We start from the raw sequence: 54,219 nt of genomic DNA on the forward strand, positions 1-54,219 counted from the left end.
CTCGACGTCTCCCGCACCACGATCGCCGACGGCCAGCGCGAGCTCGGCCTGCGCGAGGGCTTCGACGTCGGCCTGGAGATGTCCGGCAACCCCGTCGCGATGCGCGACATGATCGCCAACATGACCCACGGCGGCAAGATCGCCATGCTCGGCCTGCCCGCGCAGGAGTTCCCCGTCGACTGGGCCCGGATCGTCACCTCCATGATCACCATCAAGGGCATCTACGGCCGCGAGATGTTCGAGACCTGGTACGCCATGTCCGTCCTGCTGGAGGGCGGCCTCGACCTCGCGCCCGTGATCACCGGCCGCTACGACTACCGCGACTTCGAAGCCGCCTTCGCCGACGCCGCGAGCGGCAGGGGCGGCAAGGTCATCCTCGACTGGACCCTCTGACCTCATTAGGGATTGATGATGTTCGACTCCGTGCGCGACGATCTGCGCGCCACTCTCGACGAGATCCGCGCCGCCGGTCTGTACAAGCCCGAGCGGGTGATCGGCACCCCGCAGTCCGCGACCGTCAGCGTCACCGCGGGCGGCCGCCCCGCAGGGTCCCCCGGCCCGGAGGCGGGGGGCGAGGTCCTCAACTTCTGCGCCAACAACTACCTCGGCCTCGCCGACCACCCCGAGGTGATCGCCGCCGCCCACGAGGCCCTGGACCGCTGGGGTTACGGCATGGCCTCCGTGCGCTTCATCTGCGGCACCCAGGAGGTGCACAAGGAGCTGGAGGCGCGGCTGTCGGCGTTCCTCGGCCAGGAGGACACGATCCTCTACTCCTCCTGCTTCGACGCCAACGGCGGTGTCTTCGAGACGCTGCTCGGCCCCGAGGACGCGGTGATCTCCGACGCCCTCAACCACGCCTCGATCATCGACGGCATCCGCCTGTCCAAGGCCCGCCGCTTCCGCTACGCCAACCGGGACATGGCGGACCTGGAGGCCCAGCTGAAGGAGGCCGTGGCCGGCGGCGCCCGGCGCAGGCTGATCGTCACCGACGGCGTCTTCTCCATGGACGGCTATGTGGCGCCCCTGCGCGAGATCTGCGACCTCGCCGACCGCTACGACGCCATGGTCATGGTCGACGACTCGCACGCGGTCGGCTTCGTCGGCCCCGGCGGGCGAGGCACCCCCGAGCTGCACGGTGTCATGGACCGTGTCGACATCATCACCGGCACCCTCGGCAAGGCCCTCGGCGGCGCCTCCGGCGGCTATGTCGCCGCCCGCGCCGAGATCGTCGCCCTGCTGCGCCAGCGCTCGCGCCCGTATCTGTTCTCCAACACGCTCGCCCCGGTGATCGCGGCCGCGTCGCTGAAGGTCCTGGACCTGCTGGAGTCGGCGGGGGACCTGCGGGAGAGGCTCGCCGCGAACACCGCCCTGTTCCGCCGCCGCATGACCGAGGAGGGCTTCGACATCCTCCCCGGCGACCACGCCATCGCGCCCGTGATGATCGGCGACGCGGCGGAGGCGGGCCGGATGGCCGAGCTGCTCCTGGAGCGCGGGGTGTACGTGATCGGCTTCTCGTACCCGGTCGTCCCGCAGGGCCAGGCCCGTATCCGCGTGCAGCTGTCGGCCGCACACTCGACCGAGGACGTCGACCGCGCGGTGGACGCCTTCGTCGCCGCGCGTGCGGAGCTGGCCGCCTGAGCTGAGAGAATCGGTTCGTGATCGAAGCGCGGCGGCTGCACATCCTCCGTGCGGTGGCCGACCACCGCACGGTGACCGCGGCTGCCGCCGCGCTGTACCTCACGCCCTCGGCGGTGTCGCAGCAGCTCACCGCCCTGGAGCAGGAGACCGGGCACCGGTTGGTCGAGCGCGGCGCCAAGGGCGTACGGCTCACCCCGGCCGGTGAGATCCTGCTCAGCCACACCAACGCGGTCCTCGCCCAGCTGGAGCGGGCCGAGGCCGAGCTCGCCGCGTACAGCTCCGGCGCGGCCGGCACGGTCACCGTCGCCGCGTTCGCCACCGGCATCGCGCAGGCCGTCGCGCCCGCGGTGGCCTCCCTCGCCGTCTCGGCGCCCGGCATCCGCATCCGCGTCCTGGACGCGGAGGGCGACGCCAGCCTGCCGATGGTGCTGGACCGGCAGGTCGACGTGGCGGTCGCCGTGGAGTACCGCGGGGCGCCCTCCGCCGACGACCCGCGGCTCACCCACGTCCCGCTGTACGCCGAGCCCTTCGACGCCGTCGTCCCGGTCAGCCACCGGCTCGCCGACGCGGGGCAGGTGCCGCTGGCGGAGCTGGCGAAGGACCCGTGGATCGGGCCGTACCCGGGCAACCCCTGCCACGACGTGGTGGTGCTGGCCTGCGAGAGCGCGGGCTTCCAGCCCCGTCTGGAGCACTCCTCCGACGACTTCCGCGCGGTCGTCGCCCTCGCCGCGGCCGATGTGGGCGTGGCACTCGTCCCGCGCTCGGCGCTGCGCGGCATGGACCTGACGGGCGTGGTCGTGCGCCCCGTCGACGGTGTGGCGCCCACCCGCCGGGTCTTCGCGGCCGTACGCCGGGGCGCGGAGGAGCATCCGCTGATCCGCCCGGTGCTGGAGGCGCTGCGGGAGGCGGCGGAGGCGTAGGGAACCGGCCAGGGGCTTGTTGCGGTCTGGGCTGTCATGCGTGTGACGATGATCCTCCCGGCCCTCACCGAGGCGACCAGCCCGCTGTTCCGGCCCATCAAGTACTCGCTGTTCCCGCCGCTGGGCCTGGCCACCCTGGCGGGCTACCTGGACGCCGCCGACGAGGTCGAGCTGTACGACGAGCACGTCGAGCGTCTCGACCTGGAGGCGATGGACACGCCGGACCTGCTGGTGATCCAGCCGTACATCACCTCCGCCCGGCGCTCCTACGAGATAGCCGACCACTTCCGCGCCCGCGGCGCGCACGTGGCCATGGGCGGTCTGCACGTCACCTCGCTCCCCGAGGAGGCCGCGGCCCATGCCGACACGATCTTCACCGGCCCCGGCGAGGACACCTGGCCGCGGTTCCTGAAGGACTTCCGCGACGGCGTCCCGGCCCGCCGCTACGACTCCACGCTGCGCACCCTGGCCGGGCTGCCGCCCGTACGGCGGGATCTGATCAAACGGCATCTGTACCTGGTCCCCAACTCGATCGTGGTCACCCGCGGCTGCCCCCACCACTGCGACTTCTGCTACAAGGACGCCTTCTTCGAGGGCGGCAGGTCCTTCTACACCCAGGCCGTCGACGACGCACTCGCCGAGATCGACCGGCTGCCCGGCCGCCATCTGTACTTCCTCGACGACCACCTCTTCGGCAACCGGCGCTTCGCCGAGGACCTGTTCGACGGCATGACCGGCGGCGGACGGCTGTGGCAGGCGGCGGCCACCGTCAACTCCGTGATGAAGCCGGGCCTGCTGGAGAAGGCGGTGGAGGCGGGCCTGCGCAGCCTGTTCATCGGCTTCGAGAGCGTCAACGACGCCAACCTCGCCGAACGCCGCAAGAACCAGAACGTCGGCACGGACTACGCGGCGGTGGTGCGCCGGGTGCACGACGCCGGGGTCATGGTCAACGCCAGCTTCGTCTTCGGCCTCGACCAGGACGGTCCCGACGTCTTCGACCGGACCGTGGAGTGGGCCGTGGCGCAGGGCATCGAGACGGCCACCTTCCACATCATGACGCCGTATCCGTCGACCGGGCTGTGGAAGCAGCTGGAGTCCGAGCAGCGGATCCTGCACCGCGACTGGGACCTGTACGACACCCGCCATGTCGTCTACCGGCCACGCGGTATGACGGCGCGTCAGCTGGAGGACGGCTACTGGCGCGCCTACCGCGACTTCTACCGCTGGTCGAACATCTGGCGCGGGTCCGCGGCCCAGCCGGGGCGGCACGAACGGCTGCGGCACCTCGCCTACGCGGGTGGCTGGAAGAAGTTCGAGCCCGCGTGGGACCTGCTGATCCGCTCCCGGCGGGTGGTGCGGGCGCTGCCCGCGCTGGAGCGGACGCTGGCGGCGTTCGGGGGACGGGAGTGAGCACGGGGGCGGAGTGAGCACGGGGCGGGAGTGAGGAATGCGTAACACGGTCGTCTCATATACGGGATAGCGTCCCGGATATGAGAGACATAGATCTTCGCCTGGGCAGCCGGCTGGCCGAGCTCCGGGCCGGACGCGGCTGGTCGCTGGGGGAGTTGGCCGAGCGCAGCGGGGTCAGCCGCTCCACCCTCTCGCGGGCCGAACGGGCCGAGATCAGCCCCACCGCCGCCGTACTGAACCGCCTGTGCGCGGTCTACGGGCGGACCATGTCCCAGCTGCTCAGCGAGGTCGAGGCCGAGCCCGCGCCCGTGGTGCGCGCGGCGGACCAGACGGTCTGGGAGGACCGGGCCGCCGGCTTCGTACGGCGTTCGGTGTCCCCGCCGCACGCCGGGCTGCGCGGCGAACTCGTCGAGGGCCGGCTCGCCCACGGTGCGGACCTGGCCTACGACCGTCCGCCCGTGCCCGGTCTGGAGCAGCACCTCTGGGTGCTGGAGGGGGAGGTGGAGGTGACCGCGGCCGATGTCACCCACGCTCTGGGCACCGGTGACTGTCTGCGCCTGCGGGTCTGGGGGCCGACCCGGTTCCGGTGCGTGGGCGGGGACCCCGCGCGCTATGTGCTGGCGGTGGTGCTGCCGTGATCGTCACCCGTCTGGACCGCGGTCAAGTGCTGGCGTCCGCCGAGGAGTTGGCGTCCCTGCTGACCGACACCGTGGAGAGCGGCGCGTCGGTCGGCTTCCTCGCGCCGATGGACGGCGCGCCGGCCCTCGCCTGGTGGCGGGAGCGGGCCGCCGCCGTGGCCGTCGGCGAGCTCGCGGTGTGGGTCGCGCGGGACGGCGACCGGATCGTGGGCACCGTGAGTCTCGCCTTCCCCGGCAAGCCCAACAGCCGCCATCGGGCCGAGGTCGTGAAGCTGATGGTGCACCCCGCGGCCCGTGGCCGGGGCCTCGGCCGCACCCTCCTCACCGCCGCCGAGGAGGCCGCCGCCGCGGCGGGCATCACGCTGCTGCACCTCGACACGGAGACCGGCAGCCCCGCCGAGCGCCTGTACCGGTCCGCGGGCTGGATCCGGGCGGGCGTGATTCCCGACTACGCGGCGAGCCCGGCGGGCGTGCTGTGCGCGACGACGATCTACTACAAGCGTCTCGCCGTCGGTTGATTGTCAGTGGTGGGCGCTACGGTGCGGGGCATGCAGGAAGCTGAAGACGTACGCCGGGTCGCCCTGTCCCTGCCGGACACCACGGAGAAGGTGGCCTGGAACATGCCCACGTTCCGGGTGGCGGGGAAGATGTTCGCGACCCTGCCGGAGGACGAGACGTCCATGGCCGTGCGCTGCCCCAAGGAGGAGCGCGACGAACTGGTCCTCGCCGAGCCCGACAAGTTCTGGATCGCCGACCACGAGGCGCAGTTCGCCTGGGTCCGGGTGCGGCTGGCGGCCCTGGAGGACGAGCGGGAACTGCGCGACATCCTCGCCGACTCCTGGCGCCAGGCGGCCCCGCCGAGACTCCTGGAGGCCCATCCGGGACTGGGGCTGCCCGCAGGCGGCTGAGGGGCGCTGTCCGGCCCCGGAAAAATCCTTCGGCGCCGGCGCCGCCGCGTGGCATGATCCCGGGCACAGGTCTGGACCAGTGGCTCGGTCGTTCCGTGACCCGGCCCTGGTGCGGCCACGTCGCTCGGGGAGGGGTTGCGCAGGATGTCGGGGCGGGCGTCGCAGCGGTCGGAGCGGGGAGGAACAGGGCACCGGGACGCCGGGCGTGGGGAGGCGCGGCCGTGGGAGGCGGGGCCTGGAGAAGCGGGGCCCGGAGACGCGGGGCCCGAGTGCGCGGGGTCAGGGGTCGCAGGGCCCAGGGGCACGGGGCTCGGGGACGCGGGACCTTGGGGTGCGGGGCCCAGCGGTGCGGGGCGCGGAGACGCGGGACGCAGGGGTGCCGGGTCAGGGGACGCAGGGTCCAGGGGTGCGGGGCCTGGAGGCGCGGGGTCAGGGGACGCAGGGCCCAGGAGTGCGGGGCGCGGAGACGCGGGACCTAGGGGTGCCGGGATGAGGGACGCAGGGCCCAAGGGCGCGGGGCCCAAGGGCTCGGGGGCTGGGGACGCCGAGCCGGGGGCGCCTGTGCGGCCTCCGCACCGGGCCCGTGCCGTCGAGACCCGGCGGCCCCTGTGGTCGCGGGACTTCGGACTGTTCTTCGTCGCTCGGGCCGTCGCGCGGCTCGGCGACACCATGCTGCCCGTGGCGCTCGCCGCGGGGCTGCTGCAGCACGGGTACGGGGCGGGCGCGGTGGGCCTGGCGATGGCCGCGACCGCCGCCGCGTTCGCCGGACTGGTGGTCTTCGGCGGTGTGATCGCCGACCGCTTCAGCACCCGCAAGCTCATGATCGGCGCCGACCTGGTCCGGCTCGGCACCCAGGCCCTGACGGCGGTGCTCTTCTACGCCGGTCATGTCGTCCTGTGGCAGATCTGCGTCATCGGCGTGCTCAACGGTGTCGCCGGGGCCGTCTTCCAGCCCGGCGTCGCCAGCACGGTGCCCCGGCTCGCCTCCGACGTCCAGGGCGCCAACGGCGCGATACGCGTTGCCGAGTCCGCCGCGCAGCTCGCCGGGCCCGCACTCGCCGGGGTGCTGGTCGGCCTGGCCTCGCCGGGCGGCGTCTTCGTGGCGCACGCCGCCACCTACGCGATCAGCGCCGGATGCCTGCTGGCGCTCCGCCTCCCGCCGCTCGCCCACGCCGAGCGCGCGCCGGGGCGCGGGATGCGGGCCTTCGGGGCGGACCTGGCGGAAGGGTGGCGCGAGTTCCGCTCGCGCACCTGGATGTGGGCGGTGATCGCCGTCTGGTGCCTGTACATGATCGCTGTATGGGGTCCGACCGTGCCGCTCGTCGCGACGGAGGTCGTCGGCAGCCACGGCGCGGGAGCGTACGGCCTGATCAGCTCCGCCCTGGGCGCCGGCACGGTCGTGGGCGGGCTGATCGCCCTGCGGCTGCGCCCCAGACGGATGCTGCGGGCCGGTGCGGTCGCCCTGATCGGCTTCACCGCCTTCCCAACCTCCGTCGGGCTCGGCCTGGACGTGCCCGCCATGGCGGCCGGGGCCGCCGTCGCCGGGGCCGGCCTGTCCTTCTGGGGGGTGATGTGGGCGACCAGCGTCCAGACCCAGGTCCAGCCGGACGTCCTCAACCGCATCCACGCCTACGACGTCGCGGGCTCCCTCGCCATGATGCCCGTCGGGCAGGCCCTCGCCGGCCCCGCCGCGTCCGCCCTCGGCGCCCACCAGGTCCTCCTCGTCAGCGGCGTGATCAGCGTCGTGGTCGCGGTCGCCCTGCTCGCCGTACGCCCCGTCCGCGACCTCGTCCGGGTCGACCCCGCCTGACGGCTCCCCGGCAAAAGGGGTGCGCGACCACCGACCGGAGTGCGGTATGGTTTCTCTGCACGTTCGGCCAGGGGAAACCCCAGGTCAGACGGCACCGGGACGTGGCGCAGCTTGGTAGCGCACTTGACTGGGGGTCAAGGGGTCGCAGGTTCAAATCCTGTCGTCCCGACCAGCTTCTACGCAGGTCGGAGGCCGTTTCTCAGCAATGGGAGACGGCCTTTCGGTTTTCCGGGGGCGCGGGCCCGCCGCACGAGGGGTCAGTCGGTCCCGAGGGAGAGCTCGGTCGCCTTGATCAGGGCGGTCACGGGGACGCCCGGGGACAGGGCCAGATCGGTGGCGGCCTCGCGGGTGATGGCGGCGGTGAGGTCGGCGCCGGTGTCGAGGGTGATCCTCACGGCGGCCATGACGGCGCCCGTGGTGACGTCGCGGACGACGCCGGGCAGCCGGTTGCGGACGGAGAGGCCCTCGACCGGGCCGGTGGCCAGGGCGACCTCGGTGGACTTGACCAGGGCGCGCACGACGGAGCCGGGGGCGAGCTCCAGGTCGTCGACCGCCTGCCGGGTGATGGCGGCGGTGAGCTCCGGGCCTCCGTCGAGGCGGATCCCGACCGTCGCCATGACCTCGCCGGGGGTGACGGTGACGACCGTGCCGGTCAGCTGGTTGCGGATGCTCAGGCTCATCGGGGGGCGCCTCACAGCCTCTGGACCTCACAGGGGAGGTATGTCCGGGTTGGTGTCTCCCACCGTACGGTCCGGGCGCCCGGTGCCGCGGTCACGACGCCGGGTGCCCCGGCGCGAGGAAGACGATCACGTCGGTCTCCCGGCCCGGCAGCGGGGCGGGCTCGTGCCAGCCGAGGCGGCGGTAGAAGGCGACGGCGTCGTCGGCCCGGTTCCAGGTGAGCAGCCATGCCCTGCCGTCGGCGGCCGTGCCGGTGAGCGCCGCCAGCAGCCGGCGTCCCAGGCCGGTGCCGCGGGCGTGGGAGCGTACGCCCAGTTCGTCCACCTCCAGGGCGCCCTCCAGCAGGCGGGACACCCGGTCGGCGCCCAGGCGCTCGGTGACCTTGCCGTAGCCGCGGTCCGTGCGGAACGGGGACTCGGTGATCCAGCCCGTCGCGAACCCCGCTATGCCGCCGTCGTCCGACACCTCCAGCACCGCCCGGAAGCCCGGCCGCCGCACGTCCCTCTCCAGCCGCTCCCGGAACGCGGCCCGCGTCTCCAGCGGGTCGCGCGCCTCCCAGGGCGGGGCGGTGAACACCTCCGCGTAGGCGTCGGCGAGCGGATCGGCGAGGTCCAGGACGTCCTGGGTGAAGTGGCGCATGACGGGACCCTAGCGGGGGCCGCCGAAGGGATGCCGGTCCGGGCGGTGCCGTGGCTGCGACCACCGCCCGGACCGGAGTCTCAGATGCCCGCGACCGCGGCCGGGTGCTCGTGGTCGCAGGTCTCCTCGAAGCCGTAGGTGTCCCAGGCCGGGAACGGGTCCTCGGACGGGGGCCGTTCACCGGGGAGCAGCAGGCACGCGGTGAGCGCCGCGCGCAGGGCGTCCGCCTCCAACTCCGTGCCGATGAACACCAGTTCCTGGGCGTGGGGCGCCTCCGGGTCGCGGGCCGCCGACGGTTCGAAGCGGGCCACGGAGCCGGCCTGGGACCACAGGCCCGTCACATGGGTGCGGCCGGCGAGGGTGAAGAACCCCTTGGAGCGCAGGATCCGGCCGTAGGCACCGCTGTCCATGCCCTCCGTGACGAACGTCCACAGGCGGCCCGGATGGAAGGGGAGTTCGGCGCGGAAGACCAGGGAGGAGATGCCGTACTCCTCGGTCTCGGGCACATGGTCGCCGTTGAGCTCGCGCACCCAGCCGGGGGCCTGCTGCGCCCGGTCGAGGTCGAACAGGCCGGTGCCGAGCACCTCGGTGAGCGGGACGCGGCCATGGGTCGCCGGGACGACGCGGGCCACGGGGTTCAGACGGGCGAGGGTGGCCCGCAGCCGGTCGGCGGCGCCCGCGTCGACCAGGTCGAGCTTGTTGAGCACGAGGACGTCGGCGAACTCGATCTGGTCCACCAGCAGGTCGCTGACGGTGCGTTCGTCGTCCTCGTACGGGGCGAGGCCCCGCTCGGCCAGTTCGTCGCCGCTCTCCAGTTCCGCCAGCACATTGGCCGCGTCGACGACCGTGACCATGGTGTCCAGGCGGGCCACCTCGCCGAGCGTGGCGCCGTCGTCGCGGGCGAAGGCGAAGGTGGCGGCGACGGGCATGGGTTCGGAGATGCCGCTGGATTCGATGAGGAGATGGTCGAAGCGCCCCTCGCGGGCGAGCCGGTCGACCTCCTCGAGCAGGTCGTCGCGGAGCGTGCAGCAGATGCAGCCGTTGGTCATCTCGACCAGCCGCTCCTCGGTGCGCGACAGCGCGGCCTCGCCGCCGCGCACCAGCGCCGCGTCGATGTTGACCTCGCTCATGTCGTTGACGATCACCGCCACGCGCAGGCCCTCGCGGTTGGTCAGCACATGGTTGAGCAGGGTGGTCTTGCCCGCCCCGAGGAAGCCGGACAGGACGGTGACGGGCAGTCGGCCGTGCGGCATCGGCTCAGCCCTCGGGGCGCAGCAGCCCGCGCTCGTAGGCCCGGACCAGGTGCTGCGGGACCAGGTGGCGCACGCCGTCGACGGTGACCGGGACGAGCTGGAGGGGGGCCGCCTTCCACTGGGCGCGGCGGTGGCGGGTGTTGCTGCGGGACATCTTCCGCTTGGGGACGGCCATGGGAGTCCTTCCTGACTGCATGCGTGCGCGCAGCGCGGCGCGCGGGGAGCGCCCCACACGCTACATGAAAATGAATCCCATTACGAAGCCGGGGTCAGCGGCGGCGGGTACGCGCCTGTCTCGGCGCCGGGATGAACTGCAACTCCAGCGTCACCGGCGGCTCGGCGATCCCCGGCCCGCCCTCCGTGGCCCAGCGCACCAGCTCGTCCGTGCTGTCGTAGTCCGTCGCGAAGCCGACCCAGGCCGCACGGCCGCCCGCCCGCCGGCCCGCGGCGGACGGTTGCACCACCACGACGTTGGCCTGGCCGCAGGGGCCGAGACAGTCGGTGGTCCGGACGGCGAACCGGCCGCCGGAGTCCGCGGCCGCGGCCCGCAGCACCTCCAGCTGGCCGTCGTGGTCGAACCCCGGATGCTTGCGCCGGTCGCCGCAGCAGCAGCCACGGCAGACCACGAGCGTGCAGGGACGGTCGGCACCGCCGATCCGGAAGCGACCGCTCAAAACGCCAGTCCCACATGCGCCAGCGCCTGCTTCAGCAGCACCCCGTGCCCGCCCGGCATCTCGCTCTGCACGGCCTCGGACGCCGCCTCCTGCGGGCTGAACCACACCAGGTCCAGCGCGTCCTGCCGGGGCCGGCAGTCACCGGTGACCGGCACGACGTAGGCCAGGGACACCGCGTGCTGACGCGGGTCGTGGTACGGCGTGACGCCCGCCGTGGGGAAGTACTCCGCGACCGTGAAGGGCTGCGGTGACGCCGGGACACGCGGCAGCGCCACCGGGCCGAGGTCCTTCTCCAGATGGCGCAGCAGGGCGTCGCGGACCCGCTCGTGGTGCATCACCCGGCCCGACACCAGGGTGCGGCTCACCGTGCCGTCCGGGCCGATGCGCAGCAGCAGCCCGATGCTGGTGACCTCACCGCTGTCGTCCACCCGCACCGGCACCGCCTCGACGTACAGGATCGGCATGCGGGCGCGCGCCAGTTCCAGTTCGTCGGTCGTCAGCCAGCCGGGCGTCGTCTCGGTCATGTCAGACATTGCTTGATCATACTTTCAGGAGTCGTCGGAAAGGCGGTAGACCCGGCGGGCGTTGTGCGCTCCCGCCCACCGCGCGACACGCACGGCGTCCGCCGGGCTCATCCCGTCGGCGTCCACCCGGTCCTGGAGCAGCTCGCCCAGCCCGCGGCGGAAGGCGTACGCCCCGCAGGTCGTTGTCGCCGAACCCGGTGCGGTAGGCGGCCACGGACTTCACGCCCACCACGCCGGGCCGCCCCACCGCGTCCGGCGCCGCCGCGCGGAAGGCGTCCGCGTACCCGCCCGCCTCCACGCCGGCCGCGGCCACGGGCTCGGCGACGCCCTCCGGCCGGACCACCTCGTGGGCCCGCGCCCCGGCGGTCGCGGCCAGGTGCGCGGGGCCCGTGAACCGTTCGGGCGCGTAACCGGTGTCCACGCAGAACACGGCCGTGCCGCTGGCCGTCGGGAACCTGCGGTCGACCTCGTGCCGCCCCAGCTCGCCGCTCAGCGCGGTGGCCCGCTCGACATCACCGGGGCGTCCGCCGGGGACCGGGTCGGCACGGGTGGTCATGGACGTCCTCCTCGGCGGCCGGGGGCGGCGGGCGGTGGGGGCGGGGCGCGGCTGGGCGGGGCGCGGGCGGGTCAGGGCTTCACGGCCACCGCTCCGTACTGCGGCACCACGACGGGGGTGGGCAGCCGCGGGCGCCAGGCGGAGCACGGCACCAGGCCCGGCCCCAGCAGGTCCAGGCCGTCGAGGAACGAGGCGATCTCGGCGCCGCCGCGGGCGGTGTCCGGCCAGGCCGTCCCGTGCGGGCTGTCGCTCACGTCGCTCGCCTCTCTCTCGCGGGCTCCTCGGGGCCATTGTGCCGTGCTCATGATCAGCTGTCCGGGGATTCGGCCGCCCCGGTAGGGTGGACGGTCGTTCACGGAACGACGAGGTGCCGTGGAGGTCCGTACCCGCCGAACCAGGAAGCAGACATGCCCTACTCCCCGTCGCCCGCGCCCCTGCACGCCGCCGCCGGGCCCGCCGCGGCCGACATCCGGCTGATCGTGACCGACATGGACGGCACGCTGCTCGACGAGGACAAGCGGCCGCCGGCCGAGCTGTGGACCGTACTGGAGTTGCTGCGGGAGCGGGGTGTGCTGTTCAGCCCGGCCAGCGGGCGGCAGTACGCGACCCTCGCGCAGGAGTTCTCGCGGGCCGCCGACGGCATGGTGTTCATCGCCGAGAACGGCACCTATGTGGTCCGCGACGGCGTCGAGCTCAGCTCCGACCCGCTGGACCCGGCGGTCGTCGCCGAGGTGCTGGCGACGGTACGGCGGCTGAACGCGGACGGCGTCGACGTCGGGGCCGTGGTCTGTGGCAAGAGGTCCGCCTACGTCGAGCGCGCCGACGAGCCCTTCCTCGCCGAGGTCCGCCGGTACTACGTCGAGAACCGGGTCGTCGCCGACGCCACCGCCGTCCAGGACGACATCCTCAAGGTGGCCCTGTTCGACTTCGGGCCCGCCGAGCGCACCACCGCCCCCGCCCTCGCCCGCTTCGCCGGCACCCACCAGGTCGTCGTCTCCGGCGAGCACTGGGTCGACCTGATGAACCGCACCGCCAACAAGGGCGCCGCGATCCGCCGCCTCCAGCGGGAGCTCGGCATCACCCCGGCGCAGACCATGGCCTTCGGCGACTACCTCAACGACCTGGAGATGCTGGACGCCGCCGAGTGGTCCTTCGCCATGGCCAACGCCCACCCGGAGGTGGTGCGCCGGGCGCGGCACCTGGCGCCCGCCAACACCGACAACGGGGTGCTGCGCACCGTCGCGCGGGTGCTGGGGCTGCCGCTGCCCGCGTAGCCGTGCCATGGTGAACGGTGATCCGGGCCTTCGACGAGGGGGAGCCAGATGACCGACACCGCCCGGCTGACCGAGGACCTGACGTCCGCGGTCGCCCACGACGAGCTGGCCGCCTTCTACCAGGACCTGCACCGCCACCCCGAGCTGTCCTTCAAGGAGCACCGCACCGCCGCCGGGCTCGCCCTGCGGCTGCGCGCGGCCGGGTTCACGGTCACCGAGGGCATCGCCGGAACCGGGGTGGTCGGGGTGCTGCACGCCGGGGACGGGCCGGTGGTCTGGCTGCGCGGCGACATGGACGCGCTGCCGGTGCGGGAGGCGACCGGACTGCCGTACGCCTCCACCGTGGACGGTGTGATGCACGCCTGCGGGCACGATCTGCACGTCACCTGGCTGGCGGCCGCCGCGGAGGCGCTCGCGGCGGGGCGCGACAGCTGGTCCGGCACGCTGGTGGTGGTCGGACAGACCGCCGAGGAGGCCGGCGGCGGCGCCGCGATGGTCGCCGACGGTCTGCACGAGCGCTTCCCGCGCGCCGACGTGCTCCTCGGGCAGCACGTCACTCCGGGGCTCGCCGGGTTCTACCCGCACACGCCGGGCCTGATCATGTCGGCGTCGAACAACGTCGACGTCGTCGTGCACGGCGTCGGCGGCCACGGTTCGCGGCCCGAGACGACCGTCGACCCGGTGGTGACGGCCGCGTACATCGTCACGCGGTTGCAGACCGTGGTGTCGCGGGAGACCGCGGCGCGGGACTCGGCGGTGCTGACCGTGGGGGAGTTCCACGCCGGTACGAAGCCCAACGTCATCCCCGCCGAGGCGCGGCTCGCGGTGAATCTGCGCACCCAGGACGCCGGGGTGCGGGACCGGATCCTCGCCGCGGTGCGGCGGATCGTCGAGGGCGAGTGCGCGGCCGCCGGCTGCCCGGTGCCGCCCGAGGTGACGGTGCGGCCGGGCGGGTATCCGCTCACCGTCAACGACCCGGCCCTGGACGCGGAGATCGCGGCCGTGCACCGTGAACTCTTCGGCGCCGAGACGGTGTTGGACCTCGGCCCCGCGATGGGCAGCGAGGACTTCTCGCTGCTCGTGCCGAACGGCGTGCCCTACGACTACTGGTTCGTGACCTCCACGCCGCCCGAGGTGTGGGAGGCGGCACCGGGGGAGGGGCTGGAGGAGAAGTTCGCGGCCGTGCCCAGCAACCACAGCCCGCTGTTCGCCCCCGACCTCTCGGTGCTGGTGCCGGGCGTGCGGACGCTGGTGTCCGCGGCGCTGACACGTCTGAGCGTGTGACGGGGTCTCGGCGGATGGACCCGATCATGCCGCCGCCCGCCGACCGTCCTCGGCCCTCTCCTTCTCCGGCGCGGCCCGGCGCAGGTGCGGTAGTGCCCGTCGAGCAGGGCCCTCAGCACCGCCGGTCGTCGCTCATGGTTTGAGCGGGTCGTGGCCGATCGTCATCAGCCGGTGGCGGCGGGTGCGTTCGGCCTCCGGCTCGTTCTCCAGGTCGGCCTGCCCGGAGACGGTGTTCACCACCTGGGTCATCACCCGGATGTCCTCGTCGGTCAGGTCGGTGCGCCGCTTCTGCAGGATCGACAGCACATGCTGTCCGAGCGGTGTGCCCGCCTGATCGGGCAGGGGCTCGGCCTCCTCGCCCGCGTCACGCACGCGCAGCCAGGTGGCGAGTTCCTGCGAGGTCATGTTGACCACGCGGTGGAAGTCGGTCCACAGCGCGTCGAGTTCCAGGGGGTCGGTCATTGCGGGCTCCTCCTTCCCACGTCGTGCCTCGGGCGGGAGCGGCGGAGCAGATCGGTGCGTTCCTCCTCGGGGACGCCGCCCCACACCCCGGCGGTCGGCCCGAGGCCGAGGGCGTACGACAGGCACTCGCGGGCCACCGTGCAGCATGCGCACACCTGTTTGGCGGCGGCGAGGTCCCGCAGCGCGGGGCCCGCGGTGCCCACCGGGAAGAACAGCTCCGGGTCCTCACCCGCGCAGGCGGCGCTCCGCAACCACTCCATGCGGGCGCGGGTGCCCCTGCCCCACCCCGGCAAACACATGTCACCCCGGCAGGGACTCGTCGAGGAATCGCAGCAGGTCGGCGTGGACCTCGGCCTTGTTGGTCTCGTGGAACACCTCGTGCCGAGCGCCCGGATAGATCCGCTCGGTCAGCACGCCCGCACCGAGCGCCTCGACGCCGACGCGGCTGCCGGGCAGCGGCACCAGGCGGTCGTCTTCGCCGTGCAGCCACAGCAGGGGCAGCGGGCCGATGCCGCCGCCGTCGGCGACCGTCCGCAGGGTGCGCTCGAAGGCCCGGAGGGTCGGCCGCTTCATCGGGCCGTGCCACACCAGCGGGTCCGCCGCGTACGCCGCTCCGACGGCGGGGTCGCGGGAGAGGGCCGCCGGGCTGATCGGGACGTCGGGGATCTCGTCGTGGGCCAGCAGCCGCGCGGGGGTCTCCCATGCGCCGATCACCGGGCCGGACAGCACCAGCGCGGCGAGCCCGGAGCCATGGCGCTGGGCGTAGCGGGAGGCGATCAGGCCGCCCATCGAGTGGCCCACGACCACCAGCGGCCGACCGGGATGCGCGGCGCGGGCCAGTTCCGCGACCGCGTGCACGTCCGTGACCACGTCCTCGAAGTCCTCGATCACCACGCGCTCGCCCGCCGACCTGCCGTGACCGGTGTGATCGGGGGCATAGACGGCCGCTCCGTGGCCCACCAGGATGCCCGCGACCTCCTCGTAGCGGCCCGCGTGCTCGCCGTAGCCGTGCACCAGCAGGGCCACGTACCGGGGGCCGGGGTGCGGCCACTCGCGTACGGCGAGCGTGCCGCGGGTGCCGGTGAGGGCGTGCTCGGGCATGTGTCCTCCAGGTCCGGTGTCCTCGGGATCTTCCCAGGAGGGCGTCCGGCGGTCTATAGTCCAAAACTAGCAGTGCTAATTAAGAGCTCGCTGGTCCACAGCGTCGTCGGTCAGGAGTCCTTCCGTTGCGTCCCGTCCACTTCGCCGCCGCCCGCCGCACCCCCATCGGGAAGCTGCGCGGAGCCCTGTCCGCCGTACGGCCGGACGACCTCGCCGCCGCCGTCGTCCGCGGTCTGATCGCCGATGTGCCCGCCCTCGACCCGGCCCGGATCGACGACGTCTACTGGGGCGCCGCCAACCAGGCCGGCGAGGACAACCGCAACGTCGCCCGCATGGCCGCCCTCCTCGCCGGCCTGCCCGAGTCCGTGCCCGGCGCCACCGTGAACCGGCTGTGCGCATCCGGCCTCGAAGCGGTCACCACGGCCGCCCGCACCATCGCCGCGGGCGAGGCCGACATCGTCCTCGCGGGCGGCTCCGAGTCCATGAGCCGCGCCCCGTTCGTGCTGCCGCGCCCCGACGAGGCCCTGCCACACCGCATGGAGACCTTCGACACCCGCCTCGGCTGGCGCCTGGTCAACCCGGCGATGAAGGACCTGCACGGACTGCTCTCCATGGGCGAGACCGCCGAGGAGGTCGCCGGCCGCTACGGCGTGACACGCGAGCGGCAGGACGAGTTCGCGCTGCGCAGCCACCGCCGGGCCGCCGACGCCCGCAAGAACGGCCACTTCGACGCCGAACTGCTGCCCGTGGAGCGCCCCGACGGGGTCGTGGTCGACGCCGACGAGTGCATCCGCGAGGACACCTCCCTCGACAAGCTCGGCCGCCTCAAGCCCGTCTTCCGCAGCGGCGGCACGGTCACCGCCGGCAACGCCTCGCCGATGAACGACGGCGCGGCGGGCCTGCTGCTGGTCAGCGAGGAGGCGCTGCACGACCTCGGCCTGGAGTCCATGGGCCGCTACGCCGCCGGCGCCTCGGCCGGGGTCCACCCCGATGTGATGGGCATCGGCCCGGTCCCCGCCACCCGCAAGGCGCTCGCCCGCGTCGGCTGGGACATCGCCGACATCCAGGAGGCCGAGTTCAACGAGGCGTTCGCCGCCCAGGCCCTCGCCTGCGTCGACCAGCTCGGCATCGACCCCGACCTGGTCAACCCCAGCGGCGGTGCCATCGCCCTCGGCCACCCCCTCGGCTGCTCCGGCGCCCGCATCCTCACCACCCTGCTGCACCGCATGCGCCGCACCGGTGCGCAGCGCGGGCTCGCGACCATGTGCGTGGGGGTGGGGCAGGGCAGCGCGGTGCTGGTGGAACGGCACTGACCTTCCGTAGCGCCCAGGGATCCCCGACCACGAGCCGCAAGGAGCCGCACCGCATGGCAAGCCTCTCCCTCGCCGCGATCCTCGCCGAGAACGCCCGGCGCCGACCCGACAAGGAGGCCCTAGTCGAGGGCGGACTGCGCCTGAGCTTCGGCGAGGTGTGGCGGCGGGCCCGCGCCCAGGCCGGTGCGCTGGCCGCCCTCGGCGTGCGCCCCGGCGACCGGGTCGCCCTGATGGCCCCCAACACCGCCGAGTTCCCGATCGCCTACTACGCGATCGCGGCGGCCGGCGGTGTCGTGGTCCCCGTCCATCTGCTGCTGTCGCAGCCGGAGGTGGAGCACGTCCTCAAGGACAGCGGCGCCACGCTGCTGCTGTGCCACCCCGCGCAGGCCGGGACCGGCACCGCCGCGGCCCGCGCCGTCGGACTCCAGGTGGTGACCCTGGGCGCCGAGTTGGACAAGCTCGCCACCATCGCCGAGCCGCTCCCCACATACCTCACCCGCGACGCCGACGACCCGGCCGTCGTCTTCTACACCAGCGGCACCACCGGCGTGCCCAAGGGCGCGGTGCTCAGCCACCTCAACCTGGTGATGAACGCGACCGTCAACGCCTTCGACGCCAACGACATACGCCCCGACGACATCGCCCTCGGCGCGCTGCCGCTCTTCCACGCCTTCGGGCAGACGGTGTCCCTCAACTCCACCTGGCGGGCGGGCGCCACCCTGGTGCTGCTGCCGCGCTTCGACGCGGCCCGCGCGATCGAGCTGATGGTGGCGGAGAAGGTCGACACCTTCCACGGCGTGCCCACCATGTTCGTCGCCCTCGCCGCCGCGGCGGCCGAGGCCCCGGCCCTGCCCGAGCTGCGCGTGTGCATCTCGGGCGGCGCCTCGCTGCCGGTCGCGGCCCTGGAGCGCTTCGAGGCGGCCTTCGGGGCGCGGATCTACGAGGGGTACGGGCTGTCGGAGACCTCCCCGACGGCCACCGTGAACCAGCCGTGCTTCGGCACCAGGGCGGGCACCATCGGGCACCCGCTGTGGGGCGTGGACGTGGAGATCGCCCGCGCGGAGGTGGAGGACCGCATCGAGCTGCTGCCGCCCGGCGAGCTGGGCGAGGTCGTCATCCGCGGCCACAACGTCTTCTCCGGCTACCTCGGCCGGCCCGAGGCCACCGCCGAGGCGGTCGTCGACGGCTGGTTCCGCAGCGGCGACCTCGGCACCAAGGACGAGGACGGGTTCCTGAGGATCGTCGACCGCAAGAAGGACGTCATCATCCGCGGCGGCTTCAACGTCTATCCGCGTGAGGTCGAGGAGGTGCTCATGCGCCACCCCGCCGTCGCCCAGGTCGCCGTCATCGGCCTGCCGGACGAACTGCACGGCGAGGAGGTGTGCGCGGTCGTCGTCCCCGAGCGGGGCGGGGCGGCACCCGACGCAGACGGGCTCGTCGAGTGGGCCAAGGAGCACCTGGGCAAACACAAGTACCCGCGCCGCGTGGAGTTCACGGACACGCTGCCGCTGGGCCCGAGCATGAAGGTGCTCAAGCGGGAGCTGCGGGCGCGGTACGGGGGCTGAACCGGGCGCGGAGGGCGGACGAGGGCGGGCCCGGCCGCGGGCGCGGTGCGGGGGCTGATCCGGCTGCCGAGGGGAGCTGCCGGTACGGGGCGAGGGGCGCCGTCGGTACGGGGCCTCCGGGGTGGCGGGGCTGACGGGATCGGCGGTACCGGCGCTGGTGGGCGGTGGTGTCACACCGCCTCGGGCCGCGGGGGCCCTCGTACCGCGGTGCATGCTTGCGCATAGCATCGGTCCCCGCATGAACACACTCACCCTCTGGCACCTCACCGGCTGGGAGTTCGCCGCCCTCGCCGCCGCGGCGCTGCTCGTCGGCTTCTCCAAGACGGCCGTGAGCGGCGCCAACACCGTCAGCCTGGCGATCTTCGCGGCGGTGCTGCCCGCCCGCGCGTCCACCGGCGTTCTGCTGCCGATCCTGATCGCCGGGGACGTGCTGGCCGTCCTCACCTACCGCCGCCACGCCCACTGGCCGACGCTGTGGCGGCTGTTCCCGGCGGTCGCGGCGGGCGTCGTGGTCGGCACCGCCTTCCTGATGCGGGCCGACGACGGGGTGGTCCGCGTCTCCATCGGCGCGATCCTGCTGCTGATGACGGGGGTGACGCTCTGGCGGCGGCGCACCGCCGACCGGGAGGACGCCCCGGACGCGGTCGCCACCCGGACGGGCCGGATCAAGGCCCGCTCCTACGGCGTCCTGGGCGGCTTCACCACCATGGTCGCCAACGCGGGCGGCCCGGTGATGTCGATGTATCTCCTCTCCGCGGGCTTCCGCAAGCTCGGCTTCCTCGGCACGTCGGCCTTCTTCTTCCTGATCGTCAACGTGACGAAGGTGCCCTTCAGCGTCGGACTCGGCCTGATCGACGGCCGCTCGCTGCTCCTCGACGCGGCACTCGTGCTGTTCGTCGTGCCCGGCGCGTTCCTCGGCAGATGGGCAGTGAACCGGATCAACCAGCGGCTGTTCGAGCGGCTGGTGATCGCCGCGACCGTGCTGGGCGCGCTCCAGCTGCTGCTGCGCTGACCGCCGCACCCCGCGCGGATCCCCTACAGGTGGGCCGCCCGATGGGTGGGCCGGCCGTCCACCACCGTGAGGACCACCGGCAGTGCCGCGAGATCCTGGTCGGCGACGTCGAGCGGGTTGTCGGCGAGCACGGTGAGGTCCGCCCGGTGACCCACGGCCGGCCGACCCGCGTACGCCTCCTCGCCCGCCGCCCAGGCGGCGCTGACGGTGATGCCCTGGAGGGCCTGCAACGGGGTGAGGGCCTGCTCGGGGCCGTGCGGCGGCAACGACAGATCGCTCGGGCGGCGGTGCCGGGCGCCGGCCATGACACCGAGCGGCGGGAAGGGCGCGATGGGCCAGTCCGAGCCGAGCACCACCCGCGCCCCGGCGTCCCAGAGGTCGCGGCAGCGGAACGCGCGCGAGGCCCGCTCCTCGCCGAGCCGGCGGGACCAGTTGTCCGTGTGGTCGGCACGCGTGAACTCGCAGCAGTGCGTGGGCTGCATGGACGCCACCACCCCGAGCGCCGCGAAGCGCCGCACGGTGTCGTCCGGCACCGTCTCGATGTGCTCCACCCGATGCCGGACCGCCGCGCCGTCCGCCGCCCGCGCCTTCTCCACCGCGTCCAGGGCATGGCGTACGGCCGCGTCGCCGATGGCGTGGGTGGCCGTGGGCACGCCCGCCCGGTGCAGTTCCGCGATCACCTCGGTGTAGCGCTCCGGCTCCGGCCAGAAGGCGTGGGTGGACTCGCCGTGGCAGTCGGGCCGCTCCAGCCAGGCCGTGCCGTTGTCGATCGTCCCGTCCATGAACAGCTTCACCCCGTCGACCCGCCAGCGCCGCCCGCCGGTCCCCTGAAGCGCGATCAGCTCCCGCACCGCCTCCGCGTCGGCGCCGGGCTGGCACCAGGGCGCCACCCGCAGCCGCAGCGGCAGCGCGCCCAGGTCCTCCAGCGCGGCCAGGGTCGCCAGGCTCGTGCCGTTCGCGTCCATGGCGTGGCCGCCGGTCAGCCCGGCCGCGGCCATGGCCCGGAACACCTCGGCGGTACGGGCCCGCAGCTGAGCCTCGGTCGGCCTGGGGGCCACGGCCTCGACGACCTCGCAGGCGGCGTCCTCCAGCAGCAGCCCCGTGGGCCGCCCGTCCGCGTCGCACACGATCTCGGCGGCCTGCTCGAACCGCCGCGGCCCGTCCACCCCGGCCAGCTCCAGCGCCCGCGCACTGGCCAGCAGCGAATGGCCGTCGAACATGTCGATCAGTGCGGGTACGCCGTCCAGGACCGGTCCGAGGGAGGCGGAGGCGACCGGCGCGTCCCCGAACGCGTTGGGGTCCAGGCCCCAGCCGCGCAGCCAGCCGTCCGGCTCCAGCGCCCCGACCGCCTCGGCGAGCTCGGCGCGGACGGCCGTCAGGTCCCGGCAGCCGGACAGGTCGACGCCCATCGTGCGCTCGGCGCCGGACACCGGGTGCAGATGCCCGTCGGTGAAGCCGGCGGTGACCACGGCTCCCTTCAGGTCGATCACCGTGGTGCCCGGACCGGCCAGCGCCCGCACCTCCCGGTCGTCGCCGAGACAGGTGATCCGCCCGCCGCCCGCGGCGAGCGCGGTGTGCGGCAGCAGCAGGCCCGTGCCGGGGTCGAGGACGCGGGCCGAGAGCAGGACGAGGTCGGGGGACATGGGGGCTCCTTCGGCGAGGGTGCGAGGGGAGGTGGGGGTGGGGAGGTGGGCCGGGCTTCCGTACGGCTGCCTCAGGGCCGGTCGGCGGGGCGCGGTGGCCGCGGTTCCGGGCAGGCCGGTGCGCCCCGGCGGCCGAGGCGCGCCGGGGAGGGGTGGGCGGGGGAGTCGTCAGGCGGCCGGGTCCGGCGCCCCGCCGTGCGCGGCGGAGCTCAACGTGCCGGGCGCGAGGCCCAGTTCGCGCTCGGCCGTGATGAACGCCATCCGGGCGACGGCGTCCGGCAGGTCCTCGTGGCCGACATTGGCGTCGACGCCGAGACCGTCGAGGACGACCAGGATCTGAAGGGCCGTCACCAGGGGGTCCTCGGTGCGGAATTCGCCCTTCTCGACGCCCTCCTCGATCAGCGCCCCCAGCCGCGCCCGCCAGGCCGACTCCTGGGCGGTGACGCGTTCGCGCAGCGCCGGACGGTAGCGGCTGAGGTGCCGGGCGTTGATCCACAGCCGGCTGATGGTGTCGTACGCCTCGCCCTGCGTGCGCCCGAGGAACCGCGCCAGACGCTCGGTCGGGGTGCCCTCCGGGCGCTCGGCCGGGAGGAGGGCGTCGGTCTCGGCGGCGGCGGCGCTGCCGAACGCCTCGGCCACCAGGTCCTCGGCGGACGGGAAGTAGTGGCTGATCAGCCCCGGACGCACGGCGAGTTCCTCGGCGATCCGCCGCAGGGTGACGCACTCCAGCCCTTCGGCCAGGGCGACCGCGGCGGCGGCGCCGACGATCTCCGCGCGCCGGGCCGCCGGGTCCTTGCGGACTCGTTTGCGTTGAACGCTTGACGACATACCGCGGATGCTATTGAGTGTGCGGCCAATAAGCAACACTATTGGTTCTCTGACCAATAGTGTTCCTCGGTCGCCACGACACGCTCCCGGAGGGCCCATGGTGTCCACCTCCCCCGATCCGCAGCAGGACCGCGACGGCCGTGCGGCCGCCCCGCCCGCCGGTCCCGCCCGCATCGAGGCCCACGGCATCGACCACATCCCCGACTCCGAACGCCGGGGCCGCCCGCGGGAGTTGTTCTCCGTCTGGGCCGCCGCCAACGTCAACTACCTCAGCCTCGTCATCGGCGGCGCGCTCGTCCTGATGGGCCTGAACCTGTGGCAGGCCCTCGCCGTCATCGTCGTCGGCAACCTGTTCTGGCTGCTCACCGGCTTGCTGGCGATCTCCGGGCCGGCCGCGGGCGCGCCCAGCGAGGTGATCACACGGGCGGTGTACGGCGTGCGCGGGAACCGGGTGAACAACGCGGTCACCGGCTGGACGATCTCCGTCTGCTACTTCGCGCTGAACCTCGCCGCCGCCGCGACCGCCGCCTTCGCCCTCGTCGAGAAGGCCGGGATAGCCCTCGACACCGGTGTCCAGGCGGCCGTGGTCGTGCTCATCGCCGCCGTCACGCTCACCATCAGCGTCTACGGCCACGCCCTGATCGTCCGGCTGTATCTGCCGATCACCCTCGCGCTGACGGCGGTGTTCGCCGTGGTGGCGGTGTACGTGGCCGGCGAGGCCGATCTCGCGTACGCACCCGCCGTGCCGCTCACCGGCGCCGACCTGTGGGCCACCGTCCTGGCCGGTGTCACGCTCATCGCCTCCGGGCCGCTGTCCTACACCACCAGCGCCGACTTCTCCCGCTATCTGCCGCGAACGGCCTCACCGAGGGCGATCGTCGGCTGGACCGCGTGCGGCGCCTTCCTGCCGAGTGTCGTCGTCTGCTCCCTCGGTGCCCTCGCCGCGACGGCGGTGGACATGTCCGACCCGCAGTCGGCGCTGGCGCGGATGCTGCCGGGCTGGTTCGAGCCGGCGTTCCTGCTGGCGCTGGTGCTGGGGACGGTGGCCATCAACGCGCTGACCGCGTACAGCGCCGGACTCGCCCTCCAGGCGGTCGGGCTGCGGGTGCGGCGCACGGTGAGCGTGCTGGTGGACGGCGCGGTGGCGGTCGCGCTGACCCTGTACGCGCTGCTCGTCTCCGACTTCCTGGACACCGTTTCCGACGTGCTCCAGCTGACGGTCGTGCTGCTCGGGCCGGCGACGGCGGTGTACGCGACGGACATCGTGCTGCGGCGCAACCGCTACGACGGGCCCGCACTCTGCGACGAGCGTCCGGGGAGCCGGTTCTGGTACGTCGGCGGGTTCAGCCCGGCCGGGGTCTTCGGGCTGGGAGCGGGAGTGGCGGTGGCGGCGCTGTCGGTGAACACGCTGTACACGGGGCCGATCGCCGCGGCCCTCGACGGGGTGGACGTGGCCCTCCCGGCCGGGATGGTGGTCGCCGCTGCGGTGTACGCCGGGCTGATGCGCAGGGGCGGGAAGCAGGTGGCCGGCTGATGCAGACCCGGCTCCTCGGAGCCCGCCGCACGGTTCCCCGCTCCTGCGGGGGGGGGGGGGGGGGGGGGGGCGGCACAGTCACCCGGCTGGGGCGGCACCCACTGCGGCCGCCTACGCTCTTCCCCATGGCTCCCCACATCCTCGTCCTCGGCGGCACCACCGAGGCGCGACGGCTGGCCGCCGATCTGGCCGGCCGGCCGGGCGTCAGCGTGACCACCTCTCTCGCCGGGCGGGTGGCGCGGCCGGGGGCCCTCGACGGGGACGTGCGGGTCGGGGGGTTCGGCGGGGCCGAAGGGCTCGCGGAGTGGGTGCGCGCGCATCACGTCGACTTCGTCGTCGACGCCACGCATCCCTTCGCCGAGGGCATCACCGCCAACGCGGCACGGGCGGGCGCCCTCACCGGGGTACCGGTGGTCGTGCTGCGCAGGCCGGGCTGGCGGGACGGGCCGGGGGACCGGTGGCACTGGGCCGGATCCCTGACCGAGGCGGCCGGGCTGCTCCCCGGCCTCGGACGGCGGGTGCTGCTCACCACCGGTCGGCTCGGCCTCGCCGCGTTCGCCCACCTGGACGAGCTGGAGTTCGTCGTACGGTCCGTGGAACCGCCCGAGCCGCCCATGCCCCCGCACACCGAAGTGCTGCTCGCCCGGGGGCCGTTCACCGAGGCCGACGAAGTGACGCTGCTGCGAGAACGCCGTATCGATCTCCTCGTCACCAAGGACAGCGGGGGAGAGGCCACCTCCGCCAAGCTCACGGCCGCCCGGCGGCTGGGGCTGCCCGTGGTCGTCGTACGGCGTCCGCCGCTGCCGCGGGCAGTGGCCGCCGTGCCCGATCTCGCAGGGGTCCTGGAGCGGCTCGGCCTCAGCCGGTGACGACGGACATGCGGAGGCGGTCTAGGGCGCGCAGCACCTCGTCGCGGTTCCTGGCCCGCTTGATCCAGGCGGGGAGCCGGCCCACACAGGTCATCTTGCGGTGGTGCTCGTACCACGGGTCGCGCTCCCGGAGGGTCGCGGCGACGAAGCGGCGCAGCAGATCCAGGTGTTCGAGGTTGTACGCCCAGAGCGTCCCGTGCCTCGTCTCGGTCCGCAGCCACAGCTCGGGGCGGGCGAACCCGTCGTCCGGGCCGGTGGACCGGCGGCTCAGTCCGCAGGAGCGGCAGACCAGGCGCTGTCCGCGGCCTTGCGCGTAGTGCGCGACGCGCGCGCAGCGCGGGCAGCGCACCAGCACCGAGCGGTGGAAGGCGTCGGCGGTGACGCCCGGGTCGTGGAAGCGGGTGGGTGCGGCGGGCATGGCGTGAGTATGGCGGGGCCGGTGCCGGTGGGCACGCGGTTTTCCGGCGCCGCCCTGACCGGCCGTCAGGCGGCGGCCGTGGCCGCGGCGGACGTCCGCTCCGGGAGGCCGCTGTTCAGGTCCTCCACCAGGAGCCGCTTGGCGATGGTGTCGACGGCCGCGCGCAGGTCGGCGCCGGGGGGACGGCCGATGTCCTGCCGTACGCGTTCCTCCAGCCACCGGGCCCAGGTCCGGCCGATGAGCTCGGCCTCGCGGGCGCCGGCCTCGGTGTGGGAGAGGAGCATGCCGTCGCGGGTGAGGTAGCCCTCGTCGACCATGCGGTCGAAGACGGGCAGCAGCACCTCCGGCGGGACGTGCCTGCGGGCCGCGATGAGGCCCAGGCCGGCGTGGCCGACCATGCGCGTGAAGAGGTCCACCTGCATCACGGCCCAGGCCCCGGCGATGTCGAGACGGCTGTCGGAGTCGCGCAGCAGACGGCGGGCCGTGTTCAGTTCCGTGCCGGTGATGATCTTGGCGACGGCCGCCTCGAGGAGCCGCTGGGAGTCCGCGCCGTGCGGGGAGGCGAAGCCCTCGCCCATGTCGGTGGAGCCCATCCGGGCGCTGTCGCGCAGCGGGACCTGCTTGAGCAGGAGCGCCACGAGGAAGCCGAGGGCGGCGACGGGGACCGTCCACAGGAACACCGACTGGATGGTGTCGGCGTACGCCTCGATGAGGGGCGCCGCCGCCGGCTCGGGCAGCCGGTGCAGGCCCTCCGGGCTGGTGGCCGCCCCGGTGATCGCCGCCGGGTCCGCCGTGCCGGTCGCCGTGGCGGCCGCGACGCCCTCGCGCAGGTTGGGCGTGAGGGTGTTGGTGTAGATCGTGCCGAACACCGCCGTACCGAAGGAACTGCCCAGCGTCCGGAAGAAGGTGACGCCCGAAGTCGCCGTGCCCAGGTCGGCGTAGTCGACGGTGTTCTGCACGGCGATCGTGAGGACCTGCATGCACAGGCCGATCCCGACGCCCAGCACGAACATGTACAGCGACTCCAGCAGGGTGCCCGTCGCCGGACCCATCAGCGACATCAGATACAGGCCCAGGCCCATGACGAGCGCGCCCGCGATGGGGAAGACGCGGTACCGGCCCGTCTTGCTGACCACGTTGCCGCTGAAGACCGAGGCGATGAGCAGACCGATCACCATCGGCAGGGTCCGGACGCCGGAGACCGTGGCCGAGTCGCCGTCCACGTACTGGAGATAGCTCGGCAGATACGTCATCGCGCCGAGCATCGCGAACCCGACCACGAAGCTCAGCACCGAGCAGACCGTGAACACGGGGTTGCCGAACAGCCGCATGGGCAGCATCGGTTCGGCCGCCCGCGTCTCCACCCGGCAGAACAGCGCCAGCGCGATCAGGCCGGCCGCGAACAGGCCGATGATGACGCCCGAGCCCCACGCGTACTCGTTGCCGCCCCAGCTCGTCGCCAGGATCAGGGCGCTCGCGCCCGCCGTGACCAGGGCGATGCCGAGGTAGTCGATGACGGGCCGGGTCGCCGACTTCACCACCGGGATGGTCCGGGCCGCCGCCACGACGACCGCGATCGCGATGGGCACGTTGATGTAGAACGCCCAGCGCCAGGTGAGGTGGTCGGTGAACAGGCCGCCGAGCAGCGGGCCGATGACCGTGGACACCCCGAACACCGCGCCGATGGCGCCCTGGTACTTGCCGCGCTCGCGCAGCGGGATGACATCGGCGATCAGCGCCATCGACGTCACCATCAGCCCGCCCGCGCCGATGCCCTGCATGGCCCGCCAGGCGATCAGCAGCGTCATGTCGGAGGCGAGACCGCACAGGAACGACCCGGTGATGAAGACGACCGCCGAGACCTGGAAGACCACCTTGCGGCCGAAGAGGTCGCCGAACTTGCCGACCAGCACGGTCGCCACGGTCTCCGCCAGCAGATACGCCGTCACCACCCAGGACATGTGCGCGCCGCCGCCCAGGTCGGAGACGATGGTCGGCAGTGCGGTGCCCACGATCGTCTGGTCCAGGGCCGCCAGCAGCACGCCCAGCATGACCGTCACGAAGACGACGTTGCGTCGGCGGCTGTCCAGCACGGGAGGCTGCGCGGCGGGCGGTGCGGTTTCCTCGGCGACTGTCACGAGGCCACGATCACACCGCCCCACCGGCCCCGCACGCGGGAACGGCCCGGCCGGGTGGGGCCGTCCGCTGTCGGCAGGGCCCTGTCCCTGGGCTGGGGTCAGGGGTTCTTCGGGTTGCGGCGCAGCAGATACGTGTCCATGATCCAGCCCTTGCGCTCACGGGCCTCGGCGCGCAGCCGCTCGATCCGGGGGGCCGCCTCGGCGATCGGGCCGGAGGCGAGGATCTCGTCCGGGGTGCCGATGTAGGCGCCCCAGTAGATGTCGATGTCCTGGTCCGCGTAGCGCCGGAAGGTCTGGTGGGCGTCCAGCATCACCACGACGTCGTCGACGCCCTCCGGGAAGCCCTCGGCGAGCCGCCGACCCGTGGTGATCTGCACCGGCCGCGCCACCCGGTTCAGCCCCGTGCGGTGCCGCGCCACCAGCGCGGAGACGCTGCTGATGCCGGGCACGACGTCGTACTCGAAGGCCACCGACCCCCGCTCCAGCACCTCCTGGAGGATCCCGAGCGTGCTGTCGTACAGCGCGGGGTCGCCCCACACCAGGAACGCGCCCGTCTCCTCCTCGCCCAGTTCCTCGGCGATCAGCCGCTCGTAGATCCCGGCGCGGGCACTGCGCCAGTCCTCCACGGCCGGGGAGTATGCCGCCCCGCCCGCGCTGCGGTCGCGCTCCGGGTCGCGGGCCTCCACGACGCGGTAGCCGCCCTCGGGTATGTGGGCGCGCAGCATGTCCCGGCGCAGGTCGGTGAGGTCCGACTTCACCTCGCCCTTCTCCAGGATGAAGAAGACGTCCGTGTCCCGCAGTGCCCTGACCGCCTGCAGGGTCAACTGGTCGGGGTCGCCCGCGCCGATGCCGATGACATGAATCCTTCGCACGGCCCTGAGTCTGCCGTACGCCACCGACAGCGCGTGCACCGGCTGTGCCTTGGGGGTGGCACGTGGTGATGCGCTCGGCCGTCCAGCCGTCCAGCCGTCCAGCCGTCCAGCCGTGCCGCCCGCCGCCGGCCGTGCTTCCCCCTGGCCCCCGGCCGTGCCTGCCCGCCCACCGAAGCGGCGTCCCGGCCGCCCTCCGGTCAGCGCCCCCGCAACCGGGGTGCCTGCGCGGCCGCGTCCACCGGGGCCGCGCCGTTCTCCACGGCCTCCGCCAGCTCCCGTGCCCAGGTCACCAGACCAGCGAGGTCGATGCCGTACGGCCGCGTGCGACCGCTGAGCGCGGACCACTCCTGCGTCGCCGCCGCGCCGCGCCGCAGAAGCCGGGCGCCGCCGGTGGCGTTGCCGCGGGCCGCGTGGGTGAGGCCGACGGCGAGCTGGGCCAGGCCCCGCCACAGCGGGCGCTCCTCGTCCGGGCCGGACTTCCAGGCGTCCTCGAACACCTCGTGCGCGTGGAACGGCTTGCCCTCGGCCAGCAGTGTCTGCGCCTCGGCGACCGTCTCCTCCGGGCTGCGCGGCACGCCCTCCGGCTGCCGGGGGACGCCCTGCGCCCCGTACGGCAGGGGCCGCCCCAGCCCGTCCCGCGGCCGAGCGTTACGCGCCCGCCCGTCACCGTCCCGGTCCCGGCCCCCGCTCAGACCGTCGCCGTCCCGGTCCCGGCCCCCGCTCAGACCGTCGCCGTCCCTGTCCCGCCCTCCGGTCAGACCCTCGTCGTCCCCGACCTGTCCGCCCTGGCGGCCCGTCGCACGCTCCATGCGCCCATTGTCCGCCCGCTCCGCGCTCGGTCGCCGCCCTGTTCGGCCCGGCCGGGCCGGTGGGGTAAAGTACTGTCCGCGGATCACGCGGGTCACCGCTGGTCACAGCATCGGGACGTGGCGCAGCTTGGTAGCGCACTTGACTGGGGGTCAAGGGGTCGCAGGTTCAAATCCTGTCGTCCCGACAGGTAAGGCTGTTCAGGGGCCTGATCGCGGAGAGCGATCAGGCCCCTGACGCGTGCGCCCTGACGCGTTCCGGCGCTACGACCGGCCCGGCGGCGTCAGCGAGGGCCGCGCGTTGAGCTCGGCCACCTCGCTCTCCGCCTTCTGGCGGTACATCTGGGCCATGAAGGCGAGCTGGTCGGGAGTCCACGCGCCGCGCCCGGCGGCGTTCTCCATCATGCGGGCCGCCTGGACGACGGCCGTGGCCGGACCCACCCGAGCGGCCTCGTACGCGGCGAGCCCCGCCGGCACGTCCCCGTCCGCCCGCGCCAGCTCCAGGGCGAGCACGCGCGCGTCGAGCACGGCCTGGGACGCGCCGTTGGCCCCGGCCGGGTACATGGGATGGGCGGCGTCGCCGAGCAGCGTCACCCGGCCGCGGCCCCAGGCGGGCAGCGGGTCGCGGTCCACCATGGGGTATTCCAGGATGTCGTCGCTGCGCTCCATCAGGTCGGCCACGTCGAGCCAGCCCAGCGACCAGCCCTCGTAGTGGGCCAGCGCCTCCTTCTGCCGGCCCTCGCGGTGGTCCTCGGGCGCGCCCACGGAGCCGTCCTCGGGAAGGACGCCGGGCTCGGCGACGCGCACCAGGCAGACCCAGTTGATGCGGCCGTGGCCGATCGGGTAGGCGACCAGCGACGCCTTGCCGTCGGTGGCGACCACCATGGAGCGGCCGGTCAGGAACGGCTCCGCCCCCTCGGCGACCCCGCGCCACATGCGCGTGCCCGACCAGGACAGCGGCCCCTCCTCCGGGTGGAGGCGGGCACGGACCGTCGAGTTCAGCCCGTCCGCGCCGATCAGCGCGGCGGCCTCGATCGTCTCGGTGGTGTCGGTCGCGCGGTCCTGCACCCGCGCCTGGACGCCGTCGGGCCCGTCGGTGAAGTCCAGCAGCCGGGTGCCGGTGCGCACGGCGTCGGGGCCGAGCCGCTCGCGGACCTTCTCCAGCAGCATCAGGTGCAACTCGCCGCGGTGGATGGAGTACTGCGGCCAGCGGTGCCCGAGGGCCAGGCCGCGCTGCTCGGTGAAGAGCTGGTTGCCGAGGCTGTCGCAGAAGACCTGCTCGGCCGTGGCCACGCCCAGCGCGGCGAGCTCGTCGCCGAGGCCGAGTTCGGTCAACTCCCGCACGCCGTGCGGCTGGAGATTCATGCCGACGCCGAGCGGCTCGATGCGGCGGGCGCTCTCGACCACGAGTGCGTCGATGCCCGCGGCGTGCAGGCTCAGCGCGGCCGTGAGCCCGCCGATGCCGCCACCGGCGATGAGTACGGGGGTCATCGTGCGTCCTCCTTGACTTGGGCGGCGCGGTGGGCGCCGACTGACGGCCGGCCGGGATCGACGGCCGGGGCGGAACGTTGGTGGGTCTCGGTCATGCCTGGCTCCTCATTCAGTTGTTCTCGTCGGCTGGGCACCGGCCGGCCGCGTCCGGGTGTTCTCGTCGGCCCGGTGCGGCCGTCGCGTGGCGGTCCCGCCGCCGGCGCGACGCACCCCCGCACGCTTGGGTAGGGGGCGTCGTCGCCGGTGGCGGAAAACGCCCGCCGACGGGGTCATGGGGTGTCGCGCCCGAAGGGCCGCCGTCCCGGTGCCCCTCGTCGCTGAGCGGCACCCCGGCGACGCCGGCGCGCCGGGACGAGGCGCGGGGGAACAGCCGTGGTCAGGGACGCGCGGCGGAACGGGCCCGCGGGCCCTGCGCCGTGGTCCGGTCTCCCCCCAGCCGGGTGCCGTTCATCGCGTGCTCGACGCGGAAGTCCGCGCAGTCATCTCTGGTCCCCCCGATGCTGTGTTTGGCGTGAACTGTGTCGGCCCTGGGACCCAAAGATACCTACCGACCGGTTTCATTTCTAGCGTTACGAGCCACTCTGTCCCCACAAGTTCCGGACTGTTCGCTTCCGCGGCAGGGATGAACGGCCGGGAAAATCCGCGCGGCGCCCCCAGAAACAGCCACCGCGGTACGGAAAAGCCCGGTAGGCCCCGCTTTCTGTGCGGTTGACTCCCCCCGGCCGCCGGGGGAAAGTGTACGTATACGTCGTAAATATACGGCTCTGACGCCACGGCGGCCCCACCCCAGTTCCTCGGGGGAGTACTCGATGACGAGCGAACCGGACATCCCCTTCGCCAGGACCCGGATCACCCCGGACGCCCGGCGCGCCGTCCAGCGGGTGCTCGCGTCGGGGTGGGTGAGCACGGGCCCCGAGACGGAGGCGTTCGAGACGGAGTTCGCGGCGTACGTGGGCGCCGCGCACGCGGTCGGCGTGAGCTCCTGCACCGCCGCCCTGGAACTGGCCCTGCGCGCGCTGCGCCTGCCGCCCGGCGGTGCCGTGCTCGTGCCCGCCGTCACCTTCTGCGGTGCCGCCCACGCCGTGCTGCACGCCGGACTGCGGCCCGTCCTGGTCGACGTCGACGAGCGCACCGCCACCCCCGGCCCGGCGCAGATCGCGCGCGCGGCGCGGGCCTGCGGCTGCCCCCAGGCCATGATCGTGCTGCACTACGGAGGAGCCCCCGCCCCCGTGGAGGAGCTGGCCGCGGCCGCGCACCTGCCGCTGAGCCATGTCGTCGAGGACGCCGCGCACGCCCTCGGCACCACGGTCGGGGACCGGCCCGTCGGCGGACTGTCCCGTGCGACCTGCTTCAGCTTCTACGCCACCAAGAACCTGCCCATCGGCGAAGGCGGCATGGTCACCACCGACGACCCCGAACTCGCCGAACGGATCCGGCGCACCCGGCTGCACGGCATGTCCGCCGACGCCTGGCGCCGCTACCTGCCCGGCGGCCGCCCCGGTTACACCGTGGAGGAAGCCGGTCTGAAGGCCAACATGACCGACGTCCAGGCCGCGGTCGGGCGGGCCCACCTGCGGCACCTGGACGCCTGGCAGGCACGGCGCCGGGACCTGGCCGCACACTACGACGCGGCCCTGACCGCCGTACCCGGCATCGAACCGCTGCGCTGGGCGACGCCGGGACGGCACGCCCGGCACCTCTACGCCGTGCGGGTGCTCCCCGAGTACGGCACCGAGCGCGACGAGCTGATCGAGCGGCTCGCCGAGGCGGGCGTCGCCACCTCCGTCCACTTCGTGCCGCTGCACCACCTGCCCTACTTCCGCGACCACGCGATGCTGCCGCCCGGCGGTCTGCCCGGCGCCGACGCCCTGTACCCGCGGCTGCTGTCCCTGCCCCTGTACCCCGACCTCACCGTCCGCCAGGTCGAGCGGGTCTGTGCCGAGCTGACCCGGCACGGGCGCTCCGGCTCACGCCGCCCGCGGGGCCTGCGCACCCTGGTGGTCGGCGCCGGTGAGGCGGGCCGCGCCCTGGCCCGCGACCTCGCCCGCACCCCCGCCTACGGCCTGGACCCCGTCGGCTTCCTCGACGACGCCCCCGGCATCCGCGCCGAACTGCCCGTCCTCGGCGGCCTCGACGCCACCGGCGCCGCCGTGCGCGCCCACCGCGTCGAGGCGGTCGTCGTCGCCATCCCCGGCCTCGCCCCCGCCCGGTTCCGCGCCGTCGCCCGCGCCGCCGAGGCCGAGGGCGCCAGCGTGCGCTACCTGCCGTCGTTCATCGCCGCCCTGCGGCGCGACGTGGTCGGCGGCGACATGCGGGAACTGGACGTGTGCGAGCTCATCGGCCGCGCCGAGGTGCACGTGGTCAGCCCCGAGGCGCGCTCGGTGGTGGCCGGCAAGCGGGTCCTGGTGACCGGGGCGGGCGGCTCGATCGGCAGCGAACTGTGCCACCAGATACGGGCCTTCGACCCCAGCCGGCTGTTCCTGCTCGACCACGACGAGTCCAATCTGCACCGCCTCCAGCTGGAGCTGTACGGGGACGCCCTGCGCAGCGACGACATCGTGATCTCCGACATCCGCGACCGCCCCCGCATCGACCAGATCTTCCGCCGGCTGCGCCCCGAGGTCGTCTTCCACGCCGCCGCGCACAAGCATCTGCCGCTGCTCGAACTGCACCCCTGCGAAGGCGTGAAGACCAATGTGCGCGGCACCGAGAACCTGACCCGCGCCGCGGCGGCCGCCGGCACCGCCCGCTTCGTCCTCATCTCCACCGACAAGGCCGCCGACCCCGTCTCGGTGCTCGGCGCGACCAAACGGCTCGCCGAACTCGTCGTCCGCGAGGCCCAGCGCCACGCACCCGACGGCACCGTCTTCACCGCCGTACGCTTCGGCAACGTGCTCGGCAGCCGCGGCTCCCTGCTCTCGGTCGTCGCCGAACAGCTCGGCAGCGGCGCCCCGGTGACCGTCACCCACCCCGACGTCACCCGGTTCTTCATGACCGTCGAGGAGGCCGTCGGCCTGGTCCTGGAGGCAGCCCGGACGGCCCAAGGCGGCGAGGTGTTCGTCCTCGACATGAGCAGCCCCGTGCGGATCGTGGACCTGGTCCGCAAGTTCGCCCGCGCCCGCCACATCCCCGACGTCGACATCCGCTACACCGGCCTGCGCCCCGGCGAGAAGCTCAACGAGACGCTGTTCTCCGCCCACGAGCAGCACACCGCCACCGCCCACCCCCGCATCCTCGCCGCCACCTCCACCACCCGGCCCGACCTCACCGCGCTGCCCGCCCTCTACGACGCCGCCGAACGCAACGACACCGCCGAGGTGCGCCGCCTCCTCGCCGCCCTCCTGCCCGGCTTCCCGCCCGCCGACCTCACCCCGTCACCCGCCGTCCTCGCCGGCCCCTACCCGGACGACTTCTGATGACCTGGCCCCGGTGGACCCCCCGGCAGCGCCCGCCCCGGCGCCGCCACCGCCTGCGCACCCTGCTGGTGCTCGGGCTGGTGGCCGTGCTGGGGCTGGTGGGGCTGGCGGCCGGCGGGGTGTGGTGGGGCACCGACCACTACGGCGACAAGGTCACCCGCATCCCCCACGCCTTCCCCACCGAACCCCGCCCGCCCAAGCCCTCGGGCCACGACGGCGGCGAGACCTTCCTGCTGGCCGGCGTCGACAGCCGCTCCGAGCGGCCGACCACCGGCAACGACGCCACCGCCGACCTGTGGCGCCACGGCGCCCAGCGCAGCGACACCCTGATGCTGGTCCACCTCGACGGCGACGGCCGCGCCGCCCGCGCCATGTCCCTGCCCCGCGACAGCTGGGTGCCCATCCCCGGCCACGGCACCGCGAAGATCAACGCCGCGTTCTCCTGGGGCGGCCCGCCGCTGCTCATCCGTACCGTCGAACAGCTCACCGGCGTCCGCGTCGACCACTTCGGCGTGATCGACTGGCACGGGTTCCGCTCCCTGACCGACGCCGTCGGCGGGGTCCCCGTGACCATCGCGCGCACCACCTACGACCCCGAGCAGAACCGGCGCTTCACCGCCGGCACCCACGTCCTGAACGGCGAGCAGGCCCTCGCCTACGTACGCCAGCGCCACGGGCTGCCCGGCGGTGAACTCGACCGGATCAAGCGGCAGCAGCAGTTCCTGCGCAGCCTGGTCGGCGAGATCCGCGACGACGTCGAGCTCACCGACCCGTTCGGCCTCGACCGCACCCTGGACGCCATCACCGGCACGGTCAGCGTCGACGACGAACTCTCCAACGCCGACCTGCGCGACCTCGTCCTCGACCTGCGGCATCTGCGCCCCGCCGACGTCACCTTCACCACCGCGCCCATCGTCGGCTCGCAGATGATCGAGGGACAGTACGCCCTCCTGCTGGACCGGAGCGAGCTGCGGGCCCAGTGGCGTGCCGTCGAGACGGGCGGGAACTGAGGCACGCCGTGCGGTCCCCGGGTGGAATGGTCCCGTCCGTCGGATTCAGCGCGCTCGCCCAGGCCGCGCCCCTGCTCACCAACCTGCTGCTCACCCCGTACCTGATCGGCCGCCTCGGCCTGGACCGGTTCGGGGTGTGGTCGCTGATCCTGGTCTTCCTGGCCACCCTCACCGTGCTGGACGGCGGGGTCGGTGCGTCACTCGCCCGCTTCCACGCCTACCACGCGGCCCGCGGGGACCGGGACGGCACCGGACGGCTGGTGATCGGCTCCCTGGCGCTGTTCCTGTGCTTCGGGGCCCTGGTCACCGTGGGGTGTGTGCTGCTGGCGCCCACCGCCACGGCCGCCCTGGACGTGCCGCCGCGGCTGCGCGAGGAGGCCCACCGGCTGCTCATGGCCCTCGGCCCGCTGCTCACCCTGGCACTGGCCTCCAACTCCGCCGTCGCCCTGCTCCAGGCGGGCGGCCGCTTCCGCGCCCTCGCCGCGGTGAGCGGCGGATCCTGCCTGGTGTACGCCGTCGCCGTCACCACCCTGATCGAAGAGGGCGCCGACCTGCCGCTGCTCGCGGTGCTGACGGCCGGCCGGTACCTGCTGGTCACCGTCGGCGGCCTGGCCGCGGGCGCCCGGCAGATACGGATCCGCCGCCCCCTGCTCCCCACCCGCGCCGAACGCCGCGAGTTCGGCCGTTACGCCCTGCGCATGCAGCTGTCGGGGTTCACCGTGTTCCTCAACGGCGAGATCGACGCGCTGGTCGTCGCCGGGCTTCTCCCGGTCCGCTATGTCGGCATCTACGCCGCCGGCTACCAGGCCGCGATGGGCCTGCGCAGCCTGCCGCTGTTCGCGATCCCGCCGGTGCTGACCCGGATCACCCATGTCTACGCCCGGCACGGACTGCCGGGCGCGGTGGGCGAGTTCCACGCGCTGCAGGCCCGCTGGCTGCCCGCGGCGCTCACCTACGGCGTGGTGACCACGGCGGTGGTCTCGGTCGCCGTCCAGGTCTGGCTCGGACCCGCGCTCGCACTGAGCGGAGCCGTCGCCGCCGTCCTGCTGGCCGGCTACTCGGTGCAGGTCGCCTTCACCGGCGTCCGCACCTGCTTCGTGCGGGCCATCGGCCGGCCCGGCTACGAGACGCGGTACTCCTGGGCCGCGACCGTGGTCAACCTCGCCCTGACCGTGCCCTTCGCCCTGCTGTGGGGCGTCGTCGGCGTGGTGCTGGCGACGGCCGTGGGGGTGGCGGCGGGGTCGCTGTACTTCGTCGCGCTGTGCCGCCGGGCCGGACTGCGCCGGGGGGACGGCCGGCTGCCGCGGCGCTGGCTGCCCGCGACCGCCCTCGCCGCGGCCCTGGCCGTCCTCGGCGATCTGCTCGTCCTGGAGCTCGGCTGGCACGGAGTCCTGCCGCTGCTGCTGGCGGGCCTGCCGGTGCTGGCCGGCCTGGCCGCGGCCACGGCGCTGCTCGGGCCCGAACTCGCCCCCCGCCGCGTGCCCGTGAAGCAAGGAGGCCCCCCATGAGTTCCGTGCTGATCGTGGCGCAGCTCGACGGCTACGCCAACACCGTCAAGCCCCGCGCCATCGAACGGTTCCTGCGCGAGCGCGGCCACGACGTACACCTCGTGGACACCAACTGCCTCGCCAGGGCGTCCGACCGCCCCGGATCCCTCGGCCGGATGCTGCCGGGCTCCCCGCGGCCCCGCCGCCTCGCGCTGTACGCCAACGACGTGGCGTCGAAACTCCTCACCCGCCGCTGGGGGTTCGGCCGCCGCCATCTGTCGTACTACGTGCTGCGCGCCGACCACGCGCTGCGCCGCCGTATCCTCGCCGGCCAACTCGCCCTGGACGACTACGACCTCGTCATCTGCGAGACACCGTTCGACGCCGGAGTGCTCACCACCCCGACCTCCGCCGCGACCTTCTACGACTGCCCCAACCCCTGGGCCGACGAGGTGTACTGCGAGGGCCGGCTCACCGACCGCCAGCACGCCCGCTTCCGCCGCTGGGAGGCCCGCTTCCTGGAGGGCATGCAGTACCTGTCGTTCTCCTGGGAGACCTACGGCCGGTACGCCGTCGCCCAGTACGGCATCAGCGGCCGCAACTTCGTCCAGCTGAACTGGGGGTGCACCCCCTCGCCGGTGCGGGCTCAGTTCGCCGACCCGCCGCGCGTGGCCTATCTCGGCTCGCTCAGCAGTTCCTTCATCGACCTGCCGATGCTGGCCCGGCTCAGCCGCCGCTATCAGCACCTCGACGTGTACGGAGGCCCGCCGCCCGACCCGTCGCTGGGGCTGCGCTACCGGGGCTACGCCTCCGAGGAGATCCTGGCGGACTACCAGTTCGGGCTGATCACCTGCACCCGTGACCTGATCCGCCGGGAGGGCTTCTCCGCCAAACATCTGCACTATCTGTCCTACGGCCTGCCCGTCCTGGTCCCCGCCTGGCGGCGCCATCTCGACCTGCTGCGCGGGTCGGTGCCGTACACCGAGGACGACTTCGCCGAGGTCGTCGGGGCGCTCGGCCGCAAGGAGAGCTGGCAGGCGGTGAGCGACGAGGCGTACGAGCAGGCGCGGCGGCTGGACTGGCGGCGGACGCTGGAGCCGCTGGAGTCCCTGCTCCGGTGACCGGAGTCCCGGCTCCGCCGCCAAGGACGCCGGAGCCGCAGGAGTCAGTGCGGCACCGACCGCGGACGGCGGAGCGCGAGCGGTGCCGGCCCGGGCACCCGGGGCGGGGGCGCGGCGCGGGCCCGCAGCGGCATGAGCGTCGCCACCAGGAGCGCGAACGTGAGGGTGTTGCTGATGCCGAAGGACCAGGGGCGTTCCAGGACGGAGGACAGCAGCACCGGCAGCAGCACGCACGCGGCGACCGGCAGGCCGCGCAGCCCGCCCCCGGCGAGCAGACGCAGCAGCAGGAGCAGGAAGAGGGCGAGGCCGGCCAGCCCGCCCGCGTACAGCACGTCGATCCACTGGTTGTGCAGGGACGGCGAGACGGCGGCCGGGATCTCCCCGGCGGGGTACTTCGCGGACCACGCCTTGCCGCCGAGGCCGAGCAGGGGGGCGCCGGTCAGCTCCTCGCGGGCCATGGTCCAGATGACCGCGCGGTCGCCGAACCGGTCGGGGTCGGCGCCCACGAACGGCAGGGCGGCGCCGACCGCGGCGGTGGCGCCCAGCGCGGGAAGGGCGAGCAGGGCCCGCCCGGACGGCCGGCCCTGCTCCGCGAGGTCCGGGCGCAGCACGGCCAGGGCCACCAGGGTGGCGGCGGCCGTGGCGGCGGCCAGCATCCCGCCCGTGGCGACGGCGAGGAAGGCGACGTAGACCGCCAGGACCACGCGGACCGGGCCGCGCAGCCCGAGCCAGACGAAGGGGATGCCGAGGATCAGCACCAGCCCGAGGATGTTCTCGTTGGAGAAGACGCCCGCGTAGTGGACGCCGAGCAGACCGCACGGGTTGTCGGGGCGGCATCCGCGCAGGACCGTCTCCGGTTCCACCAGCGCCTCGATGCCGCCGAGCACCGTGAAGAGCAGCACGGCGGCCGCCCCGCCGAGGAACGCCGGGCGGCCGGGCCGGGCGACCGTCGCCGCCAGCAGCGCCGCGAGGAGGACCAGTTGCCGGGGGGCGAGCAGCGCCTGTCCGTGCAGGGCGTCCGAGAGGGCGACCAGCACGACGAGCCCGAGGGCCGGCAGGGGAGCGGTGTTGATCCGGGCGCGGGCGGCGAGGAGCCGGTGGCCGGTGAACAGCAGGCACACGGCGATCAGCAGCCCGTTGGCGACCGCGCCCGCCTGGTGCACCCAGGGCGGGAAGCCGATGACCACGTCGCCGAGGACGTCGAGCCGTTCGCTGCGGCCCGAGTGGACGACGTAGGCGATGGTCGGCGCACTGGCCAGCACCGCGGTCAGGAACACCACCGTCGCGGTGAGGTCCCAGTCCCCGAAGGCGCGGGCCCGGCGCAGGGCGATCAGCAGCGGAACGAGCGACACCAGCGCCAGGATGCCGAGGATCAGCGTCGTGCGCGCCTGCTCCGGTGTCATCCCGGACCCCTATCCGTGGTGCCGGGCCGGGACGCGGGGCACGACGGTCTGCTGCGGCGGCGGGGGCGACATCGGCGTCGGTGCCGGGCCGTCGGGCGGCCGCCAGTCGGTCAGTTGCTTGTCCGCGGCCCCCGTCAGGACGGCACCGAGCACCTCGGCGTGCACCGCGGCCAGCGTGTCCAGGGCCCGCAGCGCCTCCTCGCGGGGGGTCCGGTCCGCCCGTACGACGAACAGCACGCCGTGGGCCACGCTGCCGACGGCCGCCCCGTCGGCGAACGGCAGCAGCGGCGGGCTGTCGACGACCACGAGGTCGGCGTCCGCCTCCAGCGTGCGCAGCACCTCCGTCAGCCGCCGCCCGGACAGTAGCGGATACGGGTCCGGGTGGGCGGGCCCGGCGGGCAGGACGCGGAGGTGGCCCGGCCGCCACTGCACCAGCGCGGAGTGCGGCGCAGCGGTGCCGGTGAGTACGCCGGTCAGGCCGGGGGAGGGGGCCAGGTCCAGCTCCGCCCCGAGCCGCGGCCGGCGCAGATCGGCCTCCACCAGCACCACGCGCCCACCGGTGCGGGCGACACTGGTCGCCACGTCCAGCGCGGTCCGGGTGCGGCCCTCGCCGGGCAGGGCGCTGGCGATCAGCAGCGAGCGGGGCAGGCCCGCGTCGGAGGCGAACCGCAGCCGGGTGCTCAGCTGGCTCAGGGCCTCCGCGCGCCGGGTGGTGCCGGTGGGCGGCGCACCGCGCCGACGGCCCTCGGGCGGCGGCAGGGTGCCCAGGGTGGTCAGGCCGAGCCGGCTCCGGATGTCGCCCGGCGAGCGCAGGGTGCGGTCCAGCGTGTGGCGCAGCACCGCGCCCGCGACGCCGACGATCGCGCCGCCGAGCAGGCCGATGGCCACGTTCAGTTCGGGGCGGGGGCTGGTCGGGTCGGTCGGCGGCTGCGAACCGCCGACGACGCTGGCCTTCACCAGCGGGGGGACACCGGCCGAGGAGCCCTCGATGGTGGCGATGTACCGCGTGAACTGCTGTGCGGTCTCGTCGGCGATCGCCTGCGCCCGGGTGGGCGAGGGGTCCGTCACCTGGATGTCCACCAGCGTGGTGTCCAGCGGCGCCTGGGCGCTGATCTTCTCCGCCAGCCGCCCCGGCGTGGTCTTCAGGTCGAGCGCCGAGATGACGCCCTGGAGCACCGACGGGCTGGTCACGACACGGGTGTACGACTTCACGCGCTGCTGGGTGAACAGGCCGCCCTCGTAGGCGTCGCCGCTGCTCTGGCCGCTGGTGGCGATGAACAGCTGGGCGGTCGCGGTGTAGGTGCGCGGCATCAGGGCGGTGGCGGCCACGGCCGCGGCCAGCCCGAGCAGCACGCACACGGTGACGAACCGCCAGCGGCGGCGCAGCACGTCCAGGTAGTCGTGGAAATCCATGGAGGCTCCCCTCCGTCCGGGCCGCCCGTCCCGTCTGTGCTGTCTTGACGTGATCTCACCCGAGGCGCAAGATGTGGATTTACGACGTAAACGTACGATATCAGCATACGGCTGGAGACGGAACCGGGGAGCGTCCCGTGGAGCGCTGCGCGATCACCCCCTACGGCCGGGAGGCCGGCAGCTCCCGGGTGCGGGTCTACGGGTGGCTGGACCGCGTCGGCGCGGACTTCACCGTCGGCAGCTATCTCGGGCTCCCCGACGCCGCCCCCTCCCGTCTGCTGCGCCGCCCGCTGGCGCTGGCCCGCGCGGAGCTGCGGCTCGGCCGGCTGGCGCGGGCCCGCCCCCGGTTGCTGCTGCTGCACCGGGAGGCATCGCCGCTGAGCCGGGGGTGGTGGGAGCGGCGGCTGCTGACGAGCGCGGAGTTCGCCGTGTACGACTTCGACGACGCCCTGCAGTGGGACGACGGGAAGGACGGTCTGGCGCGCCGCCTCGCCCCCAAGGCGGGCAAGGCGCTGGTCGCCGTACGCCATGCCGACCGGGTCGTCGCGGGCAACGCCGTCCTGGCCGACTGGGCCGGCCGCTACCACCGCGACGTCGTCGTCATCCCGAGCTGCGTGGACCCGGCGGACTATGTGCCCAAGACCGACTACACCCTGCGCGACCCGCCGCGCCTCGGCTGGATCGGCTCAGCCCACAACGAGGCATACCTGCTGGGCATCGCCCCGGCCCTCACCGAGCTGCACCGCAGGACCGGCGCGCGGCTGACGCTCGTCGGGACGGACAGGCCGTCCCTGGGTGTGCTGGAGGACTTCGTCGACCGGGTCCCCTGGAGCCCGGAGCGCCAGCGGACCGCCCTGGCCGCCATGGACATCGGGCTGATGCCGCTGCCCGGCACCGCGTACAGCCTCGGCAAGTGCGGGTACAAGCTGCTGCAGTACGCCACCGCCGGACTGCCGGCCGTGGCCAGTCCGCTCGGGGTGAACGCCGGGCTGCTGGCCGAGCTGGGCCTGCCCGCGGCGCGCAGCCAGGACGACTGGGTCGACGCGGTCCTCGGGCTGCTCGGCCGGAGCGCCGACGCCCGCGAACGGCTCGGGCGCAGGGCACGCGAGGTCACCGCGCGCAGGTACTCCTACGACGCCTGGCTGCCCCGCTGGACGGCGGCCCTGGAACTCGGCCGGGCGGCGCCGTCGTGACCGCCGCCGACGTGGTGATCGTGAACTGGAACACCGGCCGGTATCTGCGCGCGTGCGTGCGCTCCGTCGGCGCGGCCGACCGCTCGCGGCTGCGGGTGGCGCGGATCGTCGTCGTCGACAACGCCTCCACCGACGACTCCCTGGACGGGCTGAGCGCCGACGGCATCCCCGTCGACGTGGTGCGCAACGAGGACAACCGGGGGTTCGCCGCGGCCTGCAACCAGGGCGCCGCGCGCGGCCGGAGCGACTTCGTGCTCTTCCTCAACCCGGACACCCGGCTGCACACGGACGCCCTGCGGGCCGTCGGCCGCTTCCTGGACACGCCCGAGGCCGACCGCTTCGGGATCTTCGGGGCGCTCATGGTCGACGAGCAGGGCCGGCCGCAGATCTCCTGCTCGCGGTTCCCGGGCCTGCGCACGTACGCCGGCCGGATGACGGGGCTCGACCGGCTGCTGCCCGCGCTCTTCCCGCCGCACCATCTCCGGCCGCGGGAACTGACCCGGTCGGGCCCGGTGGACCAGGTCATCGGGGCGTTCTTCCTGGTCCGACGGCCGCTGTTCGAGGCCCTGGGCGGCTTCGACGAGGGGTACTTCCTCTACCTGGAGGAGGTCGACCTCGCGCTGCGGGCCCGCCGGGCCGGCTGGCCCTCGTACCACGTGCACGAGGCGCGGGTCCGCCATGCCGGCCAGGTGAGCTCCGGTCAGCTCGGGCCCTGGCGGCACTACTTGATGCTGTGCAGCCGCAGCCGGTACGCCTTCCGGCAGTGGGAGAGGCGCCGGGCGTGGCTGCTGATGGCGCTGACCCTCGCCGTGGAGCCGCCCGCGCGGCTGGCGGCGGCCGCTCTGCGCGGGCAGTGGCGGGACCTCGGGCCCACCCTGGCGGTCTACTGGCGGTTCCTGCGCTGGTTCAGCGAGGGCCGCGGGCTGGGGCCGCCCCCGCGGCCGGTGCCGCGGCGCAGCTAGGGACACCTCGTCCGCTTGACCTCGGGTCACGCAGGGACAAAAATGGCGTTTACGTTGTAAACGTACGGTATCAAGGGCACCCTATGAGCACCGTCGACCGCACTCCCGAACACGCCCTGGGCACCCTCGGCGCGGTGCCGATCGCGCCGGCCCGCCGGGTGCTGGACGTCACCGTGGCCCTGGTCCTGCTGATCGCCCTCGCCCCCGTGCTGGCGCTGCTCGGAGCGGTGGTGGCGGTGACCAGCGGCAGGCCGGTGCTGTTCCGGCAGCGGCGGGTCGGGGAGGGCGGCGGCGAGTTCGTCCTCTACAAGTTCCGCAGCATGCGCACGGACTGCGCGGGGCCCGGTGTCACCGGAGGGGACGACGCGCGGGTCACCCGGACCGGGCGGCTGCTGCGCCGCCTCAGCCTGGACGAGCTGCCGCAGCTGTGGAACGTCCTGCGCGGCGACATGACCCTGGTCGGCCCGCGCCCCGAGGTGCCGCACCTCGCCGAGCGCTACCCGCCCGAGCACCGCTGGGTCTTCCGGCACCGGCCGGGACTCACCGGCCCCTGCCAGCTCAGGTCACGGGAGTACGCCGCCGCCCTCGACGGCCGCCCCGACCCCGAGCAGTACTACCTGACCGTGCTCGTGCCCCGCCGCGTCGCCCTGGACGCCGAGTTCCTCGCGCACGCCACGGCCGCGAGCGTCGTACGGTTCACCGCCCGCACCCTCTGGTACGTGCTGTCCGCCCTGTGGGACCGAGGAGGCCGATCCTGATGCGTGCCGTCGTGACCGGAGCGGCCGGCTTCATCGGCTCCCACCTGTGCGAGCACCTGCTGGCCCACGGCGACGAGGTCGTCGGCGTCGACGCCCTGACGACCTTCTACGACCCCGCCCGCAAGGAGCGCAACCTCGCCCCGCTGCTCGGCCGCGACGGCTTCGCCCTGCACCGCGGCGACCTGCTGCGCACCCCGCTGCGCCCGCTGTTCGCCGCCGCGGACGTCGTGTACCACCTCGCCGGCCAGCCCGGCGTCCGCGGCTCGTGGGGCGACGAGTTCGCCGTCTACCTCCGGCGCAACGTCCTGGTCACCCAGCACGTCCTGGAGGCCGCCCGCGACACCCGGCTGCCCCGGCTGGTCTTCGCCTCCAGCTCCTCGGTCTACGGCGACGCCGAGACGTACCCGACGCCGGAGACCCTGCGACCGCGGCCCGTCTCCCCGTACGGCGTCACCAAGCTCGCCGCCGAGCAGCTGTGCGAGACCTACCGCGCGGTGTTCGGCGTGCCCGCCGTCTCGCTGCGCCTGTTCAGCGTCTACGGGCCACGGCAGCGGCCCGACATGGCCTTCTCCCGGCTGATCACGGCCGCCCGCGCGGGCCGCCCGTTCCCGCTGTACGGCGACGGCGGGCAGAGCCGGGACTTCACCTACGTCGGTGACGTCGTCGCCGCCATGCGCGCCGCGGCCCGCTCCGGCTGGACCGGGGTCGCCAACCTCGGCGGCGGATCGGAGGTGACCCTGCGTCAGATCATCGCGCTGCTCGGCGAGCTGACCGCACCGGTGCGGGTGGTGCCGGGCCCGGCCCGTCCCGGTGACGCGCGGCGCACCGCCGCCGACATCACCCTGGCCCGGCAGGCGTTCGGCTACCGGCCGGTGACGGACATCCGGACGGGGCTGGCGGCGATGGTCCGCGCCGAGGCGCCGCTCGACCACGGGGCCCGGCCCGCGGTCGGCCACCCGCACGGCTACTGGGCCCCCCGGTAGTACCGGACGATCTCCGCGGCGGTCATCTCCCGCTCGCGCCGCCGCCCCAGGAAGTACAGCGCCGACGCGTCGTCCTCCGCGAAGCCCGGCGGGGCCAGCCGGTCCAGCGCGCGCAGCCAGCACAGCAGGGTCCGCGTGGCGCGGCCGGCGGCGGGGGAGCGGGTGAGGGCGCGGACCGTGTGGTCGAGACTCCACAGCAGCTGGGTGCCGGGGCCGGCCACCGCGCCCGCCGCGAGCTCCTCGAAGCGGCGGAAGAGATAGCGGTGACCGCTCGCGGTGTAGCGGGTGAAGTCATGGGCCCCGGCGTGGACCTGCTGGAGGAAGGGCGTCTCGGCGTAGACCAGGCCGCCGTCCCGGAGCACCCGGTGGATCTCGGCGACGACGAGGGGCGGGTCGAGCACATGCTCCAGCACCGCCTGCACCAGCACCGCGTCCACGCACCCCGCGGGCAGCGGGATGTGGTGGGCGTCGGCGACGAACTGGGTGACCGGGCTGGTGGCGATGTCGAAGGCGATCACCTCCACGCGCGGGTCGCGGTAGACGGCGTCCACGCCGTTGCCCACGGTGGCCCCGCCGACGACGAGCAGCCTGGGCGCGGGGCCCGGCAGGGCGCGCAGCAGCAGGTCGATGGTGCGGGCCGCGACCCGGTTCGGCGGTTTGAGCACGCGGCGCAGCGGGGCCGGGAGGCGTTCGGTGTTCCCGGCGGTCCGCGCCGGCACCGCGTCGCGGTCCACGACGCTGCGCTCGAAGTCGACGAGGACCGGCCACCGGCCGGCCAGGGGAAACCCGTCACCCGGTCGGGCGCGGGGGCAGCCGGGCGCCGTACAGCGGAAGCCGTCCGGCTCCGCCGCCAGCGCCGACCGGCAGCGCGGGCACACCAGCAGGTGCCGGATCCCGTCGAGATGGGCGAGCGGCATCGCGACTCCTCCCGTCCGAAGCCCGTCGGGTGAACGCGCCAGGCGAGGACCCGGCGTCCATTTTCTGTCGTATTGACCCGTCTCGCGCGAGGGGCGATGATGTACGTGTACGTCGTAAACATACGGCTTACATCTGGTGGTGATCGACGATGCGGAACGGGACCCTCGTCCCCGGCCCGGAACGCCCCCGGACCCTCGCCCCCGGCTGGCCCGCCACCCTCCCCCAGGTGGCCCCCACGGCCGAGCTGCCGCCGGCGCCCGCGCCGCCCCGCATCAAGGTGCTGCATGTGATCACCCGCCTCCAGGCGGGCGCCGGCGGCAACACCCTGCTGACCGCGGTGGGGATGGACCGCGACCGCTACGACGTATGGATCGCGGGCGTCCCCGGCGGGGACCTGTGGGAGAGCGCGCGGGCGGCCGGTGTGCACACCGTCGAACTGCGCGGGTTCCGGCACACGCTGACCCCCGCCGACGCGCTGGTGCTGTACCGCCTGGTGCGGCTCATCCGGCGTGAGCGGTTCACCGTCGTGCACACCCACTCCGCCAAGGGCGGATTCCTCGGACGGCTCGCCGCACGGCTGTGCCGCACCCCGGTCGTCGTGCACACCTTCCACGGCTTCAGCTTCCACCCGCACCAGCCCCTCCTGCGCCGCACCCTGTACCGCTGCCTGGAACGCGCCACCCGCCGCTGCACCCACCGGTTCCTCGCCGTCGCGCCCCGCGTCGCCCGGCAGGCCGTGGAGGAGCGCCTCGCGCCCCCCGGCCGGATCCAGGTCGTGCCCTCGGCGGTGGACCTCGGCCACATCCCGGAGCGGTTCGACCCGGTCGCCCGCCGGATGCTCGGCGTGCCGCGCGCCACGGCACTCGTCGGGACCGTCGGCCGGATCGACACCCAGAAGGCGCCCCTGGACTTCGTCCGGACGGCGGCCGCGCTGCGGGCGCGCAGGCCGGACACCGCCTTCGTCATGATCGGCGACGGACCGCTGGCCGACGAGGTCCGCGGGCTCGCCGACCGGCTGGGCGTCAGGATCGTGCTCACCGGCCACCGGCCCGACGCCGCGCGCCTGGTGGCCGGGCTCGACGTCTTCGTCGTCACCTCGCTGTACGAGGGGCTCGGCCGCGCCCTCACCGAGGCGCTGGCCACCGCCCGCCCGGTCGTCGCCACCGCCGTGAACGGGGTGCCCGACCTGGTCGAGCACGGCGCCACCGGACTGCTGGTCGCGCCCGCCGACCCGGACGGCACCGCCCACGCCGTCGACTGGCTCCTCGACCACCCGCAGGAGGCCGCCCGCATGGGGCGGCAGGGACGGCAGCGGGTGCGCGCCGCCTTCGCCCCGCAGACCATGTGCGCGGCCGTGGACGCCTGCTACCGCGACCTGCTCGGCCTGCCCGTCACCGGCCGCTGAACCCGGCCACGGAGATCACCATGCGCGTCACAGTCATCGGTACCGGATACGTGGGAGCCGTCCACGCCGCCTGCCTCGCCGACCTCGGGCACGACGTCCTCGGCGTGGACGTCGACGCCGAGCGCGTCGCCGAACTGGCCGCCGGGCGGCCCCCCTTCTACGAGCCGGGGCTGGGCGCGCTGATCAAACGGGGCGTGGACGCGGGCCGGCTGGCGTTCTCCACCTCGCCGGCCGAGGCGGCCCGGTTCGGCGACACGCACTTCCTGTGCGTCGGCACCCCGCCGCTGCCCGGCACCGGCGCCAGCGACCTGCGCTTCGTCGACGCCGCCGTGGACGCCCTGGCACCCCATCTCACCGCCGGCGCGCTGATCGTCGGCAAGTCCACCGTCCCCGTCGGCACCGCGGCCCGGCTGGCCGAGCGGCTGCCGCACGCCGAGGTCGCCTGGAACCCGGAGTTCCTGCGCGAGGGCTGCGCGGTGCAGGACACCCTGCACCCCGAGCGCATCGTCGTCGGCACGAACTCGCCGGAGGCCGAGGCGCGGCTGAAGCAGCTGTACACCCTGCTGCTGGCCGCCGGGACGCCGTTCATCGGCACCGACCCGGCCACCGCCGAACTGGTCAAGCTCGCCTCCAACGCGTTCCTCGCCACCAAGGTCTCCTTCGTCAACGCCATGGCCGAGATCTGCGACGCCACGGGTGCCGACGTGCTGACGCTGACCGAGGCCATGGGCGCCGACGCCCGCATCGGACCCCGCTTCCTCGCACCGGGCCTCGGCTTCGGCGGCAGCTGCCTGCCCAAGGACATCCGGGCCCTCGCCGCCCGCGCGGAGGCGCTCGGCCTGGGCGCCTCGGTGGCCTTCCTGCGCGAGGTCGACACCGTCAACACCCGTCAGCGCCGGCGCACCGTGGAGCTCGCCCTGCGCCTGGTGGGCGGCAGCTTCGCCGGGCGCAACGTCGCCGTCCTGGGCGCCGCGTTCAAGCCGCACAGCGACGACGTCCGCGACTCGCCCGCACTCGCCGTCGCCGAGGCGGTGCGCCGGCTCGGCGCGCAGGTGCGGGTGCACGACCCGGAGGCCGTCGACAACGCGCGCGCCGCCTGCCCCGCGCTCCAGTACGCCCTGGACGTGGCCAAGACCTGCGAACACGCCGATGTCGTCCTGCATCTGACGGAGTGGCCGCAGTACCGCCTGCTGGACCCGGTGGCCCTCGCCGGCGTGGTGCGCACCCCGGCCCTGGTGGACGCCCGGCACACCCTGGACGCGGCGGCCTGGCGCGCGGCCGGCTGGACCGTGCGCGCACCGGGCCGGCCCCGGCTCGGCTGACCGGCGGGAGGCGAGGCGGCGATGCGTGTCGTGGTGTCCGGCGGGGCGGGCTTTCTCGGATCGCATCTGTGCGAGGCGCTGATCCGCCGCGGCGACAGCGTCCGCTGCCTGGACGACTTCTCCTCCGGCCGCACCGCCAACCTCGCGGGCCTGCTCCAGGAACCCGGCTTCGAGTGCACCCCCTGCGACATCACCGAGCGCTTCCGGCTCTCCGGCGACATCGACGCCGTCGTCCACCTCGCCAGCCCCGCCTCCCCGCGCGACTACCTCGCCCGCCCCCTGCAGACCCTCGCCGCGGGCAGCCGGGGCACCGAGAACCTGCTCCGCCTCGCCGTGCGCCGACGGGCCCGCTTCGTGCTGGCCTCCACCAGCGAGATCTACGGCGACCCCGCCGTGCACCCCCAGCGCGAGGACTACTGGGGACACGTCAACCCCATCGGCCCGCGCAGCGTCTACGACGAGGCCAAACGGTTCGCCGAGGCCGTCACCGCCGCCTACCGGCGCAGCACCGGCGCCGACACCGGCATCGTGCGGATCTTCAACACCTACGGGCCCCGGATGCGCGCGCACGACGGCCGCGTGGTCTCCACCTTCGTCCGGCAGGCCCTGGACGGCGAACCCCTCACCGTCCACGGGGACGGCGGCCAGACCCGCAGCCTGTGCTACGTCGACGACCTGGTCCGCGGCCTGATCGCCATGATCGACAGCCCGCTGCCCGGCCCGGTCAACCTCGGCAACCCCACCGAGCTGACCGTCCTCGAACTCGCCGAGCGCGTCCTGCGCCTGACCGGCTCCCGCAGCGGCCTGCGCTTCCTCCCGCTGCCCGAGGACGACCCCGTACGCCGCCGCCCCGACATCACCCGCGCCCGCGAGACGCTCGGCTGGCAGCCGCTGGTACCCCTGGAGGACGGCCTGCGGCACACCGTCGCCTGGTTCGCCGCCCGGCCCGAGCGGCCGAAGGTGCCGTCATGAGAAGGACACCCCCGGCGTGGTAGAAGCGGGCATGACCACGATCCCTGTTCCCCGGCCCGCCCCCGGGGGGTGCCCCGCATGACCGCAGGCGCCGACACCCCCGACCGCCGGGGCCGCACCGGACTGCACCGCACCGGCCTGGACCTCACCGGCAACCCCCGGGTGAAGGTGCGGGAGGTGGAACTCCTGTCCAGCCACTGGTACGTCGAGCGGGCCACGACCTACGACATCCAGCGCGCCGACGGCACCTGGAGCACCCAGCAGCGCGAGACCCACGACCGCGGCAACGGCGCGACCGTGCTGCTCTACGACCCGGCACGCGAAACCGTCCTGCTCACCCGGCAGTTCCGCTTCCCCGTCTATGTCAACGGCCACCCCGACGGCATGCTGATCGAGACACCGGGCGGGCTGCTCGACGACGAGGACGAACACCCCGAGCTCGCCGTGCGGCGCGAGGCGGTGGAGGAGACCGGCCACACCATCGGCGCGGTCCGGCACGTCTTCGACGTCTATATGAGCCCCGGATCGGTCACCGAGCGCGTGAGCTTCTACGCCGCCGAGTACGGCCCCTCGACCCGCACCCACGACGGCGGCGGACTCCACGAGGAGGGCGAGGACATCGAGATCCTCGAACTGCCCTTCCGCCGCGCCCTGGAGATGATCCGCACCGGGGAGATCGCCGACGCCAAGACCATCATGCTGCTCCAGTGGGCAGCCCTGGAGGGGCCGTTCGCGCGCCCCGCGTGAACGGCCTTGACCTGGAGCGCACTTCAAGCTGAAGACTCCCGTCCGTGCCCGGAGAACCGGGCGCGGACGGGAGGAACAACCATGAAGTACCGCACCATCGGCAGCGACCCCGCACACCGCCGCGAGGTGAGCGTGCTCGCCCTCGGCGCGATGCTGTTCGGCTCGCGCACGGACGAGAAGACCTCCTTCGCCGTCCTCGACCGCTATGTCGAGGCCGGCGGCAACTTCATCGACACCTCCGACAACTACGCCTTCTGGGAGGACGGCGGCCAGGGCGGGCAGAGCGAGGAACTGCTCGGCCGGTGGCGGCGCAGCAGGGGCGTCGGCGACGAGATCGTCATCGCCACCAAGCTCGGCGCCCGCCCCCTGGCCCCCGGCACCGGCTACATCGACAACGGCGAGGGGCTGTCGGCGAAGGTCATCCGCGAGGCCGCCGAGCGCAGCCGTGAACGCCTCGGGATGGACAGGCTCGACCTGCTCTACGCCCACATCGAGGACCACCGGGTGCCGCTGGAGGAGACCGTCGAGGGGTTCGCCGAGCTGGTCGCCGAGGGGACGGTCGGCCTGCTCGGGGTCAGCAACCACGCGGTGTGGCGGGTGGAGCGGGCCCGCGCGCTGGCGGCCGCCGCCGGACTGCCCGGCTACGAGGTGCTCCAGTACCAGCACAGCCACCTGCGCCCCCGCTTCGACGTCCCCAGCGACCTCTTCCCCGACGGCAGCCTCGGCCACGCCGGCGCCGAACTGCTCGGCTATCTGCGGGCCGAGCCCGGGCTCACCCTGGTCGCCTACTCACCGCTGCTCACCGGCGCCTACACCCGCCAGGACAAGCCGCTGCCCCCGGACTACGACCACCCCGGCTCCCCGGCCCGGCTGAAGGTGCTCGGCGAGGTCGCGCGGGAGGCCGGCGCCACCGTCAACCAGGTGGTGCTGGCCTGGCAGATCGGCGCCGACCTGCCGATCGTCCCGCTGGCCGGGGCGTCCTCGGTGGCCCAGCTGGAGGAGAACCTGGCCGCGGTGGACCTGGAGCTGACGCCGGAGCAGCGGGCCCGGCTGGACGCGGCCCACTGAGCGGGCGGTTCAGCCCCGCACCAGCAGCTGGAAGTCGAACGCGTACCGGGACGCGCGGTAGATGTGCGCCCCGTACTCGACGGGCCGGCCCGTGTCGTCGTACGCCGTCCGCCGCATCGTCAGCAGGGCCGCGCCCTCCCGCTCGGCCAGCAGCAGTGCCTCCTCGGCGGTGGCACAGCGGGCGCCGACGCTCTGGTGGGCGCTGCGCAGGACGATGCCCGCGCAGCGCAGCATGCGGTAGAGGCCGGTGGCCTCCAGGCGGTCGGTGTCCAGGTCGAGGAGGCCGGGCGGGAGGTAGTTGCGCAGATACGCCACCGGGCTGGCGTGGGTGGTGCGCAGCCGTTCCAGGAGGGTGACGTCGGCGCCCTCGGGGAGGCCGAGGGCGGCGGCCGCGTCGGCGGGGGCGGGCACGGTGTCGTTGCGCAGCACGCGGGTGGCGGGCTGCTGGCCGGCCGCCGCCAGATCGTCGTAGAGGCTGGTCAGTTCGAGGGGGCGTTTGACCTGCCGGTGCACGACCTGGGTGCCGACCCCGCGGCGGCGTACCAGCAGTCCCTTGTCGACCAGGGACTGCAGGGCCTGGCGGACGGTGGGGCGGGACAGGCCCAGCCGCGCGGACAGGTCGATCTCGTTGCCGAGCAGCACGCCGGGCGCGAGGGCGCCGCGCTCGATGGCCGCCTCCAGCTGCCGGGCGAGCTGGTGGTACAGCGGGACGGGACTGACCCGGTCGAGGACGAGGTCCAGGGACGCGAGGGCGGCACCGGGCGGGGTCATGGACGGGCACCTCCTGGGGCGGTTGGCCGCCGCGCCCGGGGGTAGGGAACGCCCACGACGCGGTCCGTCGCGATCAGATGGTGGGCGCGGGCGCCCACCCTGTCAAGCCTTTGTACTGACATTCTGACCTGCGCCTGAAATGATGTCTTGACAAAGTATTGACAGCGGGTGTGCCCAGGGAGTGGAATCCGGACCCAACAGCCGTGCCTTCCCCCTGTCGCACAGTGAGGTGCAGGAAAGATGGACCGCTCTCGCCCCCGCTCCCGCAGATTCGCCCCCGCCCTGGCCGTGGCCGCGGCGGCGGCCCTGGCCCTCGCCGGCTGCTCCAGCAGCTCCGGCGGCAAGAAGGCGGAGGAGGACGGCGGCGGTGGCGCCTCCGCGGGCAAGGCCGGCACCCCGCGCATGACCGTCGCCCTGATCACCCACCAGTCGCCCGGCGACACCTTCTGGGACATCGTCCGCAAGGGCGCCGAGGCCGCCGCCGCCAAGGACAACGTCAAGCTGATCTACTCCGCCGACCCCAACGCCGGCAACCAGGCCAACCTCGTGCAGAACGCCATCGACCAGAAGGTCGACGGCATCGCCGTCACCCTCGCCAAACCGGACGCCCTCAAGGACGTGATGAGCAGGGCGAAGGCGGCCGGCATACCCGTGGTCGGCCTCAACTCCGGGGTCGGCGAGTGGCAGAAGCTCGGCCTGCTGGAGTTCTTCGGCCAGGACGAGACCGTCGCCGGCGAGGCCCTGGGCAAGCGCCTGAACGAACTCGGCGCCAAGAAGGCCGTGTGCGTCCTGCACGAACAGGGCAACGTCGGCCTCACCCAGCGCTGCGACGGCGTGAAGAAGACCTTCTCCGGCGCGATCGAGAACCTCTTCGTCAACGGCACCGACATGCCCTCGGTCAAGTCCACCATCACCGCCAAGCTCAAGCGGGACGGCGACATCGACCACGTCGTCGCCCTCGGCGCCCCGATCGCGCTGACCGCCGCCCAGTCGGTGTCCGAGTCCGGCAGCGACGCCAAGGTCGCCACCTTCGACCTCAACAAGGAGCTGACCAAGGCCATCTCCGCCGGCACCATCGAGTTCGCCGTCGACCAGCAGCCCTACCTCCAGGGCTACCTGGCCATCGACTCCCTGTGGCTCTACGAGAACAACGGCAACTACATGGGCGGCGGCGAACAGCCGGTGCTGACCGGCCCGGCCTTCGTCGACAAGTCCAACGTCGACAGCGTCGACAGGTTCGCCGCGAAGGGCACCCGGTGATGAGCATGGCCCAGCAGGCACAGCCGGCGGCGACCGCGCCGCCGGCCCCCGGCCCCGGGAAGGAGACCGGGCGCACCGCGCAACGGCCGCTCGCGCGGCGGCTGTTGGCCCGCCCCGAGGTCGGTGTGTTCCTCGGCGCGCTGGCGGTGTTCGTGTTCTTCCTGATCGCCGCGCCCGCGGTGCGCGACGGCAGCTCGATGGCGAACATCCTCTACCAGTCGTCCACCATCGGGATCATGGCCCTGCCCGTGGCCCTGCTGATGATCGGCGGAGAGTTCGACCTCTCCTCCGGCGTCGCCGTCATCACCTCCGCGCTCACCGCGAGCATGATCAGCTACCAGCTGACCATGAACGTCTGGGTCGGTGTGATCGCCGCCCTGGCCGTCTCCCTCGCCGTGGGCCTGTTCAACGGCTGGATGCTGGTGCGGACCGGTCTGCCGAGCTTTCTGGTCACCCTCGGCACCTTCCTGATCCTCCAGGGCGTCAACCTCGCCGTCACCAAGTGGGTCACCGGCAACGTGGCCACCGACGACATCAGCGACATGGACGGCTTCGGCCAGGCCAAGGCGGTCTTCGCCTCCAGCTTCGACGTCGGCGGCGTCCAGGTGAAGATCACCGTGGTGTGGTGGCTCGTCTTCGCCGCCCTCGCCACCTGGGTGCTGCTGCGCACCAAGTACGGCAACTGGGTCTTCGCCGTCGGAGGCAGCAAGGAGAGCGCGCGGGCCGTCGGTGTCCCGGTGACCTTCACCAAGATCTCGCTGTTCATGCTGGTCGGCCTCGGCGCCTGGTTCGTCGGCATGCACCAGCTGTTCTCCTTCAACACCGTGCAGTCCGGCGAGGGCGTCGGCCAGGAGCTGATCTACATCGCCGCGGCCGTCATCGGCGGCTGCCTCCTGACCGGCGGCTACGGCTCGGCCGTCGGCCCGGTCTTCGGCGCCTTCATGTTCGGCATGGTCCAGCAGGGCATCGTCTACGCCGGCTGGAACCCCGACTGGTTCAAGGCGTTCCTCGGCGTGATGCTGCTCGGCGCCGTCCTGATCAATCTGTGGGTCAGCCGCACGGCGACCCGGAGGTGAGCCACCGATGACCGACCACCCTCTCGTGGAACTGCGCGGCGCCGGCAAGTCCTACGGCAACCTCCGCGCCCTGCACGGCGTCGACCTCGCCGTCCACGCCGGCAAGGTGACCTGTGTGCTAGGCGACAACGGCGCCGGCAAGTCCACCCTCATCAAGATCGTCTCCGGGCTGCACCGGCACACCGAGGGCGACTTCCTCGTCGACGGCACCCCGGTGCGCTTCTCCACCCCGCGCGAGGCCCTGGACCGCGGCATCGCCACGGTCTACCAGGACCTGGCGACCGTCCCGCTGATGCCCGTGTGGCGCAACTTCTTCCTCGGCTCCGAACTCACCAAGGGCCCCTGGCCCCTGCGCCGCCTGGACATCGAGCGGATGAAGAGGACCGCGGACGAGGAACTGCGCGCCATGGGCATCGTCCTCGACGACCTCGAACAGCCCATCGGCACCCTCTCCGGCGGTCAGCGCCAGTGCGTCGCCATCGCCCGCGCGGTCCACTTCGGCGCCCGCGTCCTCATCCTCGACGAGCCCACCGCCGCCCTCGGCGTCAAACAGTCCGGCGTGGTCCTGAAGTACATCGCCGCCGCCCGCGACCGCGGCCTCGGCGTCATCTTCATCACCCACAACCCCCACCACGCCTATATGGTCGGCGACCACTTCAGCGTGCTGCGCCTGGGCA

The 54,219-nt window shown here is 73.8% G+C and carries 53 protein-coding genes and 2 tRNA genes (2 of these 55 running past the window's edge); 33 read left to right on the forward strand and 22 right to left on the reverse strand.

Features of this window, described 5'->3' with window-relative positions:
• The 9 genes from tdh to ACSU6M_RS28925 all read left to right on the forward strand — a co-directional run.
• Window positions 1–393 carry the 3' portion of an L-threonine 3-dehydrogenase gene (tdh, locus tag ACSU6M_RS28885; protein ID WP_437073565.1) on the forward strand. 636 nt of this gene lie to the left of the window's left edge, so the window shows 393 of its 1,029 coding nt (coding positions 637–1,029); the start codon falls outside the window, past its left edge; it ends in the stop codon at window positions 391–393.
• A gap of 18 nt (window positions 394–411) precedes the next feature.
• Window positions 412–1,638, forward strand: coding sequence for a glycine C-acetyltransferase (locus tag ACSU6M_RS28890; RefSeq protein WP_437073567.1), 1,227 nt, complete (start codon window positions 412–414; stop codon window positions 1,636–1,638).
• A gap of 17 nt (window positions 1,639–1,655) precedes the next feature.
• Window positions 1,656–2,558, forward strand: a complete 903-nt coding sequence (locus tag ACSU6M_RS28895; protein ID WP_437073569.1) for a LysR family transcriptional regulator — start codon at window positions 1,656–1,658, stop codon at window positions 2,556–2,558.
• Window positions 2,559–2,594: 36 nt separating this feature from the next.
• Window positions 2,595–3,968, forward strand: a complete 1,374-nt coding sequence (locus ACSU6M_RS28900) for a B12-binding domain-containing radical SAM protein (protein ID WP_437073571.1) — start codon at window positions 2,595–2,597, stop codon at window positions 3,966–3,968.
• Between the two features lie 80 nt (window positions 3,969–4,048).
• Window positions 4,049–4,606, forward strand: a complete 558-nt coding sequence (locus tag ACSU6M_RS28905) for a helix-turn-helix domain-containing protein (protein WP_437073573.1) — start codon at window positions 4,049–4,051, stop codon at window positions 4,604–4,606.
• On the forward strand, window positions 4,603–5,124 hold the full coding sequence (locus ACSU6M_RS28910; protein ID WP_437073575.1) for an N-acetyltransferase family protein: 522 nt from the start codon (window positions 4,603–4,605) through the stop codon (window positions 5,122–5,124). Before ACSU6M_RS28905 ends, ACSU6M_RS28910 begins: the two co-directional genes overlap by 4 nt.
• Before the next feature lie 30 nt (window positions 5,125–5,154).
• Complete coding sequence (locus tag ACSU6M_RS28915; protein ID WP_437073576.1) at window positions 5,155–5,514, forward strand: MmcQ/YjbR family DNA-binding protein; 360 nt, start codon at window positions 5,155–5,157, stop codon at window positions 5,512–5,514.
• 489 nt (window positions 5,515–6,003) lie between these two features.
• Complete coding sequence (locus ACSU6M_RS28920; protein ID WP_437073577.1) at window positions 6,004–7,323, forward strand: MFS transporter; 1,320 nt, start codon at window positions 6,004–6,006, stop codon at window positions 7,321–7,323.
• 95 nt (window positions 7,324–7,418) lie between these two features.
• Window positions 7,419–7,495, forward strand: a tRNA-Pro gene (locus ACSU6M_RS28925).
• A gap of 85 nt (window positions 7,496–7,580) precedes the next feature.
• Here ACSU6M_RS28925 and ACSU6M_RS28930 read toward each other — a convergent pair.
• The 8 genes from ACSU6M_RS28930 to ACSU6M_RS28965 all read right to left on the reverse strand — a co-directional run bounded on the left by ACSU6M_RS28930 (window position 7,581) and on the right by ACSU6M_RS28965 (window position 11,952).
• Window positions 7,581–8,003, reverse strand: coding sequence for a TOBE domain-containing protein (locus ACSU6M_RS28930; RefSeq protein ID WP_437073578.1), 423 nt, complete (start codon window positions 8,001–8,003; stop codon window positions 7,581–7,583).
• A 91-nt stretch (window positions 8,004–8,094) separates the two neighbouring features.
• Window positions 8,095–8,640, reverse strand: coding sequence for an N-acetyltransferase family protein (locus ACSU6M_RS28935; protein WP_437073579.1), 546 nt, complete (start codon window positions 8,638–8,640; stop codon window positions 8,095–8,097).
• Window positions 8,641–8,720: 80 nt separating this feature from the next.
• Complete coding sequence (locus ACSU6M_RS28940; protein ID WP_437073581.1) at window positions 8,721–9,893, reverse strand: GTP-binding protein; 1,173 nt, start codon at window positions 9,891–9,893, stop codon at window positions 8,721–8,723.
• Between the two features lie 4 nt (window positions 9,894–9,897).
• A complete protein-coding gene (gene rpmF, locus ACSU6M_RS28945) occupies window positions 9,898–10,068 on the reverse strand; it encodes a 50S ribosomal protein L32 (RefSeq protein ID WP_437073583.1) in 171 nt (56 codons plus the stop codon).
• 94 nt (window positions 10,069–10,162) lie between these two features.
• On the reverse strand, window positions 10,163–10,567 hold the full coding sequence (locus ACSU6M_RS28950) for a (2Fe-2S) ferredoxin domain-containing protein (protein ID WP_437073585.1): 405 nt from the start codon (window positions 10,565–10,567) through the stop codon (window positions 10,163–10,165).
• Window positions 10,564–11,091, reverse strand: coding sequence for an NUDIX hydrolase family protein (locus ACSU6M_RS28955; protein WP_437075402.1), 528 nt, complete (start codon window positions 11,089–11,091; stop codon window positions 10,564–10,566). The genes ACSU6M_RS28950 and ACSU6M_RS28955 overlap by 4 nt, the downstream gene beginning before the upstream one ends.
• A 16-nt stretch (window positions 11,092–11,107) precedes the next feature.
• Window positions 11,108–11,647 (reverse strand): hypothetical protein, encoded by a 540-nt coding sequence (locus ACSU6M_RS28960; RefSeq protein ID WP_437073587.1) that lies wholly within the window; start codon window positions 11,645–11,647, stop codon window positions 11,108–11,110.
• A 71-nt stretch (window positions 11,648–11,718) separates the two neighbouring features.
• Window positions 11,719–11,952 carry an SAM-dependent methyltransferase gene (locus ACSU6M_RS28965; protein WP_437073589.1) on the reverse strand — a complete coding sequence of 78 codons (234 nt, stop codon included), beginning with the start codon at window positions 11,950–11,952 and terminating at the stop codon, window positions 11,719–11,721.
• A 102-nt stretch (window positions 11,953–12,054) separates the two neighbouring features.
• Between ACSU6M_RS28965 and ACSU6M_RS28970 the strand changes: the two genes are divergently transcribed.
• A complete protein-coding gene (locus ACSU6M_RS28970; protein ID WP_437073591.1) occupies window positions 12,055–12,921 on the forward strand; it encodes a Cof-type HAD-IIB family hydrolase in 867 nt (288 codons plus the stop codon).
• Between the two features lie 48 nt (window positions 12,922–12,969).
• Complete coding sequence (locus tag ACSU6M_RS28975; protein ID WP_437073592.1) at window positions 12,970–14,205, forward strand: amidohydrolase; 1,236 nt, start codon at window positions 12,970–12,972, stop codon at window positions 14,203–14,205.
• 132 nt (window positions 14,206–14,337) lie between these two features.
• Here ACSU6M_RS28975 and ACSU6M_RS28980 read toward each other — a convergent pair whose 3' ends face one another.
• The 3 genes from ACSU6M_RS28980 to ACSU6M_RS28990 are packed head-to-tail and all read right to left on the reverse strand — an operon-like array spanning window position 14,338 to window position 15,768.
• On the reverse strand, window positions 14,338–14,667 hold the full coding sequence (locus tag ACSU6M_RS28980) for a DUF3140 domain-containing protein (protein WP_437073593.1): 330 nt from the start codon (window positions 14,665–14,667) through the stop codon (window positions 14,338–14,340).
• Window positions 14,664–14,927 carry a WhiB family transcriptional regulator gene (locus tag ACSU6M_RS28985; protein WP_437073594.1) on the reverse strand — a complete coding sequence of 88 codons (264 nt, stop codon included), beginning with the start codon at window positions 14,925–14,927 and terminating at the stop codon, window positions 14,664–14,666. The genes ACSU6M_RS28980 and ACSU6M_RS28985 overlap by 4 nt, the downstream gene beginning before the upstream one ends.
• Window positions 14,928–14,967: 40 nt before the next feature.
• Window positions 14,968–15,768, reverse strand: coding sequence for a lysophospholipase (locus ACSU6M_RS28990; protein WP_437073596.1), 801 nt, complete (start codon window positions 15,766–15,768; stop codon window positions 14,968–14,970).
• Between the two features lie 125 nt (window positions 15,769–15,893).
• Between ACSU6M_RS28990 and ACSU6M_RS28995 the strand changes: the two genes are divergently transcribed.
• From ACSU6M_RS28995 to ACSU6M_RS29005, 3 genes are all read left to right on the forward strand, one after another.
• Window positions 15,894–17,081 carry a thiolase family protein gene (locus tag ACSU6M_RS28995; protein WP_437073598.1) on the forward strand — a complete coding sequence of 396 codons (1,188 nt, stop codon included), beginning with the start codon at window positions 15,894–15,896 and terminating at the stop codon, window positions 17,079–17,081.
• A 53-nt stretch (window positions 17,082–17,134) separates the two neighbouring features.
• Window positions 17,135–18,646, forward strand: a complete 1,512-nt coding sequence (locus ACSU6M_RS29000) for a long-chain-fatty-acid--CoA ligase (protein WP_437073600.1) — start codon at window positions 17,135–17,137, stop codon at window positions 18,644–18,646.
• 238 nt (window positions 18,647–18,884) lie between these two features.
• Window positions 18,885–19,658: a sulfite exporter TauE/SafE family protein gene (locus ACSU6M_RS29005; RefSeq protein ID WP_437073602.1), complete on the forward strand. Its 774-nt coding sequence runs from the start codon at window positions 18,885–18,887 to the stop codon at window positions 19,656–19,658.
• A gap of 23 nt (window positions 19,659–19,681) precedes the next feature.
• On the opposite strand, the gene ACSU6M_RS29010 is transcribed toward ACSU6M_RS29005, so the two are convergent.
• Both ACSU6M_RS29010 and ACSU6M_RS29015 read right to left on the reverse strand, forming a co-directional pair.
• On the reverse strand, window positions 19,682–21,301 hold the full coding sequence (locus ACSU6M_RS29010; RefSeq protein WP_437073604.1) for an amidohydrolase: 1,620 nt from the start codon (window positions 21,299–21,301) through the stop codon (window positions 19,682–19,684).
• Window positions 21,302–21,469: 168 nt separating this feature from the next.
• Window positions 21,470–22,129 carry a TetR/AcrR family transcriptional regulator gene (locus tag ACSU6M_RS29015; protein WP_437073606.1) on the reverse strand — a complete coding sequence of 220 codons (660 nt, stop codon included), beginning with the start codon at window positions 22,127–22,129 and terminating at the stop codon, window positions 21,470–21,472.
• A gap of 97 nt (window positions 22,130–22,226) precedes the next feature.
• Here ACSU6M_RS29015 and ACSU6M_RS29020 point away from each other — a divergent pair, with 97 nt between their 5' ends.
• The gene (locus ACSU6M_RS29020) at window positions 22,227–23,663 is read left to right on the forward strand and encodes a purine-cytosine permease family protein (protein WP_437073607.1); all 1,437 of its coding nucleotides are present in this window, start codon (window positions 22,227–22,229) and stop codon (window positions 23,661–23,663) included.
• Window positions 23,664–23,788: 125 nt separating this feature from the next.
• Complete coding sequence (locus tag ACSU6M_RS29025; protein ID WP_437073609.1) at window positions 23,789–24,532, forward strand: cobalt-precorrin-6A reductase; 744 nt, start codon at window positions 23,789–23,791, stop codon at window positions 24,530–24,532.
• Here ACSU6M_RS29025 and ACSU6M_RS29030 read toward each other — a convergent pair.
• From ACSU6M_RS29030 to ACSU6M_RS29045, 4 genes are all read right to left on the reverse strand, one after another.
• Window positions 24,522–24,950, reverse strand: a complete 429-nt coding sequence (locus tag ACSU6M_RS29030) for a hypothetical protein (protein ID WP_437073610.1) — start codon at window positions 24,948–24,950, stop codon at window positions 24,522–24,524. The genes ACSU6M_RS29025 and ACSU6M_RS29030 overlap by 11 nt on opposite strands.
• A 65-nt stretch (window positions 24,951–25,015) precedes the next feature.
• Window positions 25,016–27,088, reverse strand: a complete 2,073-nt coding sequence (locus ACSU6M_RS29035) for an MDR family MFS transporter (protein ID WP_437073611.1) — start codon at window positions 27,086–27,088, stop codon at window positions 25,016–25,018.
• A 98-nt stretch (window positions 27,089–27,186) separates the two neighbouring features.
• A complete protein-coding gene (cobF, locus tag ACSU6M_RS29040) occupies window positions 27,187–27,960 on the reverse strand; it encodes a precorrin-6A synthase (deacetylating) (protein ID WP_437073613.1) in 774 nt (257 codons plus the stop codon).
• Window positions 27,961–28,157: 197 nt separating this feature from the next.
• Window positions 28,158–28,769 (reverse strand): DUF309 domain-containing protein, encoded by a 612-nt coding sequence (locus tag ACSU6M_RS29045; RefSeq protein ID WP_437073614.1) that lies wholly within the window; start codon window positions 28,767–28,769, stop codon window positions 28,158–28,160.
• A gap of 111 nt (window positions 28,770–28,880) precedes the next feature.
• On the opposite strand from ACSU6M_RS29045, the gene ACSU6M_RS29050 reads away from it, so the two are divergent.
• Window positions 28,881–28,954: transfer RNA gene (locus ACSU6M_RS29050), tRNA-Pro, on the forward strand.
• Between the two features lie 76 nt (window positions 28,955–29,030).
• Here the strand turns inward: ACSU6M_RS29050 and ACSU6M_RS29055 are convergent.
• Entirely contained in the window at window positions 29,031–30,257 is a 1,227-nt protein-coding gene (locus ACSU6M_RS29055; protein ID WP_437073615.1) for an FAD-dependent monooxygenase, read from the reverse strand.
• 809 nt (window positions 30,258–31,066) lie between these two features.
• On the opposite strand from ACSU6M_RS29055, the gene ACSU6M_RS29060 reads away from it, so the two are divergent.
• From ACSU6M_RS29060 to ACSU6M_RS29075, 4 genes are read left to right on the forward strand one after another with little or no spacing between them, the layout of a single operon-like run.
• On the forward strand, window positions 31,067–33,673 hold the full coding sequence (locus tag ACSU6M_RS29060; RefSeq protein ID WP_437073617.1) for a DegT/DnrJ/EryC1/StrS family aminotransferase: 2,607 nt from the start codon (window positions 31,067–31,069) through the stop codon (window positions 33,671–33,673).
• Window positions 33,673–34,683, forward strand: a complete 1,011-nt coding sequence (locus ACSU6M_RS29065; protein ID WP_437073618.1) for an LCP family protein — start codon at window positions 33,673–33,675, stop codon at window positions 34,681–34,683. The genes ACSU6M_RS29060 and ACSU6M_RS29065 overlap by 1 nt, the downstream gene beginning before the upstream one ends.
• 26 nt (window positions 34,684–34,709) lie before the next feature.
• Window positions 34,710–36,191: a lipopolysaccharide biosynthesis protein gene (locus ACSU6M_RS29070; RefSeq protein WP_437073619.1), complete on the forward strand. Its 1,482-nt coding sequence runs from the start codon at window positions 34,710–34,712 to the stop codon at window positions 36,189–36,191.
• The gene (locus tag ACSU6M_RS29075; protein WP_437073621.1) at window positions 36,188–37,291 is read left to right on the forward strand and encodes a glycosyltransferase; all 1,104 of its coding nucleotides are present in this window, start codon (window positions 36,188–36,190) and stop codon (window positions 37,289–37,291) included. The genes ACSU6M_RS29070 and ACSU6M_RS29075 overlap by 4 nt, the downstream gene beginning before the upstream one ends.
• Window positions 37,292–37,335: 44 nt before the next feature.
• Here ACSU6M_RS29075 and ACSU6M_RS29080 read toward each other — a convergent pair whose 3' ends face one another.
• Both ACSU6M_RS29080 and ACSU6M_RS29085 read right to left on the reverse strand, forming a co-directional pair.
• Entirely contained in the window at window positions 37,336–38,694 is a 1,359-nt protein-coding gene (locus ACSU6M_RS29080; protein ID WP_437073623.1) for an O-antigen ligase family protein, read from the reverse strand.
• 9 nt (window positions 38,695–38,703) lie between these two features.
• Window positions 38,704–40,107, reverse strand: a complete 1,404-nt coding sequence (locus ACSU6M_RS29085; RefSeq protein WP_437073625.1) for a Wzz/FepE/Etk N-terminal domain-containing protein — start codon at window positions 40,105–40,107, stop codon at window positions 38,704–38,706.
• A gap of 137 nt (window positions 40,108–40,244) precedes the next feature.
• Here ACSU6M_RS29085 and ACSU6M_RS29090 point away from each other — a divergent pair, with 137 nt between their 5' ends.
• From ACSU6M_RS29090 to ACSU6M_RS29105, 4 genes are all read left to right on the forward strand, one after another.
• On the forward strand, window positions 40,245–41,300 hold the full coding sequence (locus ACSU6M_RS29090) for a glycosyltransferase (RefSeq protein WP_437073627.1): 1,056 nt from the start codon (window positions 40,245–40,247) through the stop codon (window positions 41,298–41,300).
• Window positions 41,297–42,262 (forward strand): glycosyltransferase family 2 protein, encoded by a 966-nt coding sequence (locus tag ACSU6M_RS29095; protein ID WP_437073629.1) that lies wholly within the window; start codon window positions 41,297–41,299, stop codon window positions 42,260–42,262. Before ACSU6M_RS29090 ends, ACSU6M_RS29095 begins: the two co-directional genes overlap by 4 nt.
• A gap of 83 nt (window positions 42,263–42,345) precedes the next feature.
• A complete protein-coding gene (locus tag ACSU6M_RS29100) occupies window positions 42,346–43,020 on the forward strand; it encodes a sugar transferase (RefSeq protein WP_437073631.1) in 675 nt (224 codons plus the stop codon).
• Window positions 43,020–44,003 carry an NAD-dependent epimerase/dehydratase family protein gene (locus tag ACSU6M_RS29105; protein WP_437073632.1) on the forward strand — a complete coding sequence of 328 codons (984 nt, stop codon included), beginning with the start codon at window positions 43,020–43,022 and terminating at the stop codon, window positions 44,001–44,003. Before ACSU6M_RS29100 ends, ACSU6M_RS29105 begins: the two co-directional genes overlap by 1 nt.
• Here ACSU6M_RS29105 and ACSU6M_RS29110 read toward each other — a convergent pair.
• A complete protein-coding gene (locus ACSU6M_RS29110) occupies window positions 43,985–44,920 on the reverse strand; it encodes a class I SAM-dependent methyltransferase (RefSeq protein ID WP_437073634.1) in 936 nt (311 codons plus the stop codon). The genes ACSU6M_RS29105 and ACSU6M_RS29110 overlap by 19 nt on opposite strands.
• A gap of 149 nt (window positions 44,921–45,069) precedes the next feature.
• Between ACSU6M_RS29110 and ACSU6M_RS29115 the strand changes: the two genes are divergently transcribed.
• The 5 genes from ACSU6M_RS29115 to ACSU6M_RS29135 all read left to right on the forward strand — a co-directional run bounded on the left by ACSU6M_RS29115 (window position 45,070) and on the right by ACSU6M_RS29135 (window position 50,435).
• Window positions 45,070–46,326, forward strand: a complete 1,257-nt coding sequence (locus ACSU6M_RS29115) for a glycosyltransferase family 4 protein (protein ID WP_437073635.1) — start codon at window positions 45,070–45,072, stop codon at window positions 46,324–46,326.
• Window positions 46,327–46,346: 20 nt separating this feature from the next.
• A complete protein-coding gene (locus ACSU6M_RS29120) occupies window positions 46,347–47,648 on the forward strand; it encodes a UDP-glucose dehydrogenase family protein (RefSeq protein ID WP_437073636.1) in 1,302 nt (433 codons plus the stop codon).
• A gap of 21 nt (window positions 47,649–47,669) precedes the next feature.
• A complete protein-coding gene (locus tag ACSU6M_RS29125) occupies window positions 47,670–48,620 on the forward strand; it encodes an NAD-dependent epimerase/dehydratase family protein (protein ID WP_437073637.1) in 951 nt (316 codons plus the stop codon).
• 78 nt (window positions 48,621–48,698) lie between these two features.
• The gene (locus ACSU6M_RS29130; RefSeq protein WP_437073639.1) at window positions 48,699–49,367 is read left to right on the forward strand and encodes an NUDIX domain-containing protein; all 669 of its coding nucleotides are present in this window, start codon (window positions 48,699–48,701) and stop codon (window positions 49,365–49,367) included.
• A gap of 81 nt (window positions 49,368–49,448) precedes the next feature.
• A complete protein-coding gene (locus ACSU6M_RS29135) occupies window positions 49,449–50,435 on the forward strand; it encodes an aldo/keto reductase (protein ID WP_437073641.1) in 987 nt (328 codons plus the stop codon).
• 9 nt (window positions 50,436–50,444) lie between these two features.
• On the opposite strand, the gene ACSU6M_RS29140 is transcribed toward ACSU6M_RS29135, so the two are convergent.
• Entirely contained in the window at window positions 50,445–51,206 is a 762-nt protein-coding gene (locus ACSU6M_RS29140; protein WP_437073643.1) for a GntR family transcriptional regulator, read from the reverse strand.
• A 240-nt stretch (window positions 51,207–51,446) separates the two neighbouring features.
• Here ACSU6M_RS29140 and ACSU6M_RS29145 point away from each other — a divergent pair, with 240 nt between their 5' ends.
• The 3 genes in view from ACSU6M_RS29145 to ACSU6M_RS29155 are tightly spaced (at most 7 nt apart) and all read left to right on the forward strand, a layout consistent with a single transcriptional unit that may run on beyond the window.
• Window positions 51,447–52,466, forward strand: coding sequence for a sugar ABC transporter substrate-binding protein (locus ACSU6M_RS29145; protein ID WP_437073644.1), 1,020 nt, complete (start codon window positions 51,447–51,449; stop codon window positions 52,464–52,466).
• The gene (locus tag ACSU6M_RS29150; RefSeq protein ID WP_437073646.1) at window positions 52,466–53,542 is read left to right on the forward strand and encodes an ABC transporter permease; all 1,077 of its coding nucleotides are present in this window, start codon (window positions 52,466–52,468) and stop codon (window positions 53,540–53,542) included. The genes ACSU6M_RS29145 and ACSU6M_RS29150 overlap by 1 nt, the downstream gene beginning before the upstream one ends.
• Window positions 53,543–53,549: 7 nt before the next feature.
• Window positions 53,550–54,219, forward strand: partial view of an ATP-binding cassette domain-containing protein gene (locus ACSU6M_RS29155; RefSeq protein WP_437073647.1) — the 5' portion only. The gene runs 173 nt beyond the window's last position; 670 of the gene's 843 nt are visible here — the first part of the coding sequence; the start codon lies at window positions 53,550–53,552; its stop codon lies beyond the right edge, outside the window.

Origin of the sequence: Streptomyces sp. enrichment culture (genome assembly GCF_964272895.1) — a bacterium.
Classification (GTDB): Bacteria; Actinomycetota; Actinomycetes; order Streptomycetales; family Streptomycetaceae; genus Streptomyces.

Excerpts from the sequence above, each read along its gene's own strand:
- ACSU6M_RS28985 (WP_437073594.1), bottom strand. The coding sequence starts at position 14,927 with ATGGAGTGGTTGCGGAGCGCCGCCTGCGCGGGTGAGGACCCGGAGCTG.
- rpmF (WP_437073583.1), bottom strand. The coding sequence starts at position 10,068 with ATGGCCGTCCCCAAGCGGAAGATGTCCCGCAGCAACACCCGCCACCGC.
- ACSU6M_RS29020 (WP_437073607.1), top strand. The coding sequence starts at position 22,227 with ATGGTGTCCACCTCCCCCGATCCGCAGCAGGACCGCGACGGCCGTGCG.
- ACSU6M_RS28955 (WP_437075402.1), bottom strand. The coding sequence starts at position 11,091 with ATGACCGAGACGACGCCCGGCTGGCTGACGACCGACGAACTGGAACTG.
- ACSU6M_RS29005 (WP_437073602.1), top strand. The coding sequence starts at position 18,885 with ATGAACACACTCACCCTCTGGCACCTCACCGGCTGGGAGTTCGCCGCC.
- ACSU6M_RS29075 (WP_437073621.1), top strand. The coding sequence starts at position 36,188 with ATGAGTTCCGTGCTGATCGTGGCGCAGCTCGACGGCTACGCCAACACC.
- ACSU6M_RS29070 (WP_437073619.1), top strand. The coding sequence starts at position 34,710 with ATGGTCCCGTCCGTCGGATTCAGCGCGCTCGCCCAGGCCGCGCCCCTG.
- ACSU6M_RS29085 (WP_437073625.1), bottom strand. The coding sequence starts at position 40,107 with ATGGATTTCCACGACTACCTGGACGTGCTGCGCCGCCGCTGGCGGTTC.
- ACSU6M_RS29000 (WP_437073600.1), top strand. The coding sequence starts at position 17,135 with ATGGCAAGCCTCTCCCTCGCCGCGATCCTCGCCGAGAACGCCCGGCGC.
- ACSU6M_RS28905 (WP_437073573.1), top strand. The coding sequence starts at position 4,049 with ATGAGAGACATAGATCTTCGCCTGGGCAGCCGGCTGGCCGAGCTCCGG.
- ACSU6M_RS28960 (WP_437073587.1), bottom strand. The coding sequence starts at position 11,647 with ATGACCACCCGTGCCGACCCGGTCCCCGGCGGACGCCCCGGTGATGTC.
- ACSU6M_RS28935 (WP_437073579.1), bottom strand. The coding sequence starts at position 8,640 with ATGCGCCACTTCACCCAGGACGTCCTGGACCTCGCCGATCCGCTCGCC.
- ACSU6M_RS29080 (WP_437073623.1), bottom strand. The coding sequence starts at position 38,694 with ATGACACCGGAGCAGGCGCGCACGACGCTGATCCTCGGCATCCTGGCG.
- ACSU6M_RS29110 (WP_437073634.1), bottom strand. The coding sequence starts at position 44,920 with ATGCCGCTCGCCCATCTCGACGGGATCCGGCACCTGCTGGTGTGCCCG.
- ACSU6M_RS29145 (WP_437073644.1), top strand. The coding sequence starts at position 51,447 with ATGGACCGCTCTCGCCCCCGCTCCCGCAGATTCGCCCCCGCCCTGGCC.
- ACSU6M_RS28975 (WP_437073592.1), top strand. The coding sequence starts at position 12,970 with ATGACCGACACCGCCCGGCTGACCGAGGACCTGACGTCCGCGGTCGCC.
- ACSU6M_RS28900 (WP_437073571.1), top strand. The coding sequence starts at position 2,595 with ATGCGTGTGACGATGATCCTCCCGGCCCTCACCGAGGCGACCAGCCCG.
- ACSU6M_RS28920 (WP_437073577.1), top strand. The coding sequence starts at position 6,004 with ATGAGGGACGCAGGGCCCAAGGGCGCGGGGCCCAAGGGCTCGGGGGCT.
- ACSU6M_RS29130 (WP_437073639.1), top strand. The coding sequence starts at position 48,699 with ATGACCGCAGGCGCCGACACCCCCGACCGCCGGGGCCGCACCGGACTG.
- ACSU6M_RS28980 (WP_437073593.1), bottom strand. The coding sequence starts at position 14,667 with ATGACCGACCCCCTGGAACTCGACGCGCTGTGGACCGACTTCCACCGC.
- ACSU6M_RS28940 (WP_437073581.1), bottom strand. The coding sequence starts at position 9,893 with ATGCCGCACGGCCGACTGCCCGTCACCGTCCTGTCCGGCTTCCTCGGG.
- ACSU6M_RS29030 (WP_437073610.1), bottom strand. The coding sequence starts at position 24,950 with ATGCCCGCCGCACCCACCCGCTTCCACGACCCGGGCGTCACCGCCGAC.
- ACSU6M_RS29140 (WP_437073643.1), bottom strand. The coding sequence starts at position 51,206 with ATGACCCCGCCCGGTGCCGCCCTCGCGTCCCTGGACCTCGTCCTCGAC.
- ACSU6M_RS29015 (WP_437073606.1), bottom strand. The coding sequence starts at position 22,129 with ATGTCGTCAAGCGTTCAACGCAAACGAGTCCGCAAGGACCCGGCGGCC.
- ACSU6M_RS29105 (WP_437073632.1), top strand. The coding sequence starts at position 43,020 with ATGCGTGCCGTCGTGACCGGAGCGGCCGGCTTCATCGGCTCCCACCTG.
- ACSU6M_RS29135 (WP_437073641.1), top strand. The coding sequence starts at position 49,449 with ATGAAGTACCGCACCATCGGCAGCGACCCCGCACACCGCCGCGAGGTG.
- ACSU6M_RS29125 (WP_437073637.1), top strand. The coding sequence starts at position 47,670 with ATGCGTGTCGTGGTGTCCGGCGGGGCGGGCTTTCTCGGATCGCATCTG.
- ACSU6M_RS29055 (WP_437073615.1), bottom strand. The coding sequence starts at position 30,257 with ATGACCCCCGTACTCATCGCCGGTGGCGGCATCGGCGGGCTCACGGCC.
- ACSU6M_RS29120 (WP_437073636.1), top strand. The coding sequence starts at position 46,347 with ATGCGCGTCACAGTCATCGGTACCGGATACGTGGGAGCCGTCCACGCC.
- ACSU6M_RS28990 (WP_437073596.1), bottom strand. The coding sequence starts at position 15,768 with ATGCCCGAGCACGCCCTCACCGGCACCCGCGGCACGCTCGCCGTACGC.
- ACSU6M_RS29100 (WP_437073631.1), top strand. The coding sequence starts at position 42,346 with ATGAGCACCGTCGACCGCACTCCCGAACACGCCCTGGGCACCCTCGGC.
- ACSU6M_RS28970 (WP_437073591.1), top strand. The coding sequence starts at position 12,055 with ATGCCCTACTCCCCGTCGCCCGCGCCCCTGCACGCCGCCGCCGGGCCC.
- ACSU6M_RS28930 (WP_437073578.1), bottom strand. The coding sequence starts at position 8,003 with ATGAGCCTGAGCATCCGCAACCAGCTGACCGGCACGGTCGTCACCGTC.
- ACSU6M_RS29150 (WP_437073646.1), top strand. The coding sequence starts at position 52,466 with ATGAGCATGGCCCAGCAGGCACAGCCGGCGGCGACCGCGCCGCCGGCC.
- ACSU6M_RS28915 (WP_437073576.1), top strand. The coding sequence starts at position 5,155 with ATGCAGGAAGCTGAAGACGTACGCCGGGTCGCCCTGTCCCTGCCGGAC.
- ACSU6M_RS29045 (WP_437073614.1), bottom strand. The coding sequence starts at position 28,769 with ATGGAGCGTGCGACGGGCCGCCAGGGCGGACAGGTCGGGGACGACGAG.
- ACSU6M_RS28890 (WP_437073567.1), top strand. The coding sequence starts at position 412 with ATGTTCGACTCCGTGCGCGACGATCTGCGCGCCACTCTCGACGAGATC.
- ACSU6M_RS29060 (WP_437073617.1), top strand. The coding sequence starts at position 31,067 with ATGACGAGCGAACCGGACATCCCCTTCGCCAGGACCCGGATCACCCCG.
- ACSU6M_RS29115 (WP_437073635.1), top strand. The coding sequence starts at position 45,070 with ATGCGGAACGGGACCCTCGTCCCCGGCCCGGAACGCCCCCGGACCCTC.
- ACSU6M_RS29010 (WP_437073604.1), bottom strand. The coding sequence starts at position 21,301 with ATGTCCCCCGACCTCGTCCTGCTCTCGGCCCGCGTCCTCGACCCCGGC.
- ACSU6M_RS29025 (WP_437073609.1), top strand. The coding sequence starts at position 23,789 with ATGGCTCCCCACATCCTCGTCCTCGGCGGCACCACCGAGGCGCGACGG.
- ACSU6M_RS28965 (WP_437073589.1), bottom strand. The coding sequence starts at position 11,952 with ATGAGCACGGCACAATGGCCCCGAGGAGCCCGCGAGAGAGAGGCGAGC.
- ACSU6M_RS29065 (WP_437073618.1), top strand. The coding sequence starts at position 33,673 with ATGACCTGGCCCCGGTGGACCCCCCGGCAGCGCCCGCCCCGGCGCCGC.